The sequence below is a fragment of the Schinkia azotoformans genome, from assembly GCF_035811335.1.
GTDB classification, from domain to species: Bacteria; Bacillota; Bacilli; order Bacillales; family Bacillaceae_J; genus Schinkia; species Schinkia azotoformans.
In genome coordinates this window covers 1-57671 of sequence record NZ_JARSMD010000002.1, presented here as the reverse complement: position 1 = coordinate 57671, position 57671 = coordinate 1, and the positions used below count along the sequence as shown (strand labels likewise).

Sequence of the window (57671 nt, the reverse complement as noted above, 5' to 3'; positions counted from 1 at the left end):
TGAAGGCACCTGCTAAAAAGCTGCGGGCGTTGCAACGGAAACGGAAGAGGCAGATAGAGTCGCTCGGCTTTAAGGTTTATGAGATTGATAGTTATGAAGCGGTCGATCGAATGCTAGAGGAGATTATCGAGTGATTTATCAACCCTATCATTACCAAGCTTATGCTACCCAATGGATTATTGAAAAAGAGAAGTCAGCTCTATTTCTTGAGATGGGAATGGGGAAGTCGGTCTCCACTTTGACGGCGATTTTGGAACTTCTCTATGATTACTTCGATGTAGCGAAGGTTTTAGTGATTGCCCCGCTTCGAGTAGCAAGCACTACATGGGAAGAAGAAGTGGAAAAGTGGGACCATTTGAAAGACCTTCGAATTTCAAAAGTGCTCGGCAGTGAAAAAGAAAGAGTCGCTGCTTTATATAAAAAAGCCGACATTTACATCATCAATCGAGAAAACGTCACTTGGCTTGTCGAACGGTATGGCTCTGACTGGCCCTTTGATATGGTCGTGATTGATGAATTATCGAGTTTCAAATCATCTAAGGCCCAACGGTTTAAATCTTTGAAAAAGGTAAGACCGTTTATTAAAAGATTGGTTGGACTAACGGGAACGCCAGCACCAAATGGTCTGATCGATTTGTGGCCGCAGATTTATTTGTTAGATGGCGGAGAACGGCTCGGGAAAACAATCACCGGGTATCGAGAGAAATACTTTCTTCCTGATAAGCGAAATCAAATGATTGTCTACTCTTGGAAATTGAAAGATGGAGCGGAAGAGGCCATTTTTGAAAAGATATCGGATATTTGTGTCAGCATGAAAGCAGAAGATTATCTCGAACTGCCTGAACGAATCGATAATATTATTCCGGTGGAACTGCCCAAGAAAGCAAAGGAACAGTATGAAGTGTTGGAAAAAGAATTGATTTTATCAATTGCAGATACGGATGTGTTAGCTGGATCAGCCGCCGTCCTAGCCAATAAGTTATTACAGATGGCGAACGGTGCTGTTTACGATGAGGATGGTGAAGTGAAGCATATCCATGACGAGAAGTTGAAAGCTTTGGATGAGCTGATTGAAGCAGCCAGCGGAAAACCGGTGCTAGTGTTTTATGGGTACCAGCATGATAAGGACAGGCTTTTAACTCACTTGAAGAAACTAAAACCAAGACTTTTGCAAACAGACCAAGATATCAAGGATTGGAATAAAGGCCAAGTGCCGATTTTGTTAGCACACCCGGCATCCGCTGGTCATGGCCTAAATCTTCAAACTGGTGGAAACAGCATCATCTGGTTTGGCCTGACTTGGAGCCTTGAACTCTACCAACAAGCCAATGCCAGATTGTGGCGGCAAGGCCAAAAACAAACGGTGGTCATTCACCACATCATTGCCAAAGACACAATCGATGAACGAGTGATGAAAGCATTGAAAGATAAAGATGTGAGCCAAGCGGCTTTGATTGAAGCAGTAAAGGCGAGAATGAATCAATACAAAGAGGGTTTGCCTCGGAGAAAGACAGGAGGAATCGAAGGTGAACGCTAAAGAATATTTATCTCAGGCTTTTAATCTGGACCAAAGAATCAACAGTAAACTAGAACAAGTGGCGATGCTAAGGGATTTAGCAGTAAAAACAACATCGGTTATGCAAACAGATAAAGTACAAGGAACAAAACAGCGCACGCCGATGGAGAATGCTCTTGTGAAGTTAATGAGTCTTGAAGAAGAAATTAATGCAGACATTGATCAATTGATTGATTTAAAGCGGGACTTGTCCAACCTCATTGCCGAAATCGAAAGCCCTTCACACCGATTGCTCCTTGAGCTTCGTTATCTTGGGGGTAGCACTTGGGAAGAAGTCGCTGCTGTTATGGGCTACGATTTACGTTGGACTTACCGATTGCACCGAAAAGCATTGAAGGAAGCGAACAAGCTATTGGAAAACAACACGGTGGAGTGCATATGAATGACCCCTCAAACCCTTGAAGGTTACAGTTCCTTTGAGGGTTTTTCTTTTGTTTTTATAACACGCCATGAAAAGCCATTAAAAGCCACCCTCAACATGTGATAGAGTATAAGCTGTAGAATAACATAGACACCAGCCCTTGAAGGACAAACCTTCGGGGCTTTTTTAATTGGAGTACGGAGTTGAGAACAATGCCAAAGAAACCAAAGAAGCCGTGCAAACACAACGGTTGCCCTTTGTTAACAGACGACAAGTACTGTGAGTTTCATGCCAAGCTTCATGTGGATGATAGACCGAGTGCAAGAGAGCGTGGGTATGATAACCGCTGGAGGAAAGCTAGCAAACGTTTCTTAAACGCCCATCCTCTTTGCCGACACTGCGAACAGAAAGGAAAGTTGACGCAGGCTACGGTGGTGGACCACGTCGTTCCTCATCGAGGTGATCAAAGATTGTTTTGGGATGAAAGCAATTGGCAACCACTTTGTAAGAGATGTCATGACCGAAAGACAAGAACAGAAGATCAGTATCCTGTTTACACGTTTTGATGGACCCCCTAGGGGAGGTCAAATCTCTACAACCTTTTATCAGGCGACCGCGCGCCCCCTTCGCGTGAACTTTCGCGGAATTAAACAAGGGGGGGTATTATTTGGAACAGGATATTATCCCTAACCTCAATAGCAGTAAGGGTTTAAGGTTTTTTTAATTTTGCGTAAAGGTTTAATTGAGGAAATGATAGAAATGTAGTTCAAGCCTTGAAAACACTGGGGTTTGCTGGTTTTGGCTATGAAACATAAAAAGCACCATAAACGCCTTTAAAAGCTAGTTAAATAGCTGGTTAAGGTGTTTTTTTATGGTCCTCTTTCCAAGTGTTTGCGCAGAAAGGAGTGGGAGTGATGACGGATATAGAAAAACAACAAATCTATGATCTGCGCCTGAAAGGGGTTGGCTATAAAGCGATTGCTGCTGTGCTAGGAAAGTCCCGAGACACGGTACGTGCTTTTTGCCAAAGGAATGGCCTTGATGGCGATTCAAAAGTGGTTGCCCTTAATGTCAAAGAGCAAATGAAGAATGGCCTGCTCTGCTTCTGCTGCAGGAAACCAATCAAGCAAAAGAGGAGAGGCAGAACACGGAAGTTTTGTTCTGAAGAGTGCCGACGGACGTGGTGGAATCAAAATCCCCAAGCACGTCAGAAAAGGGAAGCGGCCACTTATCATTATACCTGTGAGCAGTGTGGAAAAAAGTTTAGCTGCTACGGGAACAAGAGGCGCAAGTTCTGCAGCCGAGAGTGTTATGTTAAATCACGATTTTTGGAGTGAAGATGATGGAATTTAAAAAGTTAAAAATAGAGGATTTAATTCCAGCCAGCTATAACCCGAGGAAAAAGTTGAAACCGGGAGACAGTGAGTTTGAAAAGATTAAAAACAGCATCGAGGAATTTGGTTATGTGGACCCTGTCATCGTCAATAAGGATATGACGGTAATTGGCGGCCACCAGCGGATTACAGTTTTGAAAACGTTAGGCTATACGGAGATTGACTGTGTTGTCATTGATATTGATAAAACAAAAGAAAAAGCACTCAATATTGCCTTGAATAAAATCAGCGGGGAATGGAACAAGGAATTATTGGCTGACCTGATTAAAGATTTGCAATCCTTGGATTATGATGTTTCTTTTACCGGCTTTGATCCGCCAGAAATTGATGAGCTGTTTAACGAGATTCATGATAAAGAAATCAAAGAGGATGACTTTGATGTAGCGAAAGAGCTCGAGGAACCAGCCATAACACAAAAAGGTGATGTGTGGTTGCTCGGAAGGCATCGGTTAGTTTGTGGGGATAGTACGGATCCAGAGGTTTACAGAGTGCTGATGAATGGCCAGAAAGCGAATCTTGTGGTCACGGACCCGCCATATAACGTTAATTACTCAGCGCAAGCAGGCACGATCCAAAACGATAACCTGCAGGATGATGAGTTTTATAACTTTTTGCTTAAAGCTTTTGCAAATATGGCTGCTTGTATGGAAAAGGATGCTTCCATCTATGTGTTCCACGCCGATACGGAAGGATACAATTTCAGGAAGGCTTTCAGGGATGCGGGCTTTTACTTATCTGGTGTTTGCATCTGGGCCAAGCAAAGCCTGGTGCTTGGACGGAGCCCTTACCAATGGAAACATGAGCCTATTCTTTTTGGCTGGCTAAAAGGCGGCAAGCATAACTGGTATGCCGACCGAAAACAGAGTACCATTTGGAATTTTGATCGTCCATCAAAGAATGCTCTTCATCCAACAATGAAGCCGGTCAGCCTCTGCGCTTATCCTATCCAGAATAGCAGCATGAGTAATTGCATCGTACTCGATCCTTTTGGCGGGAGCGGGTCAACTCTCATTGCCTGCGAACAAACGAATCGGATTTGTTATACGATTGAACTCGACGAGAAGTATGCAGATGTTATTGTCAAACGATATATCGAGCAGGTTGGCTCTGACAGCGAAGTTTTTCTAGAGCGAAATGGAGATACGATTCCGTATCTGGATGTGCTGAAACCTAGTGTAGAAGAATATGAAAATAGCAACATCTTATAAGTTGCTATGCTTCAACGTGTATGGCAATATGCTACTACCTTGAGGAGATTGGAGGCATAGCGATGGAAGAAAACTTAAAGCCTACCTGCAAACTAGTCGGTGAAGATGGAAATATCTTTTCTATCCTTGGACGAGTCAGCAGGACATTAAAAGCACACGGGAAAGCTGAACAAGCCAAAGAAGTATGTGAGCGGGTGATGGCATCCAGCTCCTATGAAGCCGCCCTCCAAATTATCATGGAATACGTTGAGGTGGAGTGATTTTTACATGAAAGCACTATTTGGAAGGAAAGTTTCAAACTTGAAGGAGCTAAAGGAAATCACCGAGGAAGCAGTAAGGAAGGGTCAGCAAGGTCAAAGCTACTGCGTGACAAAAGAAGTTGTGTTGGAAGATAGCGAATTTCATAGCTTTGCGAGCGACTTCTTCAATGACCAGCCCTGGATTACTGAGGAAGATGGTGGCGTGAACGAAAACAGGGAAGTTCGCTGCATCAGGGTTATTAATAAAGATACGGGTGAAAAGGTGCTTGTAAACAGTGAAGGGTACAGTTATCCGAGATACACAGCGATAGAAAATGATTAGAGGCGGGCCTTAAGGGGCCTGTTTCTATTTGATTAAATATATCAATATCAGCTTAGAATGACTTGCTATTCCCTGTGTTTAGAGTGATATATGTACTACACCAAAACACAGGAGGTAATGAAAAATGGACCGAAAAGAAATGGTCAAAAAGCTTGGAGAATTATTGGGAGTGAAACCAAGGTATCTCAATGTTCCAACCTTTGCCTATGAAATTGAAACGGAAAATGAAACCTACACCATTGACAGGCACGGGGTGATTACGAACGCAGCTGGGGAAGTAAAAACCTTTGAGGAGATTTTAAATCCGCCAGCGCCCGAAACGAAAGTCGAGGAACAGCCAGTAGCACTTGAACTTGATGGAATGGAGGTTACCCTGCCGCTTGAAGGGCATACCGGAAACACACTCAAGAATCTTGTAAACATGCTTTATAGCAAACAGCACCTGATCCTGAAAGCCTTTGAAACAACCGAGTCACTGATGGATGAAACCTTCCCCGAGGATTTTAGCACAAAGGAAACAGGCACTTTGGAAGAGTTTGGGGCGGCTTTGGATGAACTCGGCGCTGAGAGGATTCCGGGCTTAGCGGTTGATTTTGAAAAGGGGACTTTCACTATCAAACTAGTGGGTGGGAACTTGGATGCTGAAAAGATTGCCGCCTTCCAAGACCTTGCCACCTTCATCAACCAAAATGCGAAAAAGCAAAAGCGGGCTTCTTTCAAACAAGCGCAGGATGATAATCCGAAATATGCCTTGAGAACTTGGCTGATTCGACTCGGAATGAATGGACCTGAGTATAAAACAACGAGAAAGGTGCTCATGAAAAACCTTGAAGGTAGCGGCGCTTTTAGGAAGGTGGGTGAGCCAAATGAATAAAGAAACATACCAAGCGATGATCCGGGGACTGAAGGCTACGATTATTGAAAAAGAAGTGGTGTTCGGGGAAGTAGATGCCAAGAATGATGTCCTTGGATTGCTAGACTTGCTGGAAGACTTGGACCAGTTTTGGAACAGTGAAGAGGACATGGATCTGAATGCGAGCGACCTCCATACATTCATTGAAGCCGCAAGGAAGAGGTACAGCGAGGTGAGGCACGATGGATAAGTTTTTTACACAAACACATTGTGACCGCTGCGGTGGCAACCTAAAAGGCGGACGGATTATGTCCATGTACAACACCGATTGCCTTTGCCTGAGCTGCAAAGATAAAGAATCGAAGCGGGCTGATTATCGAGAGGCTGTCAAAGCGGAACATGAGGAAATCAAGAAGGGCAATTACAATTATAAAGGCATAGAAGGCGAATAATAACTTGCTATCCCCTGTGTTTAGAGTGATGTATAGACTACCAAAACACAGGGAGGTTTTTTCATTGATTAAGGATGGGGAGCAACTCCTTCAGGGAAATGTGGATGCGCTGCAAGGTATGGAACTTTTACTTCAGCAGCAAAAAGGTTTATTGGCAGCCGGATACCAGGAAAGAGAAATGTACTTTTTGCCAGGAATGTTAGTATTGAAACTTGAAGATGGAGAAGTACGCTGGATGGTTTTTGATGGGGAATTCAAGATGGAGATATGGAAGATTTAAAGGATTTAAATAAACGTTTAATGAGAGTCTATCAAGCGGTAGGCTCTTTTCTTATGCCAAATGGGAAAGGAGGTGGTGCCTGTGGCCCAACGAGGAAGGAAACCAAAACCTACAGCAATTAAAGTATTGGAAGGCAATCCGGGAAAAAGGGAACTCAATCTAAATGAGCCCACACCTGAAAAGAAAGCACCAAGATGCCCGTCATGGCTAGAGCCGGAAGCCAAAAAAGAGTGGCGCAGGATGGTTAAGCAGCTGGAGAAGCTAGGGATCCTGACAGAAGTGGATATGGCCGCCTTTGCCGGGTATTGCCAAGCCTATGCAAGATGGAAAGAGGCAGAAGAGTTCATCACGAAACACGGAACGATTGTAAAAACTCCATCAGGATACTGGCAGCAGGTGCCACAGGTATCCATCGCCCAAAGCTATCTTAAAATCATGAATCGTTTCTGTGAGCAGTTTGGATTAACACCTTCTTCAAGAAGTAGAATTATAGCCGACAAGCCGAGTGACCCGGATGATCCAATGGAATTCATGCTCTTTAAAGGTGGTGGTTAAGGTTGTACGACGAGAAAAAAGCCCAACATGCCGTCAACTTTATCAATTGCCTCAAACATACGAAGGGGCAGTGGCGTGGTGTTCCTTTTGACCTTTTGCCCTGGCAGGATGAAATCATCCGGGATATTTTCGGTACGGTAAAGGACAATGGCTACCGGCAATACAACACTGCCTATATTGAGATACCGAAAAAGAATGGAAAAAGTGAGCTTGCTGCAGCGGTTGCCCTGTTAATGACTTGTGGTGATGGAGAATGGGGTGCTGAAGTTTACGGATGCGCTTCAGACAGGCAACAGGCCTCGATTGTTTTCGATGTAGCGGTTGAGATGGTCGAACAGTCCCCCGCTTTGAAGAAAAGAATCAAGCCTGTCATGTCCATGAAACGTCTGGTCTATAAGCCAACGAACAGTTTTTATCAAGTGCTATCAGCTGAAGCTTATACCAAACATGGACTCAATGTTCATGCGGTTATTTTTGACGAATTGCATGCCCAGCCGAATCGCGAGTTATATGATGTTATGACGAAAGGCTCTGGGGATGCTCGGCTTCAGCCGCTCTTCTTTTTGATTACGACAGCGGGTACTGACCGCAATTCGATTTGTTATGAGGTACACCAAAAGGCCGTGGACCTTCTGGAAGGAAGAAAGATTGACCCTACTTTCTATCCTGTGATTTACGGAATTCATGATGACGATGACTGGACTTCTGAAAACAACTGGTATAAAGCCAATCCATCCCTTGGCCATACCATTGACATAGAGAAAGTAAGAAATGCTTTTATTAGTGCAAAGGAAAATCCTGCTGAAGAAAATATCTTCAGGCAACTGAGGCTCAATCAATGGGTGAAGCAATCGACACGCTGGATGCAGATGGAGAAGTGGGATGCTTGTGATGACCCAATTGATTTGGATTCGCTTCGTGGCAGAGAATGCTTTGGCGGCTTGGACCTTTCCAGCACGACAGACATCACTGCTTTTGTGTTGGTTTTCCCACCAAGGAGAGATGATGAAAAATATATTGTTCTTCCATACTTCTGGATCCCGGATGAAAACCTGAAACTAAGGGTTAGGCGTGACCATGTTCCTTATGATATTTGGGAAAAGCAAGGCTACATCAAAACGACCGAAGGAAACGTTGTTCATTACGGCTTTATTGAGTCGTTCATTGAAGAGCTGGGAACGAAGTACAACATTAAAGAAATTGCCTTTGACCGATGGGGTGCTGTGCAGATGGTACAAAACCTAGAAGGCATGGGCTTTACGGTCGTTCCATTTGGACAAGGTTATAAAGATATGTCCCCGCCATCGAAGGAATTAATGAAATTAACCCTTGAGAAAAGAATCGTTCACGGGGGAAACCTGGTATTGCGGTGGATGATGGATAACATCTTTGTGAAAACTGACCCGGCAGGGAACATAAAGCCGGATAAGGAGAAGAGTACGGAACGAATTGACGGTGCGGTGGCTTTGATTATGGCGTTGGATCGGGCGATTCGGAATGAAAATAGAGAGAGTGTTTATGATGGGCGGGGGATATTGATTCTCTAATTAGCAATTTTGTTATGTAACCAGGATTGATTATGTGTGGTTAATGACGGTTGTTAGCTGTTGAAATGCTAAATCTGACTGCAGAATATTTTGTTACAATTGCCTTAGAGGTGATTGTATGAGAGAAACGGAATTTTTTGACTGGCTAATAAATGTTGATGGTCGGGATATTAGACAAACTAGAGATAATGTATCTCGAGCAAGAAGAGTAGAGAATTCACTATCTATGTACTTGAAAAGACCTGTCAATTTAGATGAAGAATATTCAAAAGACAAATGCTCATCAATACTTGAAATGTTGTCATTTGAGTATTCTCCTAGAATCCCAGAATCTATTAATCTTCCAAGGGATAAAAATGGTTTATCTAGCCTAAGGACAGCCATTAAAAAGTATATAAAGTTTTGTGGTAGTACAAGGATTTAGAGACCGCTCATATTTAGGGCGGATTTTTTTATGCCCATTTTAGGATGTGAAACTATGAAAATACCGTTTTTATCAAAACTATTTCAATCAAGGGCCAGCCCCCAAAACAATCTTTTTGGCAGTACCTACAGCTTCTTCTTTGGTACGACCACAAGTGGGAAAGCAGTTAATGAGAGAACAGCCATGCAGACAACTGCAGTCTATGCCTGTGTTCGGATTCTCGCGGAAACAATCGCAAGCCTCCCGCTTCACCTTTATCAATATACCGATAACGGGAAGGAAAAAGCTTTGGAACACAGTTTATATTACAAGCTCCATGATGAGCCTAATTCAGAGATGACTTCGTTTGTGTTTAGGGAAACACTGATGAGTCATCTTTTATTATGGGGAAATGCCTATGCCCAGATTATTAGGGATGGAAGAGGGAATGTACTTTCACTCTACCCGCTTTTGCCTGACCGGATGACGGTGGACCGAACGTCTACCGGGGAACTTTACTACGAATACCGAATGGACACGGGCACCGCAATCCTTCACAGGGAGGAAGTCCTTCATATTCCTGGGCTCGGATTTGATGGGCTGGTTGGTTACTCTCCGATTGCGATGGCCAAAAATGCGATTGGAATGGCGATTGCAACTGAAGAGTATGGAGCTAAGTTTTTTGCAAATGGGGCAAGTCCCGGTGGTGTCTTGGAGCATCCGGGTGTGGTGAAGGATCCTGCCAAAATCCGAGAAAGCTGGAACGCTGTGTATCAAGGAAGCGGCAATGCTCATCGGATTGCAGTTCTTGAAGAAGGAATGAAGTTTCAAAGCATTGGCATTCCACCTGAGCAAGCTCAATTTTTAGAAACAAGAAAATTTCAGACGGAAGAGATTTGCAGAATCTTTCGGGTGCCGCCTCACCTTGTGGCTAATCTTGATAAAGCGACTTTCAGCAATATTGAACATCAATCCATTAGCTTTATTGATAATACAATCATGCCTTGGGTCACTCGAATCGAACAGTCCATGAAGAAAGCGTTGTTGAGTGAGGTAGATAAAGAAAAGTACTTTATCAAATTTAATCTGAATGGGCGGCTCCGAGGAGATGCAGGTTCAAGAGCTCAATTCTATCAGATCATGCGGCAAAACGGGGTCATGTCGGCGAATGACATCCGAGAACTAGAAGAGATGAACTTAATCCCTAAAGAACAGGGTGGAGATAAGTACTTAGTGAATGGGAATTTTGTAGATATGTCAAAAGCAGGTGCTTGGACAGAACAGTATGAGGAGGGATAAATCTTGAAGAAGTTTTGGAACTGGGTCAAAAACGAAGATGGCAGGACCCTTTATCTTGATGGCGTCATTGCCGAGGAATCGTGGTTTGGTGATGAAGTTACACCAAAACAGTTTAAATCGGAATTGATAAATGAGGGTGGCGATATCACCATCTGGATTAATTCACCTGGTGGCGATGTGTTTGCTGCCAGTCAAATCTACAACATGCTGATGGATTACAAGGGCCATGTGACCGTGAAAATTGATGGCATTGCTGCAAGTGCTGCCTCGGTCATTGCAATGGCAGGCGGGGATGTTTTCATGTCGCCGGTTTCGATGATGATGATCCATAATCCGATGACCATTGCCTTTGGGGACACAGCTGAAATGAAAAAAGCCATCGACATGTTGAGTGAAGTAAAGGAAAGCATTATCAACGCCTATGAACTAAAGACCGGTCTTTCAAGGACAAAACTTTCACACATGATGGATGATGAAAGCTGGTTTAACTCCAAAAAGGCGGTGGAACTCGGCTTTGCTGATGGCATCATGTTTCAGGATGAAACGGACCAATCTGAGCCAGAGGATGGGATGATTTATAGCCAAATGGCAGTCGTCAATTCATTCCTGCACAAGCTGCCACAAAGGGAAAAGAAAGCAGGAACAGATATCAGCATTTTGGACAAGAGACTTGAACTATTGAAATTTTAGGAGGAGACAACCGATATGGGTAAAATTTTAGAACTTCGTGAAAAACGAGCAAAATCATGGGAGGCAGCTAAGGCATTTCTAGATACCAAAAGAGGAGAAGATGGCATCCTTTCAGCGGAAGATACGACCACTTATGAAAGAATGGAGGCTGAGGTTGTTAATCTAGGGAAGGAAATTGACCGGCTTGAACGCCAGCAGGCCATTGACCTCGAGCTTTCCAAACCAATAAATAACCCCATCACTTCAAAACCAAGTGGAGTAACCGGACAAAAAACAGGACGAGCAACTGATGAATATAGGGATTCATTCTGGAAGGCGATGAGAAACAAAAGCAGCTATGATGTACAAAACTCCTTAAAAATTGGAACAGATTCTGAAGGAGGTTACCTCGCTCCGGATGAATTTGAAAGAACACTTATTGAGGCTCTGGAAGAGGAGAATATTTTTAGAACATTAGCCAAGGTCATCACTACTTCTTCAGGAGATCGAAAAATTCCAGTCGTTGCCTCCAAGGGAACAGCTTCATGGGTGGATGAGGAAGGCTTGATTCCTGAATCAGATGATAGCTTTGGTCAAGTTTCCATTGGGGCCTATAAGCTTGCAACGATGATCAAAGTATCAGAAGAACTTTTAAATGACAGTGTATTCAATTTAGAAGCGTATATTGCAAAAGAATTTGCCAGACGGATTGGTGCCAAGGAAGAGGAAGCTTTCTTCGTGGGAGATGGTACCGGAAAACCGACTGGCATTTTTAATGCAACCGGAGGAGCTGAACTTGGAATCACAGCCGCTTCAGCAACCGCAATTACTGTGGATGAAATTATGGATTTATTTTATTCCTTAAAGTCGCCATATCGTAAAAGTGCAATCTTTGTCATGAACGATGCCACTGTCAAACTAATTCGTAAGCTGAAAGATGGGAATGGCCAGTACTTATGGCAGCCTTCCATCCAGGCTGGACAACCAGATACGATCCTAAATCGTCCAGTGAAAACATCGGCCTATGTACCAACTGTTGCAGCAGGAGCCAAGTCGATTGCTTTCGGTGACTTCGGATACTACTGGGTAGCTGATCGCCAAGGGCGGTCCTTCCAACGATTAAATGAACTGTATGCCCCAACAGGACAAGTAGGATTTAAGGCATCCCAGCGGGTAGATGGAAAGTTAATTCTTCCTGAAGCGATTAAAGTGCTTCAACAGAAAGCGTAGGTGAGGCTATATGAGCAATGTGAAAAACTATACCGAGCAGGGCGGCGAGAGGACTGTTATTGGTGGAACGCTAGAAATTACACCGGAAGGAAAGTTGTTGTTTGGTAGTACAGAAGTTCAACCAGCCGCTAACCAGGCAGATAGTGTAGCGACGGATGTTGCTGGACTGGTAGCGGATTTCAATGCGCTATTAGCCAAACTGAGAGCTGCCGGTTTAATGAATTCTCAATAGGAGGTAAGCGGTGATGGAGGAATTATTATCAAAGGTAAAACAAAACCTGATCCTAAACCATGATGAAGATGATGCTCTTCTTTCTAGCTTCATCACTGCCGCCACTTCCTATGCAGAAAGCTATCAAAAGAAACCAGAGGGCTTTTATCAGGAAAACCCTATGAATCCTACGACGGAACATGCTGTCATTATGCTATCATCTCACTTCTATGAAAGCCGGGATGGTAGCACGGGCGGCTTTTTTGCAGACAATGTGGAAGCAAGTAAGCAGGTCTGGAATGTGGTTAATACTCTCCTCCGCCTCAATAGGGACGTGGTCATATGAGCTTTGGAAAAATGAATAGTTTTATAGAGCTGTATGAAGAAGTTTCCATTAGAGACACCGAGGGGTTTGTAACAAAACAAGATCTCCTTGTCACATCTATGAGGGCTTATAAGGAAAACCGCCATGGCAGTGAAACATGGAAAAACAGGGCTAGCTTTAGTGAGGCTAGTTCTCTTTTTCGTTTCAGAAAACCTAGAGGGACTGAGATTACAACGGAATTAATCATCGTTTGCAAAGATGAACGCTATAACATTTTAAGCGTTGAGGATATCAAAGGGCGGGGCATGTATGTGGAAGTGTTAGCTGAGAAAATCGCAGGGTCGAAGGGGTGAGTAGATGGCAAGAGCAGCAGTGAAAATGCCGGATGCTTTTTTAGAAAGAATCTCCAAGTTAAACAATCGCTTTGATGAAATCGTTCCAAAAGTGTTAGAACAAGGAGCCGAGCCAGTGATTCAGAAAGCGAAAAGCAATCTGGCAGCTAGAATCGGTCAAGAAACAAAAGAGCCCTCCCAGTCTACCGGTGAGTTGTTGGCCTCACTTGAAACGACAAAGCCTACGCAAGATGCAAAAGGGGATTGGAATTTGCGAGTCGGGGTACCAACAACCAGAGACAGTAAAGGAGTTTCCAATGCCCTAAAGGCAGCGGTGATCGAGTATGGAAAGTCCGGTCAGCCTCCTAGGCCTTGGTTAAAACCAACCAAATCAGCAACAAGAAAAGCCTGTGTTGAAGCGATGGAAAAGACGCTGGAGAAGGAGATTGAAAAACTATGAGTCTATTAACCGACCTCATGGATATGCTTGGACCTATCGACATACCAATTGAAACTGGCGGTTTTTCTGGAAAGCCTCCTGATGAATATATCGTGATCACTCCTATGTCAGATCGACTGGATTTCTATGCGGATAACCAAGCCCATAATGTTATTGAAGAAGCTCGGCTCTCTTTGTTTTCTAAGAAGAATTATATAGAACGAAAAAAGCAGCTGACAAAAGCACTCCTAGCCGGAGGCATGACCATCACAGACCGGCAATATATCGGTTTTGAAAATGATACAAAGTACCATCATTATGCGATAGATGTTTTGAAAGAATATGAAGTGGAGGATGAGTAGATGGCAACGATAGGATTGGATCGATTGTTTTATGCCAATATCACGGAAGATGAGACTGGCGCTGAAACCTATGGAGCTCCAAAAATTCTAGCCAAGGCTATGACTGCCGAACTCAGTGTTGAACTGATGGAAGCAATTCTGTATGCGGATGACGGGGCAGCTGAGGTAGTGAAAGAGTTTAATAGCGGCACGTTAACCCTTGGAATTGATGATATCGGGCCGTTGGTAGCCCAGGACTTAACAGGTAGCAAAATTGACAGCAATAATGTCGTGATATCGAGGAGTGAGGACGGTGGAAAGCCTGTCGCAGTTGGGTTTCGTGCGAAGAAATCAAACGGAAAGTACCGATATTTTTGGCTATATCGCGTTATTTTTAACATTCCTACAACTAACCTTGCGACCAAAGGTGAATCGATTACCTTTAGTAGTCCCACCATAGAAGGAACCGTCTTTAGACGGAACAAGCTGGATGCAGAAAACAAGCATCCTTGGAAGGCAGAAGTAACGGAAGGAGATAATGGTGTTTCCCAAGAAACCATTACAAACTGGTTTGTCTCCGTTTACGAGCCGGATTTTTCACCCGTAACTCCAACCATCACCGTTACAACTCAGCCTGCTGATTTAACGGAAGTGGTAGCAGGAAGTATCTCTGGTAGTTTATCGGTGGTTGCAACGACTAACACAGTTAATCCAATCACGTACCAGTGGTATGAAAACTCTGTCGATAGCACGGTCGGGGGAACAATTATTAATGGAGAAACATCAGCTAGCTTTGACATTCCAACCGATCTTACAGCAGGAACGTATTATTATTACTGCGTGTTAAGTTCTGTTGGTGCTAGTGCTGTAACAACTAATGTGGCTACCGTGACGGTATTATAGGGAGGAAGGTAAAAAGTGAGTAATAAAAATGTAGAGGCTTTACCTTTGGATATTGATTTTGCAGCTGATGAAAGAAGTGCAGTGATTGATATTGGTGGTGCGGATTATAAATTGATTTTAACCACAAAAGCTACAAAAGAAATCGCGAAACGCTATGGTGGCCTTGAGAATCTGGGTGCTAAGCTGATGAACACGAAAGACTTTGAAATTGCCTTAGATGAAATCGTCTGGCTCATTACCCTATTAGCGAATCAATCGATTCTCATTCATAACTTGCGAAATAAAGAAACGAAGAAAGACCTGCTGACAGAGGAGGAAGTGGAATTATTGACCACTCCGTTCGAGTTGGCAGAGTATAAAAATGCCATCATGGCCAGCATGTTGAAAGGAACCAAAAGGAATATTGAGAGTGAGCCATCAAAAAACGTGGAAGTCGGGTAAGCGATGATGAGTTGTTTATCCGACTTATTTATTATGGCACCGCCCAATTAAATCGAAGTGAGGAAGAAGTGTGGCTTATGCCTTTAGGACATCTGATGGATTTATGGGAATGCCATAAGCAGTTTACTGGTATAGCCAAGCCGAAACAGGAACTTTTTATTGATGATGTGATTCCGGTAGGTTTATAAATGTAATTTTGCGTTTATGCTTAAGTTCAAAAAATCCTAAGAAGTTATATGGAGATTCTGTTAAAAATTTATTTTGCTGTTAAATTAGTCGTATTATTTTAAGTAAAATAATGGTATAATAAATCAACAAAGGAGTTGATATTATGCCAAATATTAAGCCTGTTTCAGATTTAAGAAATTATAATGATGTTTTAAAGGATGTCACTGTTGGCGATCCAGTCTTTTTAACAAAAAATGGCAGGGGTAAATTTGCAATTCTTGATATTGAAGAGTATGAAAAAAGTCAAGCTACAATTAAATTGCTTTCAAAGCTTCTCGAAGCGGAAAAGGCCATCAAAACGGGGGATGAATGGCTAAGCGAAGAACAAGTTAAAAGAAATCTGGGAGTCTAATTTTTATGCATAAATTAAGGATTAATCCCATTGCCATGCAGGATTTGCATGATATCAAAGAATATATTACAAAAGAGTTTGATAACTCAAATGCGGCAGTTGATGTGATTACAAATATTATGGGATGTTACGAAAAACTAAAAGAGTTTCCGTTGCTCGGAATAGAATTATCGTCCAAGATTGATATCCCAACAGATTATAGGTATTTGATTTGTGGTAATTACATTGTTTTTTATAAAAATGATGATGTTTATGTTTCCATTTATCGGGTTTTATATTCAAGACGCGATTATATAAAGATTCTTTTTGATAAAAGTAAAAATGAAATTAGCCATGAAGAAAATTAACCAAATCTAATTCATGAAGGCAAAGGAAATCTGTGAAGGCATCTGTACTGGGTGTCTTTTTTTATGCCCAAAAAAGAGAGGAGGTGGAGTCGTGGCAAACAATTTCGGGCTTCGGATCGGTGTTGAAGGGGAGAAAGATTTTAAAAACGCTTTACGGGATATCAACCAGAATTTCAAGGTTCTAGGCAGTGAAATGAATCTGGTAGCCGCTCAATTTGATAAGCAGGATCAATCTCTTGAAGCGTTGACTGCTAGAAACGGAGTGCTAAACAAGTCCGTTGATGCTCAGAAAGAAAAAATCAAAACATTAGAAGCCGCCCTGCGAAATGCTTCTGAATCGTTCGGTGAGACCGACAGACGAACGCAAAACTGGCAAATTCAGCTGAATAATGCGAAATCGGAATTAATGAAGATGGAGCGGGAGGTTGAAAATAATAACCAAGCCATTCAACAACTGAATGAGGGTTTTAATGAGGCTGAAGGCGAGGCAGAGCAGTTCGCAGATGAAGTGCAAAACGCCGCAGATCAAACCGAAAAAGCCTCTGGCCGCTTTGAAAAGTTGGGCGGCGTTTTAAAAGGAATCGGAGCAACAATTGGTACAGCCGTAGCCGCCATTGGTACAGCCGCAGTCGCTGCTGGGGCATCCCTAATTAAACTCGGCGATGAGTACAATATGGCGGTCAATCAGATTTCCGCTTCCACAGGTGCCACCGGGGCTGAGCTTGAGGAATTAGGTGAGGTTGCTCAAAACGTGTACAAGCACAATTTCGGTGATAGCTTGGAGGATGTGGCCAGCGGGATTTCAGAAGTGCAAAAGATAACCGGACTTATGGGCGAAGAATTAGAAAAAGCCACGGAGTCCGGTTTTGCTTTGCGGGATACATTTGGCTTTGATATGCAGGAATCCGCAAGGGCCGCAGGTGCTCTCATGAAAAACTTCGGAATCTCTGCTGATGAAGCCTATAACATTATTGCGACAGGTGCCCAAAATGGTGCTGATAAAAACGGGGATTTGTTAGATACCCTCAATGAATACTCTGTTCAATATGCCTCACTTGGGTTAAGTGCCGATGAGTTTATTGCTAGTTTAGTTGCTGGTGCTGATAGCGGTGCATTTAGTATTGATAAGGTCGGAGATGCGGTAAAAGAGTTTAATATACGGGCCAAAGATGGAAGTAAGACCAGCATGGAAGCTTTCAGCGCTTTAGGTCTCAATGCAGAAGAAATGACGAAGAAGTTTGCACAAGGTGGAGAAACAGCCAATGCTGCTTTTTTCACCGTTATTGAAAAGCTTCAGGAAATTGAAGATCCCCTCCTCAAAAATACGATCGGTGTTCAGCTGTTTGGTACGCAGTTTGAAGATTTAGAAGCAAATGTACTTCCTGTTCTTTCTGGCATCAAGGATAGTACTATCGCGAGCGGGGATGCATTAAATCAAATAAAAGAAGTGAAATATGACAACCTAACCGATGGACTTGAAGGAGTAAAACGTTCCTTGCAAGGTGTGTTTTTACCTGCTGTCAGCGAAGTATCGGCAGGAATCACGGATTTATTTTCAGGTTTGTCTAATGGCATCAATGCAGCTGATGGTGATTTTGAAAAAATTGCAGAGGTGATCGGCGAGACAGTGGGTGGTATTACAGAACTTATCACCGAGCAACTCCCTCAATTTGTCACTCTTGGCCTACAAATAATAATGGCACTTATCGGGGCGATTGTTGAAAATCTTCCGTTGATTATTGATTCTGCCATGCAAATTGTGACGACTCTACTTCAAGGATTGATTGAGGCCTTACCTCAAATAACCGAGGGAGCACTTTACCTTGTTCTCAGTTTAGTAGACGGCATCATTGCGAATCTGCCAGCCTTAATCGAAGCGGCATTGACGATGATTGTCACCCTTGCGACCGGAATTGCCGAGGCCTTGCCAAACCTCATTCCATCGATTGTTGAGGCGATTCTCTTAATCGTAGATACCATTATCAATAATCTCGACATGATTTTGGAGGCGGCATTTAAAATTATTGAAGGATTAGCGATGGGACTGATTAATGCCTTACCTAGATTAATAGAGGCTTTGCCAACCTTGATTTCAACTATTATCAATTTTATTACTTCCAATCTACCAAAGATTGTGGAGATGGGGGTCAAATTGATTGTCCAATTGGCAGTCGGACTTGTTCAGGCCATTCCCCAGCTGGTGGCCCAATTGCCACAGATTATTTCAGCACTCATTGTTGGGCTTGGAAAAGCAGCGGTTTCCATCGTTGAAGTCGGTAAAAGTATTATCAGAGGACTTTGGAGCGGGATTTCTTCAATGGTTGGCTGGATTAAAGATAAGGTCAGCAACTTTGTCGGCGGTATCGTTAGCAGCGTAAAAGGTATTCTTGGCATTCGCTCTCCTTCAAGGGTATTTGCTGGTATCGGTGAGAACATGGGTGAAGGAATCGGTGTTGGGTTTACAGATGCTATGAAAAGTGTGGAAAAGGATATGGAAGGAGCCATTCCTACTGACTTTGACTTGAACATGGATAGTGTTGTGACTGGTCTTGAAGGGGGAAATAATGGAGCAGTCTTTGATGTGACCATCCCCTTAACAATTGATGGAAATGTCTTAACCCGGATTATTGCCCAGCTGCAATGGAATCAAAATACGGTAACTGTCAGAAACTTAGGAGTTGCTGGCTCGTAAAAGGAGGGCAGATTGGTGATTGAAATCTATGCAGGAAATACATTAATTCAGACTATCCGGAAAGTGATGACTGCAAGTTTAAGAGAAACACTTGAAGGAGAGTTTACTCTATCTTTTACAGTCCTGGCCAAATCTGCCCTTGCCTTAAAAACGAAGCAGGTAGCCAAAATCAATAATCAATATTTTGAAATTGTACAAATCACGAAGTCATTGCAGGGGAGCCTTCCAGTCTGTTCGGTGACATGTGAGCATGTTTCCTACATTTTGAATGATGAAGTCTTTACAATAAATGAATTTGATTTTACAGGAGATCCTGCATCTGGGTTGAGTCAGCTTTTATCGGGAACTCCTTTTTCGGCAGGTAGGGTTGATTTTACTAATAGCTGTACAATGAAAATCAACCAAGAGGTGACAAGACGAGCGGCGTTAATGCAGTACATTGCCATCTTGGGTGGCGAGATTGAATATGACGGCTACCAGATTAATATTCGAAGTCATCGTGGAAGCAGTGAGTATCAGTCGGTGATGGATTCAAAGAATGTTACGAATGTGTCAGTCACACATGACTCTCGGGAAAATGCTTCTTCTTATGAAATTTCCTTCTTTAGACTTTTGAATCTAGCAGTCGGGGATAACGTTCATATTGTTTTCAGGCCTTTAGGGATTGATGTGAAAACAAGAATTATTTCTTTAGAATACAATCCCTTTTATCGGTACAACATTCGGGTGGAAGTTGGTCGATACAAGCCGAGTATTTCCGATACTTTCTACCGATTTGAAAACTCCTTGAACACGGTGGAGTCTTCGTTGAACGAGGTTGGCAGTTCGGTAGATGGCCTGCAGTTTCAAATGGATCAGCTTCAGGTTTCCTACACACTAGTGAAAAGTTTAACGATTGATGAGAGTTATATCAATGTTACCTATGAAGTGGAAAAAGGAGACACCCATCAATATTTTGCCAAGTACAGCTACACTACTGATGCCAACGGAAGGATTACGAGCATCACGTTAGAGGATATTTTTTCAGAGCTTCTATTAAAGGAAGTTTCTGCCCTGTTGGTTGATGCGACTAGATTCGAAATCACATATAAAGATGGAGAGATTGCTAGTTACAACTATACAACAGATAGCAACGGCAGAATTACCGGGATTGAAAAGGTGGTGGAGGGGTAAACCATGGCTTATCACAGCAATTTTAATAATACATTAGCAATCTGGACTGCTTTCGGTGGCAGGGGTGAGCTCATTCTTCCCATCCCCACTTTGACTTGGCAAAAGAAGTATTATTATGATTTTGGCTACAGCAAATATGGAACTGAAACGCAAATCAAAGTGTATGATAATGGGAATGCCCAGATTGCTGTCTATCATGCGAAAACGCCATACATGTCATATTTCAATCAATCGACTAGGAAATGGACCGTGGTTAGTGTTCCTTGGTGGAGCTATGGAGCACCAGAAGTATTATGGGCTGGCGGTGGGGTGTTTATAGCCAAAATTACAGGCATGGCCAATATTATTGCTTCATTTGATGGCGTCACTTGGTATAACGCTGGCTACTGCCAAGGTGCCCAGAACTCGATGACCACAGGGGCTTACGATTCCACTCGGGGATCAGGTGTTGTCAGTTGGTGGTATTACAAGTCCCCGGTCTATTACAGTTTTGATTCTTTAACTGAAAGAACCGCTTGGACATTGGTAGGGGCCGATGGGACCTCTGTTCCGATTTTTAGTTACATGACCACACATAAAGGATTGTTTGTTGGAGTCGTTGGTGGAGACCGCTCGATTGCAGTAGCAAATACAGCCAGTCCATGGACATGGTTTACAACTATTGATGAAGTACCGGATACATATTATATGTTTATCCGTTCGGTCCATGAAAAGCTCTTTGTGATGAAGTACCGCTATGTCGCTGGTAAGTTTTATGTGTATCTCTGTGTACTAAATGATAGTGCAACCGGGTTTACGGAAACAAACCTTTCTCATGTTGGCAGTCTTGCCGATAATCGAATACCGGACCCAGAAAACATCATCTGGATGGAAGATTGGGGGAAATATGTTCTTTTCAATGAGAGCATGCTTTATGTATCAGATGATGGCTTGATGTGGGAAGGTGTCGAGCAGCCGGGGTTTACAACAACGAACTCGGATGTATTTGGCGGGGCTATTTATGTACCGGGTGATGGGTTTTATGTGAAGTGTAGTGATTATGTTTATTATGCTCCGTATTAGGGAGCGTCATTTTGAATATTTTAACCTTCTCCAATTGCAAAAATATGTAGTACAAAAGATCAGTAAAATACTAGAATATATGTGACTGATTAACTAGATTACACCCTCCTGTGATATATAATGGTATTGAATAGTATTTTATTAAAATAAGTGATTCGGGAGGGTTGGAAATGTCTATGAAGTCACTAAAAGTCGGGATAACAACTTTAGTTTTACTTTTAATAATAGCTTTACCAATATTCCTCATTGAACCTGCTAAACAAGTAGAAAGTAGTGGAAGCGCCAATAATGCTGTTAATATAGACGACAGCTTTAAATTGAATTGGCAAAAGAAGTATTATAAGGATTTTGGTTACAATCAAAATGGCAGTAAAATAAAGATTAGCTTGCATGATAATGGTGAAGCACAAATAGCGGTATATCACGCCAAGGAACCTTATATGTCATACTATGATAAGGAAAAAGCAGAATGGACTGTGGTAGAGAATACATGGTGGGAACATGGAGTACCTGAAATTTTATGGGCTGGAGACGGTGTGTTTTTAGCTAAGATTACAGGGATGGCTAATATTATTAGTTCCTTTGATGGTATCACATGGTATAACGCTGGATGTTCTAAGAATGCTAAAAATTCAATAACGACAGGTGCTTATGATAACAAACAAGAAGTAGGAGTTGTCAGTTGGTGGTACAATAAGACTCCCGTTTATTATAGTTCTAATTCATTAACAGAAAGAACAGAATGGACGTTGGCAACAGGCACAGAGGAAACCACAAATCCTATTTTTAAATACTTAAAGGGGTTATTTGGAATCGAAGATCAACCGACAGTCCCCATTTTTAGTTATCTTACAGCGCACAATGGATTATTTGTAGGTGTGGTAGGAGGAGAACGTTCTATAGCTGTTGCAGATCCAGCTAATCTTGAGGAATGGACTACTACTATTCCTGAACAATCAGATACTTATTATATGTTTATCCGATCAATTAACGCCAAGCTTTTTGTGATGAAATACCGCTATGATGGCGATCTTTTTAATGTAAATCTTTGTATGCTAAGTGATGATGGCACTGAATTAACAGAAACGAACTTATCTCATGTAGGAGACCTTGCAGATAATCACATTCCTAATCCGCAAAATATCATCTGGATGGAAGATTGGGGTAAATATGCTTTATTTACTGAAGGCATGTTATACATTTCAGATGATGGATTGACTTGGGAGGGTATTAAGCAGAAAGAATTAATAACAACCAACTCTGACACATTTGATGGAGCTATTTATGTACCTGGTGATGGGTTTTATGTAAATGCTAGTGATTACGTGTATTATGCTCCATACTCTAAATAGAAAAGTTAAATATTATCAAATATACAGGCGCTTTGTGATTTTTAGTCACAGGCGTCTTTTTATATAGAGAAAGTTAATTGATAGGGAGGGAGTAAGGTGGCTATAAAGGAAATTTGGATATATGTACAGTCAGCAATTGCAGCAATGGGTGGATGGTTGGGGTGGTTTCTTGGTGGCTTTGATGGATTTTTATATGCTCTTATTACTTTTGTAGTTGTAGATTACATTACCGGGATTATGGTTGCAATTATCGACCGAAGGCTTTCCAGTGTTATTGGAGCTCGAGGGATTTTCAAAAAGATTCTAATTTTCATATTGGTTGGGATCGCTCATATCATTGACAGTCGATTGATTGGTGACGGCAGTGTCATTCGCACAGCAGTCATCTTTTTTTATTTGTCTAATGAAGGGATCAGTATTATTGAGAATGCTTCCAGGATTGGCCTACCGATTCCCCAAAAATTGAAAGATGTTCTAGCTCAATTGAACGGAAAAGAAAAGGACGGTGGTAGCAATGGAATTAACCACTAGATATATGACTAGGAATGATTGCTATAAAGCTGGGCAGAAAATCTCGCCCAAAGGAATTATGGTCCACTCCACTGCAACTCCCGGAGTGATGGCAGCCGATTGGTTTAGCCGGTGGAATAAATCCTACCAAGCTGGTGAAACAAGCAGGCAGGTCGCTGTTCATGCTTTCGTTGATGATAAAGGGGTGTGGCAGTACTTACCTTGGAATCATCGAGGCTGGCATTGTGGTGGATCCGGGAACAATACTCACATTGGCTTTGAAATTTGTGAGCCGGGCGGTTTTTCTTACGGAAAAGGATCTACAATGAATGGATATAATGTATCGAAAAATGAAGCTTATTTTAGAAAGGCTTGGCAGAATGCCGTGGAGCTTTGTGTGATACTTTGCCAAATGTATGGCCTTACTGAACGTGATATTATTTGCCATTCTGAAGGTCACAAGAAGGGAGTTGCCAGCAACCACTCGGATGTAATGCATTGGTTTCCGAAGCACGGAGAAAGTATGGATTCCTTCCGGTCGGCTGTGGGGGCTGCTTTAAATAAATCACCAGATTTACCATCAGGGATTCAAGTAGGAGACTTGGTGGAAGTTAAAGCATCAGCAAATTCCTATTATCCCGGCGGATCCGCCATTCCTACCTGGGTCAAAACCGATTCATATCATGTAGTGACTCAGGTTGTTTCAAATGGGAAGCCTGTTGTAAAAGGCGGTAAGACCTGTGTGCTCCTTGGCAAGAAAGTAAATAAAAAGACTAGGGTTGAATCAGAGGGAATTATGAGTTGGATTGACGCTGGCTCTTTAATTGTGATTGTTTCAAAGGCCAGAGAAATAAATACACCGAAGGAAAGTAAGAAGTATTATAGGGTACAGGTCGGGGCCTTTAACAATAAAGAGAATGCTGAAGCACTTTTAAAGAAAGTAAAATCGGCAGGCTTTTCAGATGCATTTATAAAGAATGATTGAATATTTTAATACGAATTGTTCTATTTTTAGGGCTGGTATGTGCTGACATATCGGCTCTTTTTTATGGTTTTTTATCTACTTATTCTCTTGCTATTTAGCCCCTCCTAAGTGATATATACTATAACCCAAAAAGCAAAAGAACCTTGATGCAAAGCGACTTCAGCGCTTCTTTTTGGGAGCCATGATTGAATAGAAGATGCCAGGTGTTATTAAACAAGGATGAAAATTTGAAAGGAGGCAACAACATGGCAGAAGCATTATTTGGCTCATTCGAACAAGGTGTAGGTGGTTTTTCATTAATGGATCCACCTGCAGAAAAACCTAAGCAACTAAGAGTGGCTGCTTATGTACGGGTCAGCAGCCTTTCAGATGAACAAGAAGGTTCTTTTGATAACCAAAAGACTCATTACACTCAATTAATTCGCTCCACACCAGGTTGGAAGATGGTTGACATCTATACAGACCATGGGCGAACTGGAACTTCGATGGCAAAACGCCCAGGTTTTAACCGAATGATTCGACACGCTTATGAAAAGAAAATTGATATTATCCTTTGCAAGTCGGTGTCCAGATTTGCGAGGAATGTACTTGACGCCATTAACACGATTCGAGAACTGACTGAGTTGGGAGTTCGAATTATTTTTGACAAAGAAAATATTGATACAGGTGATATGGCGAGTGAGTTTATCCTCACCATGTTATCTGCAACAGCACAAGAGGAGAGCCGAAGTATATCAGAGAATATAAACTGGGCTTTAGCAAAGCGATTTGAAAGAGGTGAACCGGTCTTTGTTAGAAAGCTAGGCTACCAAAAGAATGAGCAAAAAGAATGGATTATCATAGAAGAAGAAGCACGCATTGTTCGAGAAGCCTTTGAAGAAGTATTGAATGGGAAGACACCTTCTCAGATTGCTAAGAAATTCATAAAAAAGAGATATAAGAAAATTAACGGGCGAACTGACTGGTCTTCCACCACAGTTCGATTGATACTACTAAATCGGGATTATACAGGAGACGTCATTTGCCAGAAATACTATACAGAAAGTTACCTTTCACATAAGCTAGTGCGCAATAATGGAGAAAAAACTCAGTATTTTATCGAGAATCACCATGAGCCTATTGTGAGCCGAGAAACATTTGAAGCAGTCCAACGAGAACTGGAGAGGCGTAAAAAACCGAATAAAAATAAAAAGGTGAAACGCTACCCGCTTTCCAGTCGGATTCAATGTGGGAAATGCGGGGGGAATTTGCATCGATTCATTTGCAAAGGAGTTGTAAGATGGCGCTGTGAAAATAACGTAAAAAGCAAAGAATTGTGTACCATGGGAAGCATTAAGGAAGATGTAATCAGGGAAGCAATGCAAGAAGCCTTTCTAGAGCGCTACCGGATGAAACGGTTTATGTATAACATAGAGAAAATGCAAAAAGATCTAAGAAGTGCTGTAGCTGCAAGAGATATTTCATACAACAGACTTCGCTTGGATTTAGAAAAAATATTATTAGAAGAGAATATTGCACTCATTAATGCTAATGGGGCTGAAGCGGGTCGGACAGATAAGAAACTAGAGGAGCTGGCATCGAAAAGAGCATCTATTGAAAATGAACTCAAGATAAGGGAGGACTGGTGGAAGTTACTGGATCAAGATTTTGCATTTAGAGAAGAGGCCCAAGCAAAACTCAAGGAACTAGAGGCAATGCGGAATCCAGTCAAACCACTACAAATAGAACTTCAAAATATATCCTTCTTAAGGGCATGGGTAGTGCGTGTAAAAGCGATAACACCAATGTCCTTTTGTATGCAGTGGATTGATGAAAAGGAAACAAAAGTCGACTTAAGAAAGGAGTAGGAAAAGATGAGTGGACATCAAAGTTCATCAAGGGTAAGGATAATTCCGGCAAAAGCCAGAACTGGCCGGATGGAAGCGAATCCTGGTGGACAAAAGAAACGGATTGCAGTGTATGCCCGAGTATCCACTGACTCAGAAATGCAGGCAAGCAGCTATGAACTCCAAGTGGCTTATTACAAAGATTATGTAAGTAAGAATCCTGCTTGGGTACTAGTTGATGTTTATGCAGATGAAGGGATATCAGGGACCTCAACGAAAAACCGTACAGAATTTAATCGAATGATACAAGACTGTGAAGCAGGGCGAATTGATTATATTTTGACCAAGTCAATCAGTCGCTTCGCACGAAATACTCTTGACTGCATTTCCAGAATAAGGATGCTCAAGAGCCTACGACCTGCCGTTGGCGTTTTCTTCGAAAAGGAAAATATTGACACTTTAGATTCGAAGTCAGAGCTTTTCCTAACGATTCTATCTTCCATGGCGCAAGAAGAGAGTCGCTCCGTTAGTGAAAACACAAAATGGGGAGTACAGAAGCGATTCCAACAAGGAATAGTTCATATGCCAACCACGTTTTTCCTAGGCTATGACACAACTGAAGACGGAGAAATAGTCATCAACGAAGAACAGGCAGAGGTAGTCAGAAGAATTTTTCGAGAGTTTTTAGAGGGAAAAGGATGTCCAACCATTGCAAAAGGTTTAATGAAAGATGGATTAAAGACAGGAAAGGGAAATACAACGTGGACGGGAGATGCGGTCTATAAAATCTTAAGGCAAGAAAAATACCAAGGCCATTGTTTAGCACAGAAAACCGTGACAACTAGCTACCTTACTCATAGACGCGTTCGGAACAGGGGACATCAGCCGCAGTACTATGTAAAGAATACCCATCCAGCCATTATCAGTGAAGAGACCTTTGAAGCCGTTCAACAAGAAATGAAAAGGCGAAGATTGATGATGCGGGACCCGGATAAAAAATATCGGCAACATTTTAGTGGACACAGCCCATTTTCCAACCAATATTTTTGTGGAGAATGCGGAAGGCCGGTTATACGAAGAAGGATGACCTCAAGCAGGAAAGGGGAGAAGTATTACATTTCTGCTTGGCAGTGCCGAGTAACAGCAGGACGAGATCCAGATTATAAAGATTGTAAAACGAGCTACGTTCACGAAACCGATTTAGAAAATGCCTTTATGAAAATAATGAGGGAGATGAAAGAAAACCAAGATGAGGTAAGACAAGAAGTGCAACAAACCATTAAAAAGGCTTCCCTCTCTCCGCCGGAACAACAGAGGCTAGAGGAGCTGAACGTTCAAATTGAAGCAATTGCGGACCGAATTAGTGACCTAGCCGCAAAAGAGTCAGCTACCAGCGACGCCATTTACGATGCAACATTAAGGCACTTAATTTACGAACAGGAAATTCTCCAACAGGAGCGGGACAGCCTGGAAGAAAACATGCAAGAACAACTGTATTTAGAGAAGCAATTCCAGTTACTCCTAGACTTATTAGAACAAGCTGAGGAACTAGAACATTTTGATGTGGATCTTTTCAAAAATACAATCGAGCGAGGCATTATCTATAAAGAGCGGATGGTCGAATTTCAATTTAAGTGTGGAGTAAAGCGGACCATCTGTGTCCGAGAGCGCAAGACACCTAAAAAGAAACAACCTAAATAAACTGAATAAACATAAACCTCTTTCCACCCGGAAAAAGAACTTGAAAGTTCACGGGATGTGAGTGATAGATGGACACGAACTATTATCACTTATTGGAAAGGGGTTTTTGTATTGGATGCATTTCAGAAAGGAATGTGGACTAAAACATTATGGGATCCAGTGAAGGAAAGAGAGGAAAGTCCGTTAATTGGTGAAAAGCAAGTTAAAGTAGCAGCTTATTGTCGAGTCAGCTCTACTTTGGATGAACAATTACGCTCTCTTGAAAATCAGGTGAGCCACTATACCCATCTGATTCGAAGTAAACCCAACTGGAAGTTTGTCGGTGTGTATGTAGATAACGGGACTAGTGGAACAAGCTTCAAGGGTCAGCGGGGATTGCAGCGACTGCTTCGCCATTGTGAAGAAGGAAGAGTCGACTTCATTTTGGTCAAGAATGTCTCTCGCTTGTCACGAAATGCTGAAGAATTGCTTTCAATTGTTGAAAAGCTAAATGCTTTAAAGGTCGGACTTTACTTTGAAAAAGAACATATTGATACATCCATCGGGTACAATAAATTTCTTTTAAGCACTTATGCGGCCCTTGCCCAAGAAGAAGTTGAAACCATTTCGATATCAACCAGGTGGGGATTTGAAAAGAACTTCAAAAAAGGCATCCCTCGATACAACAAGATGCTCGGTTATGATGTGGTGAAAAAAGATGGGCGGAATGCTCTTCAAATTAATGAAGAAGGAGCCATCATCGTTCGCCAAATATTTGATTGGTTTCTACAGGGGATGTCCATGGCTGACATTGCACGTGAATTGATGCAACAAGGTGTGAAAACATCGGTTGGAAAAGATTTGTGGAGAGGCTCAACCGTAAAACACATTCTAACCAACATAACCTATACCGGAAATAAGCTGACAAGAGTTCGGACAAAAGATATTTTCACAAATAAGACCACCAAACATATTAGAGATGAGATTGCCATCGAAAACTGCCATCCCCCCATTATCAGTATGGAAGTATTCAATCAGACACAGAAACGTTTGGAGGATATCAAGCCCAAGAGGCATTACAAAGGGTCAACGGGGAAAAAGCATTGTCTTTCGGGAAGAATGAACTGTCACCGCTGTGGCTATCGGTTAAGTAATTATCCAACAAGAGGAGTGAATTATTGGAAGTGCAGTCCCAGCGACATCGGCGTCTGTGAGTTTTCATCCATCAGAGAGGATATTTTGAGAGACATGGTGATGGAAGGGTTTCTGCAAAGGTTTGAAGCGAGTAACTCTTCCATTCTTACTCAATGTAAAAAGGTATTGCAAGAGGTCAATCAAAAAGATCATTTTGAGTTTCACCGATTAAGATGGATGACTGAGCTCGAGCTAGCGAAAGAAGGAAATGGGGACCTGCCTAAATTAGAACAAGAATATAAGGCTTTTGAAAAACATATCGCCAGAATTGAAGATGATCGCCCTTATCGCAATCAAACATTAAGTTGGCTGGAGACAGTACAGGATATTGAAGAGTTTTTAGAAATAGTAACGATTGAACAGCTCAGAGCTTGGGTGATGGGAGTGGAGATTTATTCACCTAACGATTATCGCATCGAATGGGTGGATGGTATTGAAACCGTCATTGGAGAAATGCCTGAGCATCCAAAAAAGGAAAAGATTCCTGAAGCAAATAATACATTTCAAAAGCCTAATGAGTATAAGCCGTTGTATCAGGTCATTGATGCAGATGGCCATTTGAAAGAAAGGAGTGAGGAAAGTATGCCAGCTCTTGTGGAACGAGAAGTCATCAAAATCGAACCAAGAAAAGAGAATAGCATGTTAAAGACGATTGAGAAAAACTTGCGCGACCATCCTTCCTCCGCCACAGCCCAACCGGTTAAGAAACCACTAAGAACAGCCGCCTATTGTAGGGTATCGACTGATCGAGAAGAGCAGCTTACCAGTTATAAAACTCAGGTCGCATACTATACGTATTTAATTCTTAAGGACCCACGATATGAATTTGCAGGGATATTTGCAGATGAAGGGATATCCGGAAGATCTCTTAAAAACAGAACAGATTTCAAAAAAATGATGGATGAATGCATCCGAGGACACATCGATTTGATTCTTTGTAAGAGTATTTCAAGGTTTAGCCGGAATACTTTAGAAACGTTGAAGGCGATTCGTTTATTGAAGTCACTCCCTAGACCAGTGCACATATATTTTGAAAAAGAGAACATTCATACGGAAGATGCCGATAGTGAATTGATGATTACGATTTTTGGAAGTATTGCTCAAGAGGAAAGCATCAACATAGGAAAGTCCATTGCATGGGGAAAAAGAAGTCAGGCGGAACGAGGCATCATAAAAGTGGGAACTGCCAATTATGGTTATCAGATTGGAGAGAAACATCAATGGTATATCGATGAAGAAGAAGCTAAAGTTGTTCGGCGTATCTATTCGGATTTGCAAGCCGGGAAAAATTACACCCAAATCATAACCGGATTAACTAAAGATCGCATTCCAAGCCCCAAAGGTAAAGATGTCTGGAGTCTTAGCACGGTGAAGGGTATCCTGCAGAATGTGGTCTACAAGGGAGATTATCTTTATCAAAAATATATCACCGTAAATACATTAGAAGAAAAAACCGCTCCTAATGAAGGGGAGTTACCTCAGTATTATATCGAAGGCCATCATGAACCTATTATTGATCCGGAAGAATGGGAGAAGGTACAAACCATTATTCACAAACGCAGCGAAGCCTATAAGCAGCAGTACTACCAAAAGTATTCCAAAGACCAGAATAAAAATTCATCTTTTACAGATAAGTTGTATTGCGGGGAATGCGGAAACGTTTTAGGTTATGAACGAAGTATAGAGAGACGAAATTCCAGCGGTAGACAAGAAATAAATCGTTGGGTGTGTAGGTTGGCTGAGAAATATTATGCTGTTAATGGATGTTCATCCCAACGTTTTCACCAAGCCTATCTGGAAGGCCACTTTCTCCATCTATTAAAAGGGCTTGAACAAAATGAACTATTTCAACAAGAAGTAGAGAAGGTCATTGCTCAAACGGAGCTAAGTGCCCATGAGCTGAAACAAGAAGAAGAGGCTCAAAGAAGGATGGAGCATTTAAATCAAGAGTTATACGAGGCCGTGGATGAAGAACTGCATAAAGATGGACAAGACCACCAAAGGGTGGATGCCCTAAGTGAAAAGATAGTAAAACTGCATCAACAGTTGAAAGACTTCTCTGACCGTAAACAGCTAGCGGAGCATTATAGAAATGAATTCAAAGAGCTGAATAAGACAATCAAAAAGCTGGGCGATGAAACGAATCTGGCATTCCCTGCGGACCTTTTTGAACAGTTCGTGGAACAGGCTAAAGTCTATAAAGATGGTAAGATTGTATACCATCTAAGCCTGGGCCTGGAGTGGTCAACGGGTGAAAGATACGAAGATTATCGACATCAGATTGCCATGCAAAGAAAGGCGGAAAGGCTCACCAAACGAAAGGAAAGTCAGGCGGCATTTTTAAAAGGGCCAGAGGTAACTGCTTTACTGGAATATTGTGAGAAACCACGGAGATGGGGAGAAATCCTAGCCTTTATGAACACAAAGATGACGATCTCAGAATCCTATTTCAGGAAGAGCATTGTACTGCCATTGATGGAAGAAGGGAAGCTGCAGAAGGACTTTATACCAGGCAGTCAAAGTAAGCGGAAATATTATATGGTGAAGAAGTAATGAAGGAACCCACTGAGTTGGCTTATGCCGCTTGGTGGGCTTTTTTAGTGTGTAAAAAATTTATTACGAGAAAAGAAACGGGTTAGCTACTTTTAGTTACAAATAGTTACAAAAATTTTAATAATAGATATTTTATTTATGGTAAAATTAAATTGAATAACAGGTGTAAATGACTGAGGAGAGATTAAATGCAATTTGAGGTTTTTTCAATAATATTTGACCAACGCATGAAAAATGTTAATAAAAATAAAAGGCTTATTGCCATTGAAGAATACCTAGCTGAAAATTTTGGGTTGCAAGTGGATTTTGAAGGAGATATTAATAAATGTAAGCTTCAAATTATGCAATTAATACGGGATGAAGAACAACAAGCAAAAAATATACTTGAGGATATAGCAAATATATTAAATGAGCGGTATTCAATAGGAGAACCATTTTTTGTTTCATCAATAAGTACTAATCATACAGCAAAAGAGCTTTATGATTTATTAAAGGATATTTTTCCTGAGGAAACCCGTGAATATGAATCAGTAGACTTTCTATTAGAAAATATAACCTTAGATGAAGCCGCAAATAAAGTGGTCTGTACAATAAGGTATACTGATTATTATTTAAGTCCGGTTACGCAGGAGAGAGAAAGAGAATTAAGTAATGGGAAATTTACTCTTTCCTTTGACTTGTCTAATAATATTTTCATGTCCTCAAATTGCGGATATAGTAAGCTTTATAACAAAGCTATTCAGTATATAAGTGAGTCTACAACTGAAATAATAATAAAACAGTATTATGTTCAGAATAAAGTCCGATATATGAAAGATAGAACAATGAGTGATTTTGATCCATTATCATTATTAGTTGTGCAGCTTATTTACAAGAAGTTTACTGAGATTGGGCTGCAACTTCAAAGTGTAGATTCACTTTCATTTAATAACGAAAACGCACCCAGAGTTAAAAATGCAAAACTTGGTGGAAACGATTTATTTAAGGATCCAGATGTTGTTGAACGACTATATAATGGTGATAAAATAACAAAATGCACTGTATCCATTTTTAAGTTAACCACAAACAATAAGGCGGTATCGACAAAGTTGACAATTGATTTCAGAGGGGTATTGAAATTCACTTATGATGATTCAGAATTTATTAATGAGTCATCACTAAGAAATATTTGTTTGGATATCTTAAAAGGGATAACTGAACTTTTAGATGATGAAGACTCAATTAAGAACGGAGATGCGTTATTAAGAGAAAAACTGATAAAGACAGCATTTAAGACTAAATCGGTTTTTGCTCAACTTGTGAAAGATATTAAAAAAGATATAATTGAATTAATAAGTACAAATGAAAGTGAAACAGAGAAAATTGAAAAGTACTTTAAAGAAAAATATGGTATAGAAAGTTCTGAAGAACTATAAAATGAAGGTTAAAGGGAGGGATTTGTTATGTTTTTTTCAAGTAATGCAATTGTTGTGGAGACATTTGATGTTACAGTAGAAGAATTAAAGAATTTTTCCTTTGGAGAAAACGGCAAATTCCTTTCTATAACTTTTTACGATCAACATAAAACTTCCGGTGAAATTCATTGGTCTAATTCTTTTGAATTTGGAAAAATGAATATCATTAATTTCTATAGGATTGATAATAAGTTTATACTGTTTACCTCATCTGCGCAAAATCATGAGTATTTAAAAATTTTATTATCGAAATTACTAAACAGAGATGTAAATATAAACTTACTGAAGATTCCGTTACCTGTTCCTAAAGATATTTCATTTGATACTTTTGAAGAAGTTAAATCCTTTGAGATTGATGAATATTTTGGACTAAGTCTTATTATTACTATTGAAGGGAAAATTATCCTCCTGAAAATTTATACAAACGGTCTAATTACCTATACACTTACTGACAATGAGGAGGTACTAAGAAAAATTTTAGAACTTGCTCTAAAGTTTATTCTAATGATAAATGAATAAGTTTGAAAGTATAATTAGCTCTATTTATTGCTTTTTACAAGGCATTTCAATTGATTCTGTTCAGTATTTAGGATGGATTTCTGCAATTGTGGCTGCTTTGCTTGCATTGACTGCAATTGTATTTAGTCAACAAAATGATAAGGTTATTCAAACTTCTAACGATTTGGCGAGAGAAATAAAAATAACCGCACTTGAAGAAGAAATAAATTTCTCAGAGATAACGAAAAAGTTTAATAAAATACTTTCTCTTTTACAAAACCAAAGAGTTTATAAACAAACTTTGGTTTTGTTTTCTATTACATCTTTTTTGGGTGGGGTATTATGGATTATAGGTGCTGCTGGATATTTTCTAGATATGAAGACACCACCCGATAAAATATTAGTGTTATTTTCAACTATCCTTTTGTGTATTCCGCTATTTTTTTTACCATTAATAATTATGAATTTTAATAAGGAAGCACCGATTGAATTAAATAAGTATAAGAAATTCACATTAGATTCATTTGTTGAATTTTTTAACTTTGGTGAAAAAATAAAAACTGATACTATTTTTAAAGAGTTACTTAGTACAAAAATATTAATAGGAATTGATAATAAAAAGAAACTTTATATAGAACTTATGAATGAGGTTCCTTTAACAGATTTTGCAGTTGTAATTATTTTAGGTAGAAGCAATAGTGAAAAATTAACGTTTAGAATAACATCAAAGGGGAAAAAGGAATTATCGAATAAACTTATTTTATTACCTAGCGATAATAATTCATTCGAAGGTTTATTTGACTTTATTTCAACTTCCTTATCAAGGCATAACGATATATATTTTACTTCTTTAACAGGTGATACAAAAGCTGTATTCAAGTTAAAGAAGGTGGCTTCTGATGATAATAAAATATTGCTTTCTTTAAATACATATGAAGGAAATAAATCTTTTATTAAGCCAGTGCTGGATAAACTCAGTCATAAATACGATACTTTGTCGTTAAAAACACAAGACAAAAATTTAGTCTATCTTTTATCTGAGAATAGTAAATCCAACTGGTTGAAAAATAAACAAGTAAAAATGTATCTAGATAAAATAAAGGATTAAAATACAATTTTATATGATATCACTGATTTAACCCATCACAATACGTGGTGGGCTTTTTTTTGTTATAAGGGGGATATATTTTGCGTATTTTTATCCATTCAGCCTCACGGCGTGTTTGAAATATATCCGTGAGCTCAAGAGTCTAGGAATTGGAATTTTCTTTGAAAAGGAAAATATTGACACATTGGATACGAAGAGTGAATTATTTCTAACCATTTTATCTTCGATGGCCCAAGAAGAATCACGGTCAATTAGTGAGAACACCCGCTGGGGAATAAAGAAGAGATTTCAACGAGGCATAGCGCATATTCCAACAACTTATTTCTTAGGCTACGATACAGATGAAAATGGAAACCTAGTCATTAATGAAAAAGAAGCAGAGATAATCAAGCGGATCTATTACGACTTCCTTAATGGAAAAGGGACAGTAACCATTGCCAAAGAATTAATGCGGGATGGAATATTAACCGCAAGAGGAAATAAAACATGGACCTCGGATTCTGTTTATAAAATATTAACGAATGAAAAGTTTTGTGGAAATGCACTTTTACAGAAAACAGTCACTGTCGATTTTTTAACCCATAAACGTATCCGAAATGACGGAAGAGAACAACAATATTTCATTAAAAACCATCACCCTGCTATTATTCCAGAGGACGATTGGAATGCGGTCCAGCAAGAGATGAAAAGAAGAAGCAATATGTTTAGGAATCCAGACGGCAAATATAAACAGGCCTATTCAAATAAATCATGCTTCTCAAATATCCTATACTGCGAAGAGTGCGGCCATCCCATTGTTCGACGGCGGCTTACATCAGAGAGGAACGGAGAAAAATTCCTATATACCGCATGGCAATGCAGAACTAGGGTTCATCCTAAAAAATACAACGTGAATTGTAAGGCAAAATTTGTTTGGGAATCTGCCCTTGAGCGGGAGTTTACGGCATTACTCCATGAGTTAAAAGAAGGAAAGGAAGAATTGATTCAAGAAGCTCATAAAGTCATTGAAGAATATGACCTGAGTTCAGCAGAAAAAGCACGAAAATTGAATCTCGAAGCTCAAATTGAACAAATTAACGAACGAGTATCAGAACTTGCCGAACAAAGTAACTCTACTGTCGCAAGTGTCTATGAAGCCTCTATCAACCATCTATATTATGAACAAGAGTTGCTTCAGTCCGAATACGATGAACTGAGTAATAAGCAACAAGAAAGTAAGCATATGGAACGGCATTTAGAGACCTTACTCACCTTCCTATACGAATTTGATGAATCAGAATTTAATGAGGACATTTTTAGGCAGGTCATTCAGCAAGGCACCATCAACCAAGATCAGAAAGTTACACTGGAATTTAAATGTGGGATTAAAAGAACATTCGTAGCTCTACGACAAAAATAAAATTCAATAGAAACAAACCCCTTGAACTTTTATCGAGGATGAGTGATAGATAACATACCTTCAACAGATGAAGGAAGATCACTATTCTGATAAAAGGAAAGGGGTTTTTGTGTTTGTCGAAGGACATTCTAAAAGATTATGAGTGGAACGAGGTTCTGTGGAAACCGTTATCTCAGGAAAAGTCTAGCTTAATAGAATCGGAACAAAGGATTATCCGAGTGGCTGCTTACGCTAGAACAAGTAAAAAGATTAGTACACAAATACAGTCATTGGAAAATCAAATTGACTACTTTACACGCTTTATTCAAACGAAGCCACACTTTAGGTTGGTATCCATTTATTACGATGAAGGTGTCTCAGGCACCAAAATGAAAAATAGATTTGGTCTCAACCGTTTGTTACGGCATTGCAGGGAAGGAAAAATCGATTACATTGTCACGAAAAGTATTTCTAGATTTTCCCGGAATGTAAAAGAACTTATCGAGGTAGTGAAAGAGCTACAAGAACTTAAAGTAGGTTTATATTTTCAAAAAGAAAACCTTGATACCTCCAAGGAATTTAACGAGTTTTTACTGGCGACCTATGCGGCTCTTGCTCAAAATGAGGTGGAAACGCTCTCACATAATGTTAGTTGGGGTTATGAGAAAAGAGCATTGAGAGGCTCACCGAAGTTTGAAAGAATTCTTGGATACCAAGTTACCTATCATCAAAAAAAGACTCATATCAGCGTTGATGAAGAAGAAGCAAAGGTCGTAAAGAAGATCTATGAATTATTTCTTGGTGGAGCAGCACTTAATGAAATTGCACGTTATTTGATGCAAGAAGGGATTCAAACCTCTAAAGGAGGCACGATTTGGGATGGGTCAGTTGTAAAAAAGATACTAACCAATGTAGCATACACTGGAAATCGATTTGCCCACTTTCAAACGACTGCCCTCCTGGATAATGGGAAACCGAATGCTGTACCGAGCTATTATATTGAAAATAGCCATCCAGCTATTATTGACCCAGCCATGTTTGAGGAAGTGCAAAAACGGTTTAAACCAAAAGAGCGTAAAAAGGAAAATAAAAAAGCAGACTTCCGGTCGTTATCGGGACGAGTCATGTGTGGAAAATGCGGATGTAATTATCAGTTCTTAACCGACTATGCAACACCTTGTTGGCGTTGCAGAATGAGTAAAAGTGGAATGTGTGATTCAACTAAAATGTATGAGTCAGAGATTCTTTCCATGATGAAAAAAGCCTTTGTAGAACGCTTTAGCAGTGACTCTATAGCGCTAAGGGACATTTTTTATCCGATGAAGCGACTCCATGAACATGACTATTTAGAACATCGAAGATTACTATATTTTAGCGACATTCGCCTTGCTAAAGAAGAAGAGAAAGTAGCACCAGAAGAAGAACTGGGTGCTATTGCTAATAAAAAACATCAGCTAGAAGAGGAGTTTTTTCACTTTGAAAGATACGTCAAAAAAATAGAAGAAGATAGACCTTATCGTGAAAAAGCCCTCTCGTGGATGAAAAGCCTTCAATCTCTAGATGAATTTTTTGAGAAAGCCACTATTGATTATTTGCGAGCATGGGTCGTGAACATGACTGTTTATTCAAAAGATACTTTTATTGTTCATTGGTTTGACCAAGAAGAAACAAAGGTTGGTAAAGGTTCTATGCCTGAACCACCAAGAACCTTGAGGAATCAAAAGAGAAAAGAAAAATCTACACAAACAGGAATTGATTTTGAAGGGAAGGAGGAAGGCGATGTGCTTGTTGCACCCATCAAAAGAGAAGCGAATTCAACATCGCATGTTAGTTTAACAAAGCAAATAAAAAAAGAACAAAAGAACATGTGGAAGGTTGAACAGTCGATTCAATCGCAAACGAAACAAAAAATACTTAGAACGGCTAGTTATTGCAGGGTTTCAACAGAAAAAGATGCCCAACAAATTAGTCTGGAATCACAAGTCGCGTATTATACCTATTTGATTTTAAAGAATCCGGAGATGAGCTTTGCGGGTATTTTTGCAGACAAAGGATTATCAGGGATACAATCTAAAAATCGAATAGAGTTTAATCGCTTGATGCAAAAATGTAAGCAAGGAAAAATTGATCAAATCTTGACCAAATCCATATCAAGATTTGCAAGGAATACGGTTGACGCCCTGTATTATGTAAGAATGTTGAAGTCGCTCAATCCACCGGTCTACGTGCATTTTGAACGTGAGAATATTCATACAGCCGATAAAGATAGTGATTTAATGTTAACAGTTCTCAGCAGTATGGCTCAAGAAGAAGCAATCAATGTGGGAACCAGTAGTCAGTGGGGAAAGCAGAAGTTAGCGGAAATAGGGATTGTAAGGCCAAGTCGATTCCCGTATGGATATATGGCTGATGAACATAAGAATTGGTGCATTGAGCCAAAACAAGCGGCTGTGGTAAAACGAATGTATGAATCTTATGCAGCAGGAAAAAGTATCGGGAGTATTGCTCGAGAGTTAAGTGAAGATGGTATTGAAACTGCCAATGGAAATAAATATTGGCACCCCAACACAGTAGGAAAAATGTTGGCATCACCCGTTTACAAAGGCTGCGTACTTTACCAACAAACCTACGTTAAGGATCCATTTACGAGAAAACAAGTGGTTAATCAAGGGGAACTGCCCCAATATTATATTGAGAACCATCATCCAGCTATTATTACACCGGAGGATTGGGAGAAGGTCCAAACCATCCGAAAGTCGAACCAACCTAAAGCAACTCGTTCCTCAGTCAATGCTCAACATCCATTTCGCCAGACTTTTCGGTGTGGTGAGTGTGGGGGGATTATCAGTCAGTACGAAAGTTACGACAGACAAAAGGATGTCAACAAGAAGAAAGCTCGAAGCTATTGGAGGTGCCGTGTTGCCAATGGTAAAAACTTTTCTAGTTCATGCAATTCCTCAAGCTTTCGTGAAGAATATATAGAGCATAACTTTATGAGTGCATTGCTTGAGATGAAATCTGATAATCGCCTAGAACAAAAGGTAAGAGCGGTTATTGAGAAGACCAACCTTACAACAGAAGAACTCGCTAAAGTTAAAGAGATAGAATATGCAATGGAACAGCTCAATCAAGAGCTCTATGAGGCTGTGGATGAAGAGCTTAATCAAGCGGGACAAGATACCAAGCGGGTTGAGGCATTAACGAATGAAATTGTGAAGTTAAAAAGTCAGCTAGACACTTATGAAGAAAGACAGGAACTGGCTGCAAAATATCATGATGAATTCGAGTGGTTAGTGAATGAATTAAATGAAATGGATGATTTCAATCCATTGAAACAACGTATCCCTTTCCGGGTGGACTTGTTTGAACGGATCGTAGAAAGTGGAGTGATTCATTCTGATGGTCGAATTGTATATCAATTAAAGTTAGGTGTTGAATGGGAAGCATACCTGGAAGACAAGTGTTCCTACAAACTGAAAGTGAAAAGAAAGCGAAAGAAAAGAAAATAACGGGAAACAAGCAACCCACCGAGTTAGCGTCTAGGTTTTAGATGGCTACTTGGTGGATTCATTTTATTGTTGAATCTTATTACCTTTTATTCTTAAAAACTTGATTGAAGTACTCTTTTTGCTCTTTATCCATTTTTACTTTTAATTCGTGCTGTCTTTCCTTTTCCAGTTTAGCTTGTCGTTCAGCATCTTCTCTGTGCTTATCTAATTTTTCCTTTAATTCATGAATTGTGGACGAAATATATTCACACCAATCACCTTCATGATCCCATTCAACTTCGATATCTCGATTAGAATGTTTATAAGCGTAGGCAACAGTTTCTTTGTCCCAATCAATCTTGAACTTTTCTTTATAAACGGTAAAAGTATTGTCATTATCGTGAATATCAATTGTAACTGTCCATTCTGCCCACTCCGAAAACTTTATACTTACGCCTTCCAATTTAAGGATCCTACACTTAGCTAAGGGTGCACCTTGTTCATATGCATCTTCATTCTTGATATTCAGATTGATTTCATCCCCGTGTTTAATAAGGTCAAGTAATGTAATAAGCTTTATTGTCTCTATAGATTCTTTAACATCCTGCTTTTTATTCAAATTATTGTTGTTATCAGACCTTTTTGCTACGGTCACTTTTTTACGGAACAGATTAAACATGCAGAGGCCCCCTCAATTTTACATAGTTAATTAAGTATATTGTTGAAGAATAGCTAGTATTCTTTAGTAAGACAAAACCTGTGTTTTTCCTGTGGTTTTTTAATAAGAGGTTTAGTATTTTTTGCCTATTCAATTCATATGTATCATTTGAAGGAGGAGGTTATTTGTTCCACAAATTAAGAAAGAAGCGGGAAAAAAGCGTAAAAGAACGTTTAGATGAAATGCACAGAAGAGTTGATAAAAAAAGGAATAAGGAAGACTTTGATAGTATTATGAAGTTTGCTAAATCAGTTTTGGATCAGACAAATAAATTAGAAGAGGATAATGGCCCTCTAAATAAAGAGACAGAGCATCCATTAGTTGATGTTATACGACTCATTGGTAGAAAAATTCAAACGCAATATTTAACCAATTTACTTTATGTAAATTATGAGTCAGACTTACCTAGCCTGTTTCCAGAAGAGGTTCTTTTTGATTTGCGAGCAATACTGTCGCAGGATGGAAAGGAATTTTATGATGTAGTAAGAGAGTTAAAAGAGGAAAAAACTGTTTTATTAAATCGTGATTTAGTATTACCGTGGTCTTGGAGAAAGTCGAGGATTGTTGATTGTATTGCTCGCATTGGTGAAGGAAGAGAAGATGGGCCTTGGCGGCAAGATTACAATCATCGTGTGGACTTATGGTTGCCAATGGGAATTGCATGGGTCCATGGAGGAAATCACTCTATTTCAGTCGGTATCATTCAAGGGAAGGGAAGCATTAAACCAGGAGCTATTTATGATATAAGTGACGTATATGATTATGTGCATTGTGATGGGATTAATTATTCTCGTAAAGAAGATGGCTTTATAATTTCACCTGTTAAAAATGCTGAAATTGCAGCTATTTTTGAGATTGGTCGTTTAATGAAAGAGAACTCGATAAGCTATTAATTTAACCACTCGTTATGGTATCAAACCGTATACCATTCATGGTGGTTTTTTGTTTTGCCTATCATTAATTTATCTAATAGCCATGCTCTTCAAAAGTGCGGAATAGTTACTATGGTTAGATAAAAATGGCCAGTTTTTATCTATATTTTGCGTTTTTGAAATAGATAAGATTCTATATATAGTTTTTTATCTAACTGGTATCGAGGGGTTATAAGTGGGGAATATCAGAAATATTTTGAAAAGCAATATAGTATATAAAAGTTCCCATCTTAAGGACGGAAAGGAAGTTTTGTTGATGTTCAAAATAGCAGTAGCAGGAACAGGTTACGTCGGCTTAGTGGCCGGCGTTTGTTTTGCCGAAGTTGGTCATCAAGTAACTTGTGTGGATATAGACGAGAAAAAAGTAGAATTAATGAAATCTGGGGTTTCTCCAATTTATGAAACAAGTCTAGAAGAGTTAATGCAGAAAAATTATGCTTCTGGAAAAATTGATTATACAACTGATTACCAATCAGCTTATAAGGATGCAGATGCTATCTTTATTGGTGTAGGTACTCCAGAACAATCGGATGGTTCCGCAAATCTATCATATATTGCAACAGTTGCAAGACAGATTGCAGAATCTGTTGAAAAGGATTGCTTAGTTGTTGTTAAATCTACTGTTCCGGTTGGCACTAATGATAAGGTGGAGCAGTTTATTCAGGACTTTTTAGTTAATGATGTAAAAGTAGAAGTGGCATCTAATCCAGAATTCTTAGCACAAGGTTCTGCTGTACATGATACACTACATGCGGAAAGAATAATTATTGGGACAGAGAGTAAATGGGCTGAAGATATATTAATGAAGATATATGAGCCGTTTCATTTACCTATGGTTTCAGTAAATAGAAGATCAGCGGAAATGATCAAATACGCATCCAATGATTTCCTTGCTCTTAAGATTTCCTATATGAATGACATTGCTAACCTTTGTGAATTAGTCGGTGCCGATATTCAGGATGTTGCAAAAGGTATGAGTTTTGATGAGCGTATAGGAAGTAAGTTTTTAAATGCTGGCATTGGTTTTGGTGGATCGTGCTTCCCTAAAGATACAAAGGCATTAGAGTATATTGCTAGACAGAACGGATATGACCTAAAGACGGTTAAGGCTGCTATTGATGTGAACAAAGAGCAAAAGACGATGTTATATAAGAAGGCTAGTAAAAGGCTAATTACCTTTAATGGTCTTAAAGTAGCCGTACTAGGCTTGACATTTAAGCCAGGAACGGATGATTTAAGAGAAGCTGCATCTCTTGAAAATGTGCCTTTATTATTAGAACAGGGTGCAGATATTTATGCATTTGATCCAGTTGGAGCTGGGAATTTTGCCAAAGTTCATCCAGAAGGTAAGAATGGCAGAGGCAGTATCACATATGTTTCTAGTCCAGAATTAGCATTAGATGGAGCTAATGTTTGCTTTATCTTTACTGAATGGGGAGAAGTAAAAGCAATAACACCTGAAACTTATAAGAAGTTAATGAGAACCCCTTTAGTATATGATGGAAGAAATATTTATCGTGTTGAAGAAATGCAAATAGCAGGTGTAGAGTACCATTCAATTGGAAGGAAACCAGCAACTAGAGAAGCGGTAAAGGAGTCGAAGAAGCTTGAATTACAAAACTCTTGATTTTAGTAAAACGTACTTAATCACCGGAGCAGCTGGTTTTATCGGATACTACTTATCCAGAAAATTACTAGAACAGGGATGCAAGGTAATTGGTATTGATAATGTTAATGATTACTATGATGTAAACCTTAAGCATGCTCGTTTGGGACAATTAGAGCCTTATGAGAAGTTTACCTTTATTAAAGGCGACATATCAGACAAGGATATGATGATGAAGACCTTTGAAGAGTACAAACCTAATATTGTAGTAAACCTAGCTGCTCAAGCGGGAGTACGATATTCAATAGAGAACCCGGATGTCTATATTCAAAGTAATATTATTGGTTTTTACAACATTCTCGAAGCATGTAGATATAATTCAGTTGATCACTTGGTGTATGCATCATCTAGTTCTGTTTATGGAGCCAATAAAAAGGTTCCTTTTGAGGAAACAGATTTTGTGGACAATCCAGTTTCACTATATGCATCTACAAAAAAATCCAATGAATTAATGGCACATACGTATAGCCATCTTTATAAAATTCCAGCTACAGGGCTTCGATTCTTTACTGTTTATGGCCCGATGGGTCGACCAGATATGGCTTACTTTGGATTTGCAGATAAGTATTTTGCTGGTGAGCCAATTAAGATATTTAATAATGGTGATTTTGAAAATGACCTTTATAGGGACTTTACTTATGTTGATGACATCGTTGAGGGGATTGAACGATTATTAAGTAATCCACCTGAAGGTGAAGTTCAACATAAAGTCTTCAACATTGGAAATAACAGCCCTGAAAAACTGATGGTTTTTATTGAAACGTTAGAAAAGGCCTTAAGTAAAGCTCTAGGAAAAGAAGTACAATTTGAAAAGGTCTTTGAGCCAATTAAGCCAGGTGATGTACCGGCTACTTATGCTTCAACAGATCAATTGCAGAAAGCTGTTGGCTTTAAACCGGAGACTTCAATTGAAGAAGGACTCCAGAAATTTGCTGATTGGTATGTAGATTATTATAAGGTGAAGTGAAGCCAATATAGGAATCCTTATATGAAAGGAGGTTTTTATCCTGAACATACTAGTAACCGGTGGTGCCGGATATATAGGCTCTCACACTTGTGTAGCTTTACTTGAAGCAGGACATTCAGTCATTATTGCTGACAATCTTTCTAACAGTAAGAGTGAAACTGTTATGAAAATCATGGATATAGCTAACAAAGAAGTTAATTTTTACGAGATTGATGTAACAGATGCAGAGGCCGTTGATATTATTTTCAGAAATTACAAGATTGATGGAGTTATTCATTTTGCTGGTCTTAAAGCGGTTGGCGAATCAGTAGAAAAGCCTCTAGAATATTATTACAATAACATCGTAAGTACAATGGTTCTAACAAAAGCTTGTCAGAAATATGGTGTCAATCGATTTGTCTTTAGCTCATCTGCAACAGTGTATGGAGATAATAAAGTACCTTTTGTAGAAACAATGGATCTCTTACCAACGACTAATCCTTACGGTGAAACGAAAGCCATGAGTGAGCGGATTCTTACTGATATGGCAAATGCAAACCCTGCTTTTTCAGTTTCAATTCTTCGATATTTCAATCCAGTAGGTGCCCATGAGAGCGGGCAGATAGGTGAGGCACCTAATGGTATTCCAAATAACTTAATGCCCTACGTAACTCAAGTGGCAAAAGGTAAACTTGAGAAATTACGTGTGTTTGGAAATGACTATCCTACTGTGGATGGCACCGGGGTTCGCGATTATATTCATGTATTGGATCTAGCTGAGGGCCATGTTGCTGCATTAGAAAACCTAACTGAAGGCGTTCATGTTTATAACTTGGGAACCGGAAAAGGTACTAGTGTACTAGAGTTAGTGAAAGCTTTTGAAGAGGCTAGTGATATTGAAGTTCCTTATGAAATAGTAGATCGTAGGCCTGGTGATATTGCTTCATGTTATGCTGACGCTTCAAAGGCTAAGAGAGAACTCGGCTGGACAGCTAAACGTGATATTATCGCCATGTGCCGGGATGCATGGCGGTTTGAGAAAAATTATAAGGAATAGTAGGAAAATAACGATTACCCGCTGGGCTGTCTAATTTAGCAGCTTGGCGAGGAACTTTATTGGTTTTTGCTTTAATACGTTAATTCGTCAAAATCGAGATAAACATTTTTATTCGTAAGATACAATAAGGACTATCGTTTCCTTAGGAAGGACTTCCCTCAATGTCCATAGAATGAGCAAATTAATCCCTAATCATTTGCAGAGGCATGCTCTACGGTAATTTAGTGTATTAAAGTTTTAGTAAAACATATTTATCTAGCTGGATTGACATTGAATGTTGGTTTGGCTGGATTAAACATTGCTGGAAGTTCATCCTAAGAAAATGACAGCTATTATTAAATGTAGCAACTAGTCCAGTTAGTTTATCGGGTGATTATTTTTATTTACCTTCTCAAAATTAGATGCGGGGTGGATTACGGTGGTAGTTTGGTGGCTTGGTTGCATAGGAATATGTATTTCATTCATAGGATCAATCTTTCTTTTTAAGGGAACACCCAAAGATACTGACGGATTTGCTAGAACGGTTGGATCAGATTATCAAACACAACAGAAGCTGTTAGCCAAACGGTTGAAAAATACAAAAGTAGGCTTCCTATTCCTAATCGTAGGTTTTTTGGTACAAATGATTGCTATGCTCTTCAATTATCCTTTAGGTCAATAAATTGATTGGAAAATGGTAATATTATTGGGGCGCAATTCACTGTGACGCTCCGGAGAATGTCGAAAATTGTAGAATTGATGAGTGATAGATTAATGTATTCCCCCTGCAATAGGTCATGCAGCGGGAAGTATTATTTATGGATTAATACAGATATTGTACTTGTTCGTAAGACGTCTGTTAAACATAATATTTTTAGTGAGGTATTATTAAGTTTTATATTTTGTGATTACGGCCACTTAAATGTACCACTAATGACATTGTTTGTACCAAGGAATGACAAGAAGTTTACCACTGCTTGATGGGTTATGGTTGGAATCGATTCCAAAATATCAAAGGGAGATAATAAGGGAGCTATTGGAACATACTACTCCTGAAGAAGCGGCATCAATTTGGCTAGATTCTTCAATACAAAATAATTCCCCTTTTAGTAGTGGAGGCACTAATAAAAAATATTCTGAGTATGTATTTAGGGAAATACATAAAGGACTCCGTCACTGTGACGCCCCGGAAAATGTCGAGAATTGTAGAATTGAAGATTTTAAGTTTTTCCCACTGCGATATTAGTCATAGTAGCGGGAATAGTTTTTGGTGCCTGTCACCGCCCGGATTTTGTCGGTATTTGTGGAATATCAGACTTGAAGAATCAGTATTTGCAGAAGCCATGCGATGATTCCCGTATTAAATAAACGTTTAAATAGTTTGGTTTAATATGGACAAGACGTAATTTTTTTAATTACTGTGATGTTTTGTATGTTAAGCATCAAATAATCCCCACCTTCTACAAGGCCGAGGGCTGGAGTATTATTTGGATAACTTATTGAAAACTATGAAACTAACAGGGATTGTCGTAGACTAAGGTAATAACCGATCTAAAGCATTTTCATCTGTCAGATCTATATTGGGAATCCGCTCAAATAGATAGCGAAGATAATAATACGGATTTAACTCGTTCGCTTTCGCTGTCTCCACAATGCTATAAATAATAGCACCTGCTCTTGCACCTTGCGGTGTATTCGCGAATAGCCACGCTTTTCGATTATGTTCTCGAAAATATAACCGCAATATGTTCAGTTGGCTGAAAAACACACAGCATAAGCAATATCTAAGATACATTAGACTTTAATACGCATGAAACATGTCACATAGATAGTTCTATTTATAGTTGCAATTTTGTTTGCTTCATCTCGTGCAACATAGGGACGGGTCCCGTGTTCCAATTCGAGCCATGTTAATGATGAATTTAAAAATTGGTTAAAATTTAACTTCATCCGAACTGTCGGACTATATTAATCCTTGTTGCCGTCTGTAATAATTAATTTAAAGATTTAGAGGCACCTGCAGGTGCCCTAGGAGAATTAAGGTTATGTCACTGTTACGACTTGAAGAATGCCAGGGTTACTTGCCTGTTACCACTTGAAGTTTGTCTAGATTTGTTGAGTAAAAGATCAAAAGCTTTTTTCTATGAAATGATATAATAAAATGAAGATTGGATATCTATTTCTCAATATTAATCATTTTTATAATCATAATAAACAATCGCAAACCGCAACATGATAAGTACTTCTAATAATATGGCCATGTTCGCGGCTTTGTTATTTCTGTTGTGTATTTTATATAAAATTTGAATATCTTGAAAGGAATTGATATGAGAATGAAAATTTATTCTTTTTACAATAATAAAGGCGGTGTTGGTAAAACAACATTAAGTCAAAATGCAGTGTCTTTATATGCCAAAAATAATCCTACAACCCAAGTTCTTGTTTTGGACCTTTGCCCGCAATCTAATATATCCCAATTCCTTTTAGGCGGTGGTCATAAGGGGTATATCAATAATCAACGGTTGCAACAACAATCTTCTAGAAGAAATATTGTTGGCTTTATTGATTGGTTATTGAAAGGTAATTCAAGCTTCACATCATTAAATCAATCCTATAAGATTAATGTATCTAAGATAAATATGGATATCCCTTCAAACGTCTATTTAATTGCAGGTGATCCATTTTTAGAGTCGCTCTCGTTAGCGCTTAATTATGCAGTCATTAACCCCGCTAATATTAATGCATGGCAAGAGTATATGACAGCTATTCGCAGATTATGTGAATTAGAATTTAACAGTGAAAAGTACGAAGAATTGACTGTGTTTATTGATTGTAACCCTAGCTTTTCGATATATACACAAATGGCATTAGTTTCATCTGATTATTTAATTATACCTATGATGGCTGATTTTAGTTCGATTGAAGGAATAAAAGGAATTATGATGCTACTATATGATAAGTACCCATCAGCGGCTATAAAGAACTATGCTCAAAATGTTATTACTTTTAATAAACAAATTCAGCAATTTGGTTTATCTCTTCCTAAAATGTATGGTTTTGTTTTTAACAACTTTACACCTAATGATGGAATAGCAGCGGCATTTGGCTCAATTAGAAGTGAATTAATTGATTTTTGTTATCAACAGTTTTTAAGTTTTCCGAATCTATTTAAAAAGAATACCAATAGCAATACAAAAATTGACTGGGCCAGGGAATTTGTATCAGATGTCAAGGATTTTCATACAGCCGGAAAGGTTTCGACTTCATTAGGAATTCCGTTAACAGAACTAACTCAAAAAACAAAATACACAATGCCGGATATGACGGAGATAACTCTTCCAAGAAGCAATTATGCTCAATCAGTAACTGATATTAACAAATTTGTGAGTAAAATTCAATAGTTTTGGATGAATTACCATCACTTGATGCTTGTGGAGTTTTTTTAGAGTGGTAGGTTTTTAATAAATTTCCCGCTGCGAAATAAAATTAGCAGTGGGGCTTTTCATTTATTGTTATTTTGTTATGTGCCCATACTGGTCAAAAATTATCCGTTTTACCTCTTTGTTCATTATTGCAGCATTGATAAACGTTTTTGAAGGTTGGATATTCATACGGCCATGCAAAAGTGACAGCTCTACCGTGATGAAAGCTAACTTAGGATCCATTTACGGACTAGACGTGCACTTTACATGGAGATAAGGCTCTTTGTTGAATTCATAATGGACACGATGCTTGCTTTTCAATACCAGTCACTTTTAGTATTGTCAACTTCTTCCTTCCTGAAGTATTTGTCTAGAGATTGTTTCTTCTTTAGCTATACCTTCTTTACAACCTTATACAAACCCTTTAAAACGCTTCCTTTTCCCTCAAATTATGAAAGAGTTCCTATACCTGATATTTTTTATTGAGAAGGACTCCGTCACTGTGACGCCCCGGAATTTGTCGAAGATTGTAAGGGGAATCGATTAGGAGATTATGTTAAAATAAATTGGCAACTGAATATTGAAGGGTGGCCGGTTGTTGCTCTTCTTTCCGTTTTAGGGAAGGAGGTGATAATCATGGAAAACATTCTTGAATTCATAAGAGAAATTCTATGGTTTTATGGTTTTAGGTGCCTGTCACCACTCGAAATTTGTCAAAAATTGTATATTCTAAGAATAAAAGAAAAGGAGATTGTTATTTAGTAAATAATGGGATCCCCTTGGTCCTTTAAGGATTTTTTCAAAGTGGTTGTTACGGTCAATAGCAACAATGCGGAGCTGGAGTCTACTGGAATGTCCGATTTGACAAGTTAAGTTAACAACAAATCCAAGGGGGAACATTTGCTATTTTTTAAAATAAATAAAAATTCACTGTTGTTAAATAAATAGAACCTATTAGTAACTGCGGCATATGTAGTTAACGGCAGTAATGAAATCTATTAAAGATTTTTTTGTTAGTGGTTCGGTTATTCTGTAAAAAAGATCAAAATAGATGACGGCGAATAAATTTTGTTAGTACACAGAAATTTCTAGGGGATTATTTATAAAGAAGATTTGTATTAGTTGGAAATCATATAATTAAGGAGAAGTTAATAAATGATGAACCCACTAGACGCATCACTTTTTCTAAATAGTTATAGTGTCCCATACAATGGATTTAAAAATAATGATTTGGCTTTATCAATTTTATATTCCAAAGGTACTATTATTTTGCATTATTTGGTACTTAAACAAAAAAACAAAGAAAAATATATGATATGCGGTTTTGATTTCATTAGCGGGTCAATTATTCCTGTAGAGATTAGGAATATAGGTAGTGTTCTTAGAAATCTTAGGGATTTCTTAAATAGTGAATATAACACTATAAATATAGTTATTGAGTCTATTGACGAAATTGTAGAACATTTTGAGAAGGAGAAAATAAAAAAAGAAATTGATACATATAAAGCGTTATCAATTCTAACATCAACACATCGAAATATAATAAGTGGGAGCTGTGAGGCATACAGTAATGGTAAATTAATTAGACCTCATAATTCTTTACTTATATCAAGTAGAAACGGTTTGATTTTTGGGAAATTTGAATTTGAAAGTAATCAAGATATTATCCAAAGTTTGAAAAATATACATCTTTCTGAGGATTGGGTTATCAGGTATCGGATAAATGGTAATTCTATAGAATCAGCAGGTACAATATATGAAGTAAAAAAAGGCACAGATGGAATCACTCTTTTACTAAGCTCATTTATTCATGAATTAAGTAAAAAGAAATTGGATGTCCTTTCTTTTCAAGGTCTTGATCCACATTCACCAGTACAGGCAATTTTGAGGAGTTCCGGGATGTTAAAGGAACAAATTAATATTGAGGGGTTTGGAAAAAAATTCGTTCCTTACCTTGTGTTGCTTCCAATAGAAAATCTTCTGTTAAATAATCCTGAATTTGGTTTTGGAGATATAACCTTTTTAACTAAAGACCAAGCCTTTGTTATGTATAAGGGATTTGAGGAGAAATATAATCACAATGTACTTGGTCAATTTGACACTTTTGCTCAAACAATTGTTGAATCATATAACGCATATGATGCCTATTTGTTAGGAAGACAAAAAGTACAAGATGCAATTGATATGATTATTTTACTGTCCAAAAATGAGAGAGTGTTTAATTTTTACAACTTAGGTAATGAGCTAAATGAATGGAACAGATTACGTTTATATCAAAATCCTAAATGCTCTTCACTCTATTATGTAGAAAATATAATAGGCGTAGAAAACATTTTGGGTGATTCTAAAAACAATTGGGAAAATAATTCTTTAGGTGTCGATTCCCAATTTGAAAGAATGTTTAGAGAATTGAATTGGTTTGAAGAAAAACTGTATAAAAAACAGACTGGGCAGCATTCAATTTTAGAAAAGCAGCTATTTAATGCGTTAAAGTGGTTGAATAGAAGTTGGAAAGCAGAAGATATAGAAGATAAGGTTATTTATACAAACATATCTATGGAATTTTTAGTTGATAAAATAGAAACCAGCCCTTTTTTGCCTGATGAAATTATTCGGGAGTTCAAAAAATTGTTGAAGCAACTATTAAAAGAACAAAGTGATACTTTTACAGAAGAATATTCAAGAAAAATAAAGGATAAGAGTTTAAGCAAACTGAAGGATCCGCCTTTAAAAACCAAGGTGCAAACATTGATTCGGCAATTTGCTATTCCTGTAACTGATGAAGATTTCAGTAAGTTATGGAAGGTTAGAGACTACCGAAATGACTTGGTACATGGAAAGGATGAATTACAAATAAACCCAGAAAACATTTTAATTGCAAATATACTTTTAGGTGAGTTTATTGTTTATAGATTAAGAAGTATGGAAGACGGTGATTGATATAAATACTTTAGTAGCAGCCTATCATTTCGGAAATAAAATATCAAATACATCTTTTGGAAGGACACTCCACCTAAGATATAACGGCATAAAGAGTAATTTATCACCGGAAACGTGGTCATTATATCAAGATGCGATTAAGACATGTTCTTTTCAACACTATTATAGTTTTGGACTTGCCTATAAAAAAGTTGAGGCTGTATGTGCAGAAAAAGAGGGAAACTTTCAAAAAAGTATTATTGAATTACAAGGTTGTTACGAGCTGCATTCATTAATTGAAGAGGCGGAACAACTCGGAAGGGATTTGGAAAATTCACTTCTTCAAATGTTTGTAAGGCTACCTTCAAAGAATATTTCTGGAACCTTTGATTCTTTAGATTTATATAGGGCTTGGATGAATGTTTTTTACCAATTGCAAAGCACGAAATTATTAAGTTACCTGCATCAACATAAATTAAATATAGTAAATAAACAAGGTAATATTCAAAAATTCATGGAATCAAAAGAGGTATATCCCTTTTCAAGACATAACAGAATACTTATACGAAAATTAGCTATAATGGTAACAGATAAAGATATCATGTATTCTTTGGAATTATTTGATGGTCTTAGAAATTCCATTCTTCAAGTTATTTTTGAAACCCATTTTAATTTCCTTTTTAGGCTAAACAAAAATGAGATAGTTGATTACAGAGAAAAGGAACGAAATAAAGTTCGTGTTTTTACTACAAAGGTATTTGGCACGGAGGTTTTTAGATATCAAGGATGTTTTATATTGCTATTTGAAAACAATACACTACAAGATATCGGTTTGATCAAAAGAAGAGTAGGTAGAAACTTGGAAATGGGTGATAAATCTTTTTCAACAATTGAGGGCTTATTATATCCCAAAACCGATTATAATCTTTTTGTACCAGATCTTCCAAATTAAGTTTTTTGTTTTGGGTGCCTGTCACCACTCGAAGTTTGTCGAGTTTTGCAGAGTAATATAATATATGAGAGTGTTAGCGTGAAAAAAACATGGCCAGTATAATATATGGGGACGGTTCGCCTGTTCCATTTTTGGGCATTTTAATGAAGAGTTTAAGAGTGGTAGAATTAACTTTTGCCGTCTGAGATAATTAAAGATGTAGAGGCACCTACAGGTGCCTTAGAAGGGCAGTTTATGATTAATTAGTGAATATAGTTGATCCGAAGATTGTTAGTCCTGTCAATATATATAAAATTCATACTCTATTAAGCATCAAAACTATTGAAAAGGAGATATTTTAAATCAAATTATTACAATGTTGATTTCCAGAGCCTTCCCTTATCAATGTGATCCTTGCATTACAAAATATTTATTATAAGCAGGATTTTAGTTCTTTTTATCGAATTAGGGGTTATGACTAAGTAACAGTAATGGTTTTAATGAAATAAATATTATCTGATATAAAAACCACAACAAGACGTACGAATGCACTTTCATAAGTTTTGTTGTGCTTTTTTATATAGTTTAAATAAGCTGAAAAAACAAATTTGGGAGAAGCATATGGGGAATAGAGATGCTGTAGAAACAATTAAAGGTTATTTTTACCAATTTGATTACTCTATTTTGCAGTTGCTTGAAGTAATCGATAGAGGGGATTCTATAACAGTTGAGGGGATTGAGGATGTTGATATTAAGACAGCGGATGAGGATATTGCCGTTCAATGTAAGTATTATGCTGGAACGGAATATAATCATTCAATCATAGCAAAACCGATTAGATTAATGTTAAATCATTATAAAGATGTAAGGGTTGGACTCCAACCAAGTGTAAAGTATTATTTATACGGTTACTATACAAAAGGGCAGGACAAACTTGTATTACCAATTACAGCAGAATTTTTAAAGAAAAATTTTCTTACATATACGAAAGAAAAGATTAAGCACTTTCATCATAAAGAACTGGGGCTTAATGATGGGGATTTAAATGACTTTATTCAGAAACTTACAATTAATATCAATGCTGTCAGTTACAACGATCAATTTGAACATATCGTAACGCTATTGGAATCTGAGTTTAAATGCTCTCGTTTTCAGGCTGAACATTATTATTATAACAATGCATTAAAATTAATAAAGGAACTTGCAATTAAAAAAGATATTTCAGAAAGAAAAATTTTTAAAAAGGATTTTTTAAAGAGGATAGACAATAGACAATTGTTGTTTAATGAATGGTTTATAGCATTAAAAGGAAGGAAGCAATTTCTGGGAAATTTGAGAAGAGAATACTTCATGGGTTTAAATACCTCGCCCTTTGAAAGGTTCTTTTTGATTGAAATGGATCAGGTGGGTTATAAACGGTCAGACTTAAAGGAATTATTATTACTAATATCATATAAGTGGTCAAATATATCGCCAAGGACTCCCACCCCGTTCTGTCCATACGTTTATATACATAGTATTCCAGATGAAGAGCTTGTTAATCTTAAAGAGGAATTGTATCAGGAAGGATTTAAAATAGTTGATGGTTTTAACTTTTCTGGAGCAACTTTTTCCACTGCAGCTATTTGTGAACCTGCAAGTCATTTCAATCAAATTAAACTTAAAATAATAAATCATCTTGATCACCTTGACTTGACACTAGAAGCGGCAAAGGGAAGAAAGGAAATCTATCAATTTTATATTCAGAATCCCTTTTATAATACAAATAATCAAGGAATTAAACATGTACAAATTCAAATAGAAGAGCATAAAGATATAAGGGAGGTTATATAAAATGGCGGTAGGTACTGATATAAATGCAGAGGTTATAGCAGTTTATCCCAATAAAGTTAAAATTTCAGTGGATGATTTAGAAGATTTTAAGAAAGCCGATGAAACTTTAAGAGTAGGTTCATATTTAAGGGTAATGGATAATGAAAATTCCGTATTAATTTCCATTATAGAAAATTTCTCAATTGAAGTAAGCGATATTGGTAAAAGAAAATATATCATAGAGGCAAACCCTTTGGGACTAATTAAGGGTGATGAATTTATTAGGGGAGGGGATTCTTTAGCAATCCCACCTAAGAAGGTTGAGCCTGCAACAGAAGAAGAAATAAGAAAAATATATTGTAATCCTTCTGGTACTGAAGATAACTTTACATTTGCTTCCTTATCGACTAATCGAAATATTAGAATACCGGTTAATGGAAATAAGTTCTTTAACAAACATATTGCTGTTGTGGGTTCAACTGGTTCTGGGAAATCCCATACACTTGCAACAATTTTGCAAAAAGCTGTTGCTGAAAAAAATGGTGAGTTTTCAATGAATAATTCACATATCATTCTTTTTGACATCCATTCGGAATATAAGACTGCATTTCCACACGCTAATCACTTTGACATTAATAGTCTTACATTACCTTATTGGCTGTTGAATAGTGAAGAATTGGTAGAGTTATTTCTAGATACAGATGCAAATGACCATAATCAAAGAAATATGTTTAAAGAGGCAATTGTACAGAACCGTAAACTTAAATTATCTGGAAGTGAAGAAGAAAAGGAAAAAATTCATTTTGATTCTCCAGTTTTTTTTGACTTAAATGAAGTGTTACAATATTTAAAGCACAAAAATATCGAAAGAAAGAACACTAAGAATGAAATTCAATGGGAAGATGAAAATGGGGATGTATTTACCTTTAGTGAGGATACATTACATAGACTGTTTAATGAAAAATTAAACCCTGTAGGCACTTCCGCTGCTGGTGTTAATGGTAAGTTAATAAATTTCTTAAATCGTTTAGAAAACAAAATAAATGATAAAAGATACGATTTCCTTTTAGGAGAAAAGTCCAAGACAATTACATTTGAGGAAACATTGAAAAATTTATTAGGGTATAACGAAGGAGAAGAATCAAATATAACAGTAATTGACTTAAGTGGGGTCCCATTTGAAGTCCTTAGCATCACAGTGTCGCTTATTTCAAGAATTATTTTTGAGTATGGATATTTTTACAAAAGATTAAGAAATGGAAAAAAACCAAATGAGGTAATTAACAACGATGCGCCTATTCTCCTTGTATATGAGGAGGCACATAAATACGTGCCTAACAGTGATTTATCAAAATATCGCTCATCAAAAACTTCTATTGAAAGAATCGCAAAAGAAGGAAGGAAATATGGGGTTTCGTTGTTGTTATCAAGTCAGCGTCCTTCTGAACTCTCTGAGACAATTTTCTCACAGTGCAATAATTTTATTGCCATGAGGTTAACCAATCCTCACGATCAAAACTATGTAAAAAAACTATTACCAGATACACTTGGAAATATTATTGAAAAGATGCCTTCGCTAAAATCTGGAGAAGCATTACTGATAGGAGATTCAGTTGTTCTTCCATCTATTGTCCAAATAGACACATGTAATTTACCGCCTTCATCAAATGATATTCCATATTGGGATTTATGGAGAGAAGAGTGGAAGAATATTGATATTAACAGTATAAAGGATGAGTGGTATAAATAGTCACTAAATTCTTAGTACCTGTCATTGGTGTTTCGCTATAGTCACAACCGTAAATCTGTAGGGGCTTGTAGAATCAGAGAATAGTGCGAAATGATGGAAATCTTGGGAGAAGAGGGAGCTGCATACCCCTTTTCCGAGGATTATTAAAATCCCAGTATTTACATACTCTACATTGCATTTTCCTTTGCAAAACATGTAATACAAATGCAGACGATAAACCTTATCTAAAGTATGCAAAAGCAAGAGGGGATTGTGTGAATATTCGGTAATCCACTTTTGTCCAATATTAATTTGAGCTGGAGTGATCACTTTTAAGGTGAGCAACTTCATACCAGATTGTTTCTATATTTGGAGTTCTGGTTGCCTAGCACTATCTGTCGTTATTTTCAGATTTAAGGAGTAATATTATTCAGATAATTCCAACTTATGAAAAAGGTAGCTTTCTATCCACTGAAAGCGACAAATAGTCTTCGCCTATTAAAGCTACCTGCTTGCCTGCTTTTGCTATGCAGAATGATAAGAGGTTGACAGTATTGCCTGGTCAGAATAAGGCGGGTATAATATCTATAGGTAATTCGGAATTTTTAGATATTTATAATTCCGGGGAAAGGAAAAGACTCCTTAAGAATGTTCATTTGTAATCCTAGTTTTGTAGTGTAATTAAGAAGGTGTTAATTTGTTTAATTATGCAAATCTAAATGATGTTGAATTCGAAGAGTTATGTAAAGACATCATGGAAAAAAAGTTAGCAACTAGCTTACGATTATTTGCTAAAGGTAGAGATGGTGGTATTGATTTAACTGATAATACAAGTACACATAACATTATTATTCAGGTAAAACATTATATTGGAAGTAAATTTCCCAACCTGCGAATTACATTAAAAAATGAAGTTGAAAAAGTTAATAAATGGAAACCTAATAAATATTTTGTATGTTGTGGAATGGTACTAACAGATTCAAATATAGAAGAAATATATGGTATGTTTAAAGATTTTATGGAGTCTGACAAAAATATTATTACCTTAAGGGAAATAGATGAATTCTTACAAAAGACTGAGAACTCAGATGTTGTTAGAAAACACTATAAATTATGGTTATATTCTTCAAATATTCTAAATGAAATATTTAATCAAGATATTTTTATTGACTGTGAATCCCTTCTAAGTGATATAGAAGAAGAATGTAAGTTTTTCGTTCAAACAAATATATATTCTCAATGTATTAAACATTTGGATAAGCATGGATTGCTTATGGTAACAGGTGGCCCCGGCGTAGGAAAGACAATTACATCAAAAATGTTAGTTATATATTATGCAACGAAAGGATACCGTGTTAGATATACAACAAATGGCGATATTTCAGATATAAAAAAATCTCTATCAAATGATAAAGAATGCAAAGAAATTATATTGTTAGATGATTGCTTAGGTCAACATTATTTTAATATGAAGGACACACAAGAAAATGAATTGCTTTCCTTAATAAAATATGTGAAGTTAAACAAAAATAAAAAGCTCATTTTGAATTCAAGAATTACAATTTTTAATGAAGCAAAAGATCGTTCATTAGATTTTAATATTTTTTTTCAAGAAAAGAAAATAAGAAATTTTATTATAAATATGGACGAAATAACTTCGCTCGAGAAGGCAAAAATCTTCTATAACCATTTAATTTATAAACAGATACCAAAGGAATACTATAATTCCATAAAAGAAAATAAAAATTACTTAACAATCGTTATGCATAGGAATTATACGCCTCGTATTATAGAGCATGTAACCTATGCAACAAACTATTTAAAAATAACGCCGACTAAATACTTTGACTATATATTAGAAAGCTTATCTAATCCAAATGATATATGGAAAAATGAGTTTGAAAGACGTATTCGAGATGTGGATAGAGCTTTTTTGCTCACGCTTTATTCTTTGACTGATACTAATGTAGATTATGAAATACTAAAAAAATGTTTTGAAAACCGTTTATATATGATGAATAAGGTTGACTATACAATGGATAATTTTGAATCAATATTATCTCGGCTAAACCAGTCCTTTATAAATATTATTGACAACAAAGGAAAAAGGTGTATTGGAGTAATAAATCCTTCTGTAAATGATTATTTAAAACTAGTTTTTAATAATAATAGGTTAGAATTAAATGAAATACGAAAATCAATAACTAATTTCAAACTCAACTTTCGCAGAGTGAAATCGGCAAATAAGCCTTGATATAACTAGGAAGTCCTGATATCCA

The 57671-nt window shown here is 38.2% G+C and carries 54 protein-coding genes and 1 pseudogene (1 of these 55 running past the window's edge); 53 read left to right on the top strand and 2 right to left on the bottom strand.

Annotated features, from left to right (window positions below; all coding sequences use genetic code 11):
* The 42 genes from P9E47_RS01695 to P9E47_RS01490 form a co-directional block, all read left to right on the top strand.
* Window positions 1-134, top strand: partial view of a VRR-NUC domain-containing protein gene (locus tag P9E47_RS01695; RefSeq protein WP_326162418.1) — the end only. Its footprint begins 145 nt before the window's first position; 134 of the gene's 279 nt are visible here — the last part of the coding sequence; its start codon lies beyond the left edge, outside the window; its stop codon occupies window positions 132-134.
* On the top strand, window positions 131-1537 hold the full coding sequence (locus tag P9E47_RS01690) for a DEAD/DEAH box helicase (protein WP_326162417.1): 1407 nt from the start codon (window positions 131-133) through the stop codon (window positions 1535-1537). The genes P9E47_RS01695 and P9E47_RS01690 overlap by 4 nt, the downstream gene beginning before the upstream one ends.
* A complete protein-coding gene (locus P9E47_RS01685) occupies window positions 1527-1958 on the top strand; it encodes a DUF1492 domain-containing protein (RefSeq protein WP_326162415.1) in 432 nt (143 codons plus the stop codon). Before P9E47_RS01690 ends, P9E47_RS01685 begins: the two co-directional genes overlap by 11 nt.
* Window positions 1959-2149: 191 nt before the next feature.
* Window positions 2150-2503, top strand: coding sequence for an HNH endonuclease (locus P9E47_RS01680; protein ID WP_326162414.1), 354 nt, complete (start codon window positions 2150-2152; stop codon window positions 2501-2503).
* Window positions 2504-3026: 523 nt separating this feature from the next.
* Window positions 3027-3290 (top strand): hypothetical protein, encoded by a 264-nt coding sequence (locus P9E47_RS01675; RefSeq protein WP_326162412.1) that lies wholly within the window; start codon window positions 3027-3029, stop codon window positions 3288-3290.
* A complete protein-coding gene (locus tag P9E47_RS01670; RefSeq protein WP_326162410.1) occupies window positions 3280-4539 on the top strand; it encodes a site-specific DNA-methyltransferase in 1260 nt (419 codons plus the stop codon). The genes P9E47_RS01675 and P9E47_RS01670 overlap by 11 nt, the downstream gene beginning before the upstream one ends.
* A gap of 62 nt (window positions 4540-4601) precedes the next feature.
* Window positions 4602-4799, top strand: a complete 198-nt coding sequence (locus tag P9E47_RS01665; protein ID WP_326162409.1) for a hypothetical protein — start codon at window positions 4602-4604, stop codon at window positions 4797-4799.
* Between the two features lie 7 nt (window positions 4800-4806).
* Window positions 4807-5121 (top strand): DUF6329 domain-containing protein, encoded by a 315-nt coding sequence (locus tag P9E47_RS01660; RefSeq protein ID WP_326162408.1) that lies wholly within the window; start codon window positions 4807-4809, stop codon window positions 5119-5121.
* Between the two features lie 124 nt (window positions 5122-5245).
* On the top strand, window positions 5246-5995 hold the full coding sequence (locus tag P9E47_RS01655; protein ID WP_326162407.1) for a hypothetical protein: 750 nt from the start codon (window positions 5246-5248) through the stop codon (window positions 5993-5995).
* Window positions 5988-6224, top strand: a complete 237-nt coding sequence (locus P9E47_RS01650; protein WP_326162406.1) for a hypothetical protein — start codon at window positions 5988-5990, stop codon at window positions 6222-6224. The genes P9E47_RS01655 and P9E47_RS01650 overlap by 8 nt, the downstream gene beginning before the upstream one ends.
* Window positions 6217-6426 carry a hypothetical protein gene (locus P9E47_RS01645; RefSeq protein WP_326162405.1) on the top strand — a complete coding sequence of 70 codons (210 nt, stop codon included), beginning with the start codon at window positions 6217-6219 and terminating at the stop codon, window positions 6424-6426. The genes P9E47_RS01650 and P9E47_RS01645 overlap by 8 nt, the downstream gene beginning before the upstream one ends.
* 64 nt (window positions 6427-6490) lie before the next feature.
* On the top strand, window positions 6491-6706 hold the full coding sequence (locus tag P9E47_RS01640; RefSeq protein ID WP_326162404.1) for a hypothetical protein: 216 nt from the start codon (window positions 6491-6493) through the stop codon (window positions 6704-6706).
* Between the two features lie 81 nt (window positions 6707-6787).
* Window positions 6788-7261, top strand: coding sequence for a phage terminase small subunit P27 family (locus P9E47_RS01635; protein WP_326162403.1), 474 nt, complete (start codon window positions 6788-6790; stop codon window positions 7259-7261).
* 2 nt (window positions 7262-7263) lie between these two features.
* The gene (locus P9E47_RS01630) at window positions 7264-8808 is read left to right on the top strand and encodes a terminase large subunit (RefSeq protein ID WP_326162402.1); all 1545 of its coding nucleotides are present in this window, start codon (window positions 7264-7266) and stop codon (window positions 8806-8808) included.
* A 118-nt stretch (window positions 8809-8926) separates the two neighbouring features.
* Entirely contained in the window at window positions 8927-9232 is a 306-nt protein-coding gene (locus P9E47_RS01625) for a hypothetical protein (RefSeq protein WP_326162401.1), read from the top strand.
* Between the two features lie 54 nt (window positions 9233-9286).
* Window positions 9287-10510: a phage portal protein gene (locus P9E47_RS01620; protein WP_326162400.1), complete on the top strand. Its 1224-nt coding sequence runs from the start codon at window positions 9287-9289 to the stop codon at window positions 10508-10510.
* Between the two features lie 3 nt (window positions 10511-10513).
* Window positions 10514-11200, top strand: a complete 687-nt coding sequence (locus tag P9E47_RS01615; RefSeq protein ID WP_326162399.1) for a head maturation protease, ClpP-related — start codon at window positions 10514-10516, stop codon at window positions 11198-11200.
* Between the two features lie 15 nt (window positions 11201-11215).
* Window positions 11216-12409, top strand: coding sequence for a phage major capsid protein (locus P9E47_RS01610; RefSeq protein ID WP_326162398.1), 1194 nt, complete (start codon window positions 11216-11218; stop codon window positions 12407-12409).
* A gap of 10 nt (window positions 12410-12419) precedes the next feature.
* Window positions 12420-12641 (top strand): head fiber protein, encoded by a 222-nt coding sequence (locus P9E47_RS01605; protein ID WP_326162397.1) that lies wholly within the window; start codon window positions 12420-12422, stop codon window positions 12639-12641.
* Window positions 12642-12654: 13 nt separating this feature from the next.
* On the top strand, window positions 12655-12966 hold the full coding sequence (locus P9E47_RS01600) for a head-tail connector protein (RefSeq protein ID WP_326162396.1): 312 nt from the start codon (window positions 12655-12657) through the stop codon (window positions 12964-12966).
* Window positions 12963-13298: a head-tail adaptor protein gene (locus P9E47_RS01595; protein WP_326162395.1), complete on the top strand. Its 336-nt coding sequence runs from the start codon at window positions 12963-12965 to the stop codon at window positions 13296-13298. Before P9E47_RS01600 ends, P9E47_RS01595 begins: the two co-directional genes overlap by 4 nt.
* 4 nt (window positions 13299-13302) lie before the next feature.
* A complete protein-coding gene (locus P9E47_RS01590) occupies window positions 13303-13737 on the top strand; it encodes an HK97-gp10 family putative phage morphogenesis protein (RefSeq protein WP_326162394.1) in 435 nt (144 codons plus the stop codon).
* Complete coding sequence (locus P9E47_RS01585) at window positions 13734-14078, top strand: hypothetical protein (protein ID WP_326162393.1); 345 nt, start codon at window positions 13734-13736, stop codon at window positions 14076-14078. Before P9E47_RS01590 ends, P9E47_RS01585 begins: the two co-directional genes overlap by 4 nt.
* Complete coding sequence (locus tag P9E47_RS01580) at window positions 14079-14960, top strand: major tail protein (RefSeq protein WP_456115114.1); 882 nt, start codon at window positions 14079-14081, stop codon at window positions 14958-14960.
* A 15-nt stretch (window positions 14961-14975) separates the two neighbouring features.
* Complete coding sequence (locus P9E47_RS01575; protein ID WP_326162391.1) at window positions 14976-15401, top strand: hypothetical protein; 426 nt, start codon at window positions 14976-14978, stop codon at window positions 15399-15401.
* Window positions 15402-15412: 11 nt separating this feature from the next.
* Window positions 15413-15589 (top strand): hypothetical protein, encoded by a 177-nt coding sequence (locus tag P9E47_RS01570; RefSeq protein ID WP_326162390.1) that lies wholly within the window; start codon window positions 15413-15415, stop codon window positions 15587-15589.
* Between the two features lie 143 nt (window positions 15590-15732).
* Window positions 15733-15981 carry a type II toxin-antitoxin system prevent-host-death family antitoxin gene (locus P9E47_RS01565; RefSeq protein ID WP_326162389.1) on the top strand — a complete coding sequence of 83 codons (249 nt, stop codon included), beginning with the start codon at window positions 15733-15735 and terminating at the stop codon, window positions 15979-15981.
* A gap of 5 nt (window positions 15982-15986) precedes the next feature.
* Window positions 15987-16328 (top strand): type II toxin-antitoxin system RelE/ParE family toxin, encoded by a 342-nt coding sequence (locus P9E47_RS01560; protein WP_326162388.1) that lies wholly within the window; start codon window positions 15987-15989, stop codon window positions 16326-16328.
* Between the two features lie 91 nt (window positions 16329-16419).
* On the top strand, window positions 16420-19020 hold the full coding sequence (locus P9E47_RS01555; protein WP_407697158.1) for a phage tail tape measure protein: 2601 nt from the start codon (window positions 16420-16422) through the stop codon (window positions 19018-19020).
* Between the two features lie 15 nt (window positions 19021-19035).
* On the top strand, window positions 19036-20193 hold the full coding sequence (locus P9E47_RS01550; protein ID WP_326162386.1) for a prophage endopeptidase tail family protein: 1158 nt from the start codon (window positions 19036-19038) through the stop codon (window positions 20191-20193).
* A 3-nt stretch (window positions 20194-20196) separates the two neighbouring features.
* Window positions 20197-21255, top strand: a complete 1059-nt coding sequence (locus P9E47_RS01545; RefSeq protein ID WP_326162385.1) for a hypothetical protein — start codon at window positions 20197-20199, stop codon at window positions 21253-21255.
* Window positions 21256-21425: 170 nt separating this feature from the next.
* On the top strand, window positions 21426-22607 hold the full coding sequence (locus tag P9E47_RS01540; protein ID WP_326162384.1) for a hypothetical protein: 1182 nt from the start codon (window positions 21426-21428) through the stop codon (window positions 22605-22607).
* Window positions 22608-22709: 102 nt separating this feature from the next.
* Window positions 22710-23138, top strand: a complete 429-nt coding sequence (locus P9E47_RS01535; protein ID WP_326162497.1) for a phage holin family protein — start codon at window positions 22710-22712, stop codon at window positions 23136-23138.
* The gene (locus P9E47_RS01530) at window positions 23122-24102 is read left to right on the top strand and encodes an N-acetylmuramoyl-L-alanine amidase (protein ID WP_326162383.1); all 981 of its coding nucleotides are present in this window, start codon (window positions 23122-23124) and stop codon (window positions 24100-24102) included. Before P9E47_RS01535 ends, P9E47_RS01530 begins: the two co-directional genes overlap by 17 nt.
* A gap of 245 nt (window positions 24103-24347) precedes the next feature.
* Window positions 24348-25949, top strand: a complete 1602-nt coding sequence (locus tag P9E47_RS01525) for a recombinase family protein (RefSeq protein WP_326162381.1) — start codon at window positions 24348-24350, stop codon at window positions 25947-25949.
* Window positions 25950-25955: 6 nt separating this feature from the next.
* A complete protein-coding gene (locus tag P9E47_RS01520; RefSeq protein ID WP_326162379.1) occupies window positions 25956-27629 on the top strand; it encodes a recombinase family protein in 1674 nt (557 codons plus the stop codon).
* A gap of 111 nt (window positions 27630-27740) precedes the next feature.
* Window positions 27741-31355, top strand: a complete 3615-nt coding sequence (locus tag P9E47_RS01515) for a recombinase family protein (RefSeq protein ID WP_326162378.1) — start codon at window positions 27741-27743, stop codon at window positions 31353-31355.
* A 188-nt stretch (window positions 31356-31543) separates the two neighbouring features.
* A complete protein-coding gene (locus tag P9E47_RS01510) occupies window positions 31544-32770 on the top strand; it encodes a hypothetical protein (RefSeq protein ID WP_326162376.1) in 1227 nt (408 codons plus the stop codon).
* 27 nt (window positions 32771-32797) lie between these two features.
* Window positions 32798-33328, top strand: coding sequence for a hypothetical protein (locus P9E47_RS01505; RefSeq protein WP_326162374.1), 531 nt, complete (start codon window positions 32798-32800; stop codon window positions 33326-33328).
* Window positions 33321-34415, top strand: coding sequence for a hypothetical protein (locus tag P9E47_RS01500; protein WP_326162373.1), 1095 nt, complete (start codon window positions 33321-33323; stop codon window positions 34413-34415). The genes P9E47_RS01505 and P9E47_RS01500 overlap by 8 nt, the downstream gene beginning before the upstream one ends.
* A gap of 115 nt (window positions 34416-34530) precedes the next feature.
* A complete protein-coding gene (locus P9E47_RS01495; protein ID WP_326162372.1) occupies window positions 34531-35814 on the top strand; it encodes a recombinase family protein in 1284 nt (427 codons plus the stop codon).
* Between the two features lie 113 nt (window positions 35815-35927).
* A complete protein-coding gene (locus P9E47_RS01490) occupies window positions 35928-39302 on the top strand; it encodes a recombinase family protein (protein WP_326162371.1) in 3375 nt (1124 codons plus the stop codon).
* Between the two features lie 79 nt (window positions 39303-39381).
* Here P9E47_RS01490 and P9E47_RS01485 read toward each other — a convergent pair whose 3' ends face one another.
* On the bottom strand, window positions 39382-39960 hold the full coding sequence (locus P9E47_RS01485) for a hypothetical protein (protein WP_326162370.1): 579 nt from the start codon (window positions 39958-39960) through the stop codon (window positions 39382-39384).
* Between the two features lie 164 nt (window positions 39961-40124).
* Between P9E47_RS01485 and P9E47_RS01480 the strand changes: the two genes are divergently transcribed.
* The 5 genes from P9E47_RS01480 (at window position 40125) to P9E47_RS01460 (ending at window position 45261) form a co-directional block, all read left to right on the top strand.
* On the top strand, window positions 40125-40892 hold the full coding sequence (locus P9E47_RS01480; protein WP_326162369.1) for a DUF6710 family protein: 768 nt from the start codon (window positions 40125-40127) through the stop codon (window positions 40890-40892).
* A gap of 295 nt (window positions 40893-41187) precedes the next feature.
* Window positions 41188-42558, top strand: a complete 1371-nt coding sequence (locus P9E47_RS01475) for a UDP-glucose dehydrogenase family protein (protein ID WP_326162368.1) — start codon at window positions 41188-41190, stop codon at window positions 42556-42558.
* On the top strand, window positions 42539-43564 hold the full coding sequence (locus tag P9E47_RS01470) for an SDR family NAD(P)-dependent oxidoreductase (protein WP_326162366.1): 1026 nt from the start codon (window positions 42539-42541) through the stop codon (window positions 43562-43564). Before P9E47_RS01475 ends, P9E47_RS01470 begins: the two co-directional genes overlap by 20 nt.
* A 40-nt stretch (window positions 43565-43604) precedes the next feature.
* Window positions 43605-44600, top strand: coding sequence for a UDP-glucose 4-epimerase GalE (galE, locus tag P9E47_RS01465; protein ID WP_326162496.1), 996 nt, complete (start codon window positions 43605-43607; stop codon window positions 44598-44600).
* A 418-nt stretch (window positions 44601-45018) separates the two neighbouring features.
* Complete coding sequence (locus P9E47_RS01460) at window positions 45019-45261, top strand: hypothetical protein (protein ID WP_326162365.1); 243 nt, start codon at window positions 45019-45021, stop codon at window positions 45259-45261.
* Between the two features lie 852 nt (window positions 45262-46113).
* Here the strand turns inward: P9E47_RS01460 and P9E47_RS01455 are convergent.
* Window positions 46114-46296 (bottom strand): annotated as a pseudogene (locus P9E47_RS01455) (transposase domain-containing protein); the annotation flags it as partial.
* Between the two features lie 610 nt (window positions 46297-46906).
* On the opposite strand from P9E47_RS01455, the gene P9E47_RS01450 reads away from it, so the two are divergent.
* The 6 genes from P9E47_RS01450 (at window position 46907) to P9E47_RS01425 (ending at window position 57646) form a co-directional block, all read left to right on the top strand.
* Window positions 46907-47980: a ParA family protein gene (locus tag P9E47_RS01450; protein WP_326162364.1), complete on the top strand. Its 1074-nt coding sequence runs from the start codon at window positions 46907-46909 to the stop codon at window positions 47978-47980.
* Between the two features lie 1176 nt (window positions 47981-49156).
* Window positions 49157-50941, top strand: coding sequence for a hypothetical protein (locus P9E47_RS01445; protein ID WP_326162363.1), 1785 nt, complete (start codon window positions 49157-49159; stop codon window positions 50939-50941).
* Entirely contained in the window at window positions 50934-51872 is a 939-nt protein-coding gene (locus P9E47_RS01440; RefSeq protein ID WP_326162362.1) for a hypothetical protein, read from the top strand. Before P9E47_RS01445 ends, P9E47_RS01440 begins: the two co-directional genes overlap by 8 nt.
* A gap of 600 nt (window positions 51873-52472) precedes the next feature.
* Window positions 52473-53684, top strand: a complete 1212-nt coding sequence (locus tag P9E47_RS01435) for a DUF4297 family anti-phage-associated protein (protein WP_326162361.1) — start codon at window positions 52473-52475, stop codon at window positions 53682-53684.
* Between the two features lies 1 nt (window position 53685).
* Window positions 53686-55413 carry an anti-phage-associated helicase HerA gene (gene herA / locus P9E47_RS01430; protein ID WP_326162360.1) on the top strand — a complete coding sequence of 576 codons (1728 nt, stop codon included), beginning with the start codon at window positions 53686-53688 and terminating at the stop codon, window positions 55411-55413.
* 676 nt (window positions 55414-56089) lie between these two features.
* Entirely contained in the window at window positions 56090-57646 is a 1557-nt protein-coding gene (locus P9E47_RS01425; RefSeq protein ID WP_326162358.1) for an nSTAND3 domain-containing NTPase, read from the top strand.
* Window positions 57647-57671 lie beyond the last annotated feature (25 nt).

What these genes read in the sequence shown, in the direction of transcription:
- P9E47_RS01680 (WP_326162414.1), top strand. Translation starts at nt 2,150, where the DNA reads ATGCCAAAGAAACCAAAGAAGCCGTGCAAACACAACGGTTGCCCTTTG.
- P9E47_RS01675 (WP_326162412.1), top strand. Translation starts at nt 3,027, where the DNA reads ATGGCCTGCTCTGCTTCTGCTGCAGGAAACCAATCAAGCAAAAGAGGA.
- P9E47_RS01670 (WP_326162410.1), top strand. Translation starts at nt 3,280, where the DNA reads ATGGAATTTAAAAAGTTAAAAATAGAGGATTTAATTCCAGCCAGCTAT.
- P9E47_RS01665 (WP_326162409.1), top strand. Translation starts at nt 4,602, where the DNA reads ATGGAAGAAAACTTAAAGCCTACCTGCAAACTAGTCGGTGAAGATGGA.
- P9E47_RS01660 (WP_326162408.1), top strand. Translation starts at nt 4,807, where the DNA reads ATGAAAGCACTATTTGGAAGGAAAGTTTCAAACTTGAAGGAGCTAAAG.
- P9E47_RS01655 (WP_326162407.1), top strand. Translation starts at nt 5,246, where the DNA reads ATGGACCGAAAAGAAATGGTCAAAAAGCTTGGAGAATTATTGGGAGTG.
- P9E47_RS01650 (WP_326162406.1), top strand. Translation starts at nt 5,988, where the DNA reads ATGAATAAAGAAACATACCAAGCGATGATCCGGGGACTGAAGGCTACG.
- P9E47_RS01645 (WP_326162405.1), top strand. Translation starts at nt 6,217, where the DNA reads ATGGATAAGTTTTTTACACAAACACATTGTGACCGCTGCGGTGGCAAC.
- P9E47_RS01625 (WP_326162401.1), top strand. Translation starts at nt 8,927, where the DNA reads ATGAGAGAAACGGAATTTTTTGACTGGCTAATAAATGTTGATGGTCGG.
- P9E47_RS01620 (WP_326162400.1), top strand. Translation starts at nt 9,287, where the DNA reads ATGAAAATACCGTTTTTATCAAAACTATTTCAATCAAGGGCCAGCCCC.
- P9E47_RS01610 (WP_326162398.1), top strand. Translation starts at nt 11,216, where the DNA reads ATGGGTAAAATTTTAGAACTTCGTGAAAAACGAGCAAAATCATGGGAG.
- P9E47_RS01605 (WP_326162397.1), top strand. Translation starts at nt 12,420, where the DNA reads ATGAGCAATGTGAAAAACTATACCGAGCAGGGCGGCGAGAGGACTGTT.
- P9E47_RS01600 (WP_326162396.1), top strand. Translation starts at nt 12,655, where the DNA reads ATGGAGGAATTATTATCAAAGGTAAAACAAAACCTGATCCTAAACCAT.
- P9E47_RS01595 (WP_326162395.1), top strand. Translation starts at nt 12,963, where the DNA reads ATGAGCTTTGGAAAAATGAATAGTTTTATAGAGCTGTATGAAGAAGTT.
- P9E47_RS01590 (WP_326162394.1), top strand. Translation starts at nt 13,303, where the DNA reads ATGGCAAGAGCAGCAGTGAAAATGCCGGATGCTTTTTTAGAAAGAATC.
- P9E47_RS01585 (WP_326162393.1), top strand. Translation starts at nt 13,734, where the DNA reads ATGAGTCTATTAACCGACCTCATGGATATGCTTGGACCTATCGACATA.
- P9E47_RS01580 (WP_456115114.1), top strand. Translation starts at nt 14,079, where the DNA reads ATGGCAACGATAGGATTGGATCGATTGTTTTATGCCAATATCACGGAA.
- P9E47_RS01565 (WP_326162389.1), top strand. Translation starts at nt 15,733, where the DNA reads ATGCCAAATATTAAGCCTGTTTCAGATTTAAGAAATTATAATGATGTT.
- P9E47_RS01560 (WP_326162388.1), top strand. Translation starts at nt 15,987, where the DNA reads ATGCATAAATTAAGGATTAATCCCATTGCCATGCAGGATTTGCATGAT.
- P9E47_RS01545 (WP_326162385.1), top strand. Translation starts at nt 20,197, where the DNA reads ATGGCTTATCACAGCAATTTTAATAATACATTAGCAATCTGGACTGCT.
- P9E47_RS01540 (WP_326162384.1), top strand. Translation starts at nt 21,426, where the DNA reads ATGTCTATGAAGTCACTAAAAGTCGGGATAACAACTTTAGTTTTACTT.
- P9E47_RS01530 (WP_326162383.1), top strand. Translation starts at nt 23,122, where the DNA reads ATGGAATTAACCACTAGATATATGACTAGGAATGATTGCTATAAAGCT.
- P9E47_RS01525 (WP_326162381.1), top strand. Translation starts at nt 24,348, where the DNA reads ATGGCAGAAGCATTATTTGGCTCATTCGAACAAGGTGTAGGTGGTTTT.
- P9E47_RS01520 (WP_326162379.1), top strand. Translation starts at nt 25,956, where the DNA reads ATGAGTGGACATCAAAGTTCATCAAGGGTAAGGATAATTCCGGCAAAA.
- P9E47_RS01510 (WP_326162376.1), top strand. Translation starts at nt 31,544, where the DNA reads ATGCAATTTGAGGTTTTTTCAATAATATTTGACCAACGCATGAAAAAT.
- P9E47_RS01505 (WP_326162374.1), top strand. Translation starts at nt 32,798, where the DNA reads ATGTTTTTTTCAAGTAATGCAATTGTTGTGGAGACATTTGATGTTACA.
- P9E47_RS01500 (WP_326162373.1), top strand. Translation starts at nt 33,321, where the DNA reads ATGAATAAGTTTGAAAGTATAATTAGCTCTATTTATTGCTTTTTACAA.
- P9E47_RS01485 (WP_326162370.1), bottom strand. Translation starts at nt 39,960, where the DNA reads ATGTTTAATCTGTTCCGTAAAAAAGTGACCGTAGCAAAAAGGTCTGAT.
- P9E47_RS01475 (WP_326162368.1), top strand. Translation starts at nt 41,188, where the DNA reads ATGTTCAAAATAGCAGTAGCAGGAACAGGTTACGTCGGCTTAGTGGCC.
- P9E47_RS01450 (WP_326162364.1), top strand. Translation starts at nt 46,907, where the DNA reads ATGAGAATGAAAATTTATTCTTTTTACAATAATAAAGGCGGTGTTGGT.
- P9E47_RS01445 (WP_326162363.1), top strand. Translation starts at nt 49,157, where the DNA reads ATGATGAACCCACTAGACGCATCACTTTTTCTAAATAGTTATAGTGTC.
- P9E47_RS01435 (WP_326162361.1), top strand. Translation starts at nt 52,473, where the DNA reads ATGGGGAATAGAGATGCTGTAGAAACAATTAAAGGTTATTTTTACCAA.
- herA (WP_326162360.1), top strand. Translation starts at nt 53,686, where the DNA reads ATGGCGGTAGGTACTGATATAAATGCAGAGGTTATAGCAGTTTATCCC.